This window comes from Campylobacter parajejuni, from assembly GCF_046764905.1.
Taxonomy (GTDB): Bacteria; Campylobacterota; Campylobacteria; order Campylobacterales; family Campylobacteraceae; genus Campylobacter_D.
The window spans coordinates 168,963-226,633 of sequence record NZ_JBKORB010000003.1; the positions used below are offsets into that span (position 1 = coordinate 168,963).

The window sequence follows — 57,671 nt, forward strand, 5'->3', positions numbered from 1 at the left end:
CTTTTGAGAATTCTTACCTGCTCTGCTTGTATTAGAAGCTCAAGACAAGCTTTATTGTCTTGTGAAAATTCAATGAGTTTAACTTCATAGCTTTTAAAATCTTTATTAGGCTTTTTTTCATAGGCAAAATCACTTAATTTTTCATAAATATTAGCAAAGCCCAAAGAATACAGGCTAAGAAAAATAAAAATATATCCTTTCACTCAAAAAGCTCTTTGTAATTATTTCTTAAAAATTCAACCACTTCCAAAACTTCATCAACCCCTTCTTTGTTTGAAGTTTCTAGTATGCGGTCTATATTATCAATATAAGCTTCTATGGCGTTTTCTAACTTTTCTCTTTTAACCCCAGCATATAAAAGCATAGCTTCTAAAACTATGCTAAGTTCATATCTTAAATCTTCTAGTTCGTTTTTTAAATTTTTATTTTGCAAGATTATTTTCCTTTTTAAGCTCTTTACTTTTGATTAAATCAACAATTTGAGCTTTGATGTGATTATAATTTGTTCCATCTTTAAAGGCAGCAAAAAGCCCACCACTAGCATTTTTATGCCCTCCTCCACCTACTAAATTTTTAGCCATTAAGCTCACATCTACTTTACCATTGGCACGAAAGCTTAAAGTTTTCCTAGAACTGACATCGATAAAAAAATCATAATCTGGATTTTTTATCAAAAACTCATTACCGATAATAGAAGTATTGCCTATATTTGAAGTTAAAATTCCCTTAAAACCTTCATATTCTATACTGAAATTTACTCTTAATTGGCTTAATTTTTCCACCACAAAATGAGAAATTAAATTAGAAAGCGTGTCATCATCTTTTCTAGAAAAAAAATCTTTTTTTATAAAATGTATAGCATTTTCAAGCAGGATATTTGCCTTATCCTTGTCTATAAATTTACACGCCCTATCTAGCAAAAAAAACATATAAGCAAGATGGGCTTCTTTAAACATCACACGATTTATCTCTTTAGCATTGGCAATTAAAGCTAAAAAAACTTTTCCTAGTTCAAAATTTTTATCTTCACTTAGCCAAATATCCACCGCATTAACAACATTAACAAAATTTGAAAGTTCTAAATTTGCCACACAAATTTTAGAGAAAAAATCATAAACCATCTTAGTCGCACAACGCTTAGTATCAAGCAAATACCAAGCATATTTTTTAGCACATTCTTCGCCGCTTTGATGATGGTCAAGTAAGAAAATTTTTATATTTTTTTCCTTGCAAATTTTATCAAATTCTTCACACTGAGCGGGGGTTAAATTCAAATCCGTTATTAAAATAATAGCTTTTTTTCCATCTTTTTCTATGTCATTTAAAATAGTATTAAAATTCTCATTGATTTCTTTGCCATAATTAGAATTATAAAAGCTTACATTTTTAAAATAAAAATTCACTATAAATTGACAGGCATAACCATCTAAATCTGTATGAGAAAGATGATAAATTTTCATTCTTTTCCTTAAAGTTCTATCTTAATAATACCTTCGGTATTAAAATTCGTATTTTCCGCAATTTCAGCAAAGCTTAATACGACAATATTAATGCTAAAATTATAACAAATATCAGCGATAAATTTCCTAAGCTGAGGCTCAACACAAAGTATAAAAGGCTTAATACGACCATTTGCTACTGCGGCAACTTCAGCTCTTAGAGTATCTACTAAAGTGCCTGTTTGAGCCACGCTTAAAGGCAAATGATAGCCTCCATCTCTAAATTGCACATTCTCCATCAAAACAGCCGAGCTAGCAGAATCCAAAATAAAAATATCCAAATTCCCCTTATCATCTAAATACATATTTGTAATCATTCTAGCCAAAGACGCCCTTACATGCTCAATAATCATATCAAAACTCTTGCTTACTTCAGCTATATCGCTAATAGCTTCTAAAATAGTCAGCATATCCTTAATCGGTATGTGGTGTTTAAGTAAATCTTTGAGAATTTTTTGCACCAAACTCACAGGAGCCACAGCCAAAGCACCTTCAACAATGATAGGATAATCATTTTTAACCTTATCGAGTAAATTTTGCACTTCTTGGCGGGTTAAAAGCTCGCTAGCGTGTGCCTTAATAAGCTCACTCATATGTGTTGAAATCACACTAGCAGGGTCTATGACTATATAGCCATTAAGCGTAGCTTCATCTTTTAAATTGGCATCAATCCAAAGGGCATCTGAATTAAAAGCAGGCTCTTTAGTTGCAATGCCTTCTATCTCTTCTGTGATAAAACCACTATCCATAGCCAAGTATTTCTCAGGGTAAATTTCAGCTCCAGCAATGGCTACACCTTTAAGCTTGAAGCTGTATTCATTGGGCTTAAGTCTTAGATTATCTCTAATTCTAATCTTTGGCATCAAAAAGCCCAAGCTCTCAGCTATGCTTCTTCTCATAGAACGAATTCTCTCAGTCAGTTCATTTTCAGCTAATTTAATAAGACCATAGCCAAGTTCTAACTCTAAAATCTCAACCTTAAGAATATCATTGATTTTATGTTCTTCTTCTTTGATAATTTCTTCTTCACTTTTCTTTGCAGGAGCTGCTACAGTTGCCCCATCTTGTGTTGCGGCTGTGGCACTGGGTTTGCTTTTTTTAGGGGTGTTTATATCGATTTTACCTTCTTTAACTTGCTTAGTAAGATAGCCAAGACCTAAAAATACCAAAGCCATAAAGCCCAAAGAAAGCGTAGGCAAACCCGGAACTAAGGCAAAAATGAAAAGCACAAAACCCACGATTAAAAGTGTGCGGTATTCGCTTAAAAGCTGATTTAAAGTCCCTTCGGCGAAATTTTCCTCGTCTTTACTCGCACGGGTTATGATAATAGCCGTAGCCGTAGAGGTAATAAGACCCGGAATTTGTGATACTAGCCCATCACCTATAGTTAAAATAGTATAAGTAGAAGCTGCATTGCTAAGGTCCATATCGTGCTGAAAGGCACCGATTAAAAAACCACCTATGATATTAATGATAGTGATGATAATGCCCGCAACTGCATCGCCTTTAATAAATTTAGAAGAACCATCCATAGCCCCATAAAAATTGGCTTCAGCTATAATCTCTTGGCGTCTTGCTCTTGCCGTTTGCTCATCAATCAGCCCCGCATTTAAGTCCGCATCAATAGCCATTTGCTTACCCGGCATCGCATCAAGGGTAAATCTTGCTTGCACTTCAGAAACTCTTGTGCTACCTTTGGTTACAACCATAAAATTAATTAAAACCAAAATACAAAAAACTATCACACCGATGACCATATTTCCACCCACGACAAATTCCCCAAAAGCCGCGATAATTTCACTTACCGCTTCAGGACCATTTTGCCCTTCGCTTAAAATCATTCTTGTAGTAGCGATATTTAAGGATAGTCTAAAAAGCGTGATTATTAAGATAAGAGTAGGAAAAGTTGTTAAATCGGTGGGCTTAGGTATATAAATGGAAATTAAAATAATAAGCACCGATAAAGCAATGCTTAAAGCCAAAAAAAGTCCAAAACAGGACTTGGCAAAGGAACTATAATAATAGCTAAAATACAAACTAAAAAACCAACAATAGTTAAGCTTTTAGCTTTTAAAACAGGGGCGATTAAAGGCCCCAAAAAAGGAAAAACTAAATCAACTATTTTATTTTTTGCCATTATTTTTCATAATATCTTCTAGGGTAATAGAATCTAAAAATTCATCCACTTTATTTTGTAAATTGATTAACATAGGCATTAAAGTGCAATTTTCTTCTTTGTTGTTCGGGCATACACCCCCGCTGCATTCAAATACGCTAATGTCTTTTTTTTCAGCACTATTAACAATTTCTTTTATGGTGTATTCTTTTGGGGGTTTAATTAAGACAAAACCACCCTTTGCACCTTTAAAGGATTTTAATAATCCGTCCTTAGCTAAAGTTTGTAAAATTTTAGCCAAAAAACTTTTAGGAATATCAAGCTCTAAAGCTAAAGAATCTACATCTTGTGGCGTTTCTTTTTGGGAAATATAAATTAAAGAAAGTAAAGCATATTCGCTAGCTTTGGTAAATAGCACGGATTCTCCTTGTTTTAATTACAAAAATACTATAATTATAATAAATAATTCTTAGAAAAAGACTTAAATTTCAGTAAAAGCTTTTAAAAAAGATAAATTCAGCTTATTTTTTGCTTTTTAAGATAGAATTACACTTCCACAAATATTTTATTTACCAATCAGGAGGTCTATGATGGCTTTGGATTCGGCCAAAAAAGCAGAAATAGTTGCGAAATTCGCTAAAAAACCGGGCGATACCGGTTCAACAGAAGTTCAAGTAGCTCTTTTAACTGCAAGAATTACAGAACTTACAGAACACTTAAAAATCTACAAAAAAGACTTTTCATCAAGATTAGGACTTTTAAAACTTGTAGGTCAAAGAAAAAGACTTTTATCTTATCTTAAAAGAAAAGATTATAATTCTTATAGCAAATTAATCACTGAGCTAAAACTTAGAGATAAATGAAATTCAAAGCCCATTTTTGTGGGCTTTTATTCTTTTTTAAAATTTTACATTCTTTTACTTTAGCAGATGGGTAATTGCTTGTTTTAATCTAAAGTTATAAAATTTCTCTTTGTCCTTTAGCATCAGGTTCGCTCAAAATCCCATTTTGTGTAAGTTGCTCTATGATATTAGCCGAGCGGTTATAACCGATTTTTAAACGGCGTTGCAAATAAGAAATACTTGTTTTTCCATCTTCTAATATCACTCTTTTAGCTTCTTCATAAAGCTCATCTCTTTGGCTATCTATGCTTTCGTTGCTTGTTACACCTACGCTTTGTTGGTCTTTTAAAAAGCTTTCATCGTATTCTACGCTTTGTTGGTCCTTTAAGAAATCTACGATTTTTTCTATTTCAAATTCACTTGCAAAAGGTGCGTGCAAACGCACAATAGAGCTTGTTCCCGGTGGGGTAAATAAACAGTCCCCACGCCCCAACAAACTTTCAGCACCCATAGCGTCTAAAATAACCTTAGAGTCAATTTTCTGCCCTACTTTATAAGAAATTCTACTCGGTAAATTTGCCTTAATAAGTCCCGTTACCACATCCACAGAAGGCCGTTGTGTCGCTACGATAAGATGAATTCCACTCGCTCTTGCCATTTGTGCAAGGCGTCCTATGTAAAATTCCACATCCTTACCCGCAGTCATCATCAAATCCGCAAGTTCATCGATAATCACAACTATAAAGGGCAACTCTTCTTTGCCCAATTCTTTCATTTTTTCATTATAATTTTCTATATTTTTGGTTTTTGCTTCTGCCATCAAGCGGTAACGCCTTTCCATTTCCGCTACCATATTTGAAAGCGCATTGACTGCTTTTTTAGGGTCGGTTATCACAGGGGTTAAAAGATGAGGAATGTCATTATAAATGCTAAATTCAAGCATTTTAGGATCTATCATCATCAAACGCAAGGTTTTAGGGGAATTACGATACAAAAGACTTAAAAGCATAGAATTTATACCCACACTCTTACCGCTTCCAGTAGTTCCTGCTATAAGTAAATGTGGAAGCTTTTTAAGGTCGGTTACAAAGGCATTTCCCACGATGTCCTTTCCTAAGGCTATGGTTAGGGGACTTTTTGCATTTTTGAAAATTTCACTCTGTAAAATTTCTCTTAGATAAATGGTTTGAATTTCATCATTTGGCACTTCTATACCCACCACATCCTTGCCCGGAATTGGAGCTTGGATGCGAATGGATTTTGCCATTAAAGCCATAGTTAAATCATCTTGCAAATTTAAAATGCGACTGACTTTTACATCCGCACTAGGACGAAATTCAAAGGTCGTTACCACAGGTCCCACATAAGTGCTTATGACATCGCCACCTATTTTAAAACGACGCAATTTTTCAAGCAAATTATAAATTTTCTTATCAATTTCGCTTTCATTAATCTCTTGCCTGTGTTCTTTTGGATTAGCCAAAAAATCAAGAGCTGGCAAACTAAAATCCTTTGGAAGCTCAAGTTCGCCCTGCTCTATTTCGTGTAGTAAAGCTTGATTTATAGCAATTTCTTTGGCTAAAACTGCTTTTTGAAGCTTGATTTCTTGCTCACTTACTTGTTCATCTATGGGTTTATTAGATGCTTGGCTTATTTGCTTTTGCTCATTTGTTTGCTCTTCTTTGTTTTCTTCTACCTGATTAGCTACTGGCTCTTTTTCAAAGTCCAAATTTTGCACGGGGCTTAGCTCATTTTCTGGGACTATTTCATTGATATTTTTTATAGGAGTGGGTTCTATATAAGGATGGGTTAGTTCTTCAACAATAGGTGCAAAATCAAACATATCATTTGCCTTATCTGAAATTTTCTTCTCTTCGCTTTTTGGATTTTCAATTTTTAGATTTTGCGTATTTTCTTGATTAAAAGTGTATTTATCGCCCTTTATAATAGGGTTTGAATCGATTGCATCATATTCTTCTAATTCTTTGATTTCTTGTTTTACTTTATTTTCTAAAATTTCATTTTGATAAGCTTTGTATTCTTGCTCTAGCTTTTCTTTTTTTATAAAATTTTCCCTTAACGCAAGCTCTTTTGTAAAAATTTTTGGTTTAACTTCTTGTTTAGAGAGTGGAATTTCAATATTTTTACGCTTATAGCTAGGTTCGTCTAAATTTTTATTTGTATCTATTTGTTTTAAATCTTGGGGTTTTTTAGGTTTTAAAAAGCGTTCTGGAATCATATCTACCTCTTCTTCTGTAATAAAATTAAATTCTTCATCAAGACTAACACTTGACTTACTGGCTTTTTGTGCAAAATTCCACACTTGTTGGGAATGCTCATAAACAAAACTTCTTGATTCTTTTAAACTTTGTTTATCAATTTCTAAAGTTTCATCTAAAATTTGATTTTTTAGTTTTTCAAAATTTTCCTTAGCTGTTGTGATGGAATTTTTACTTGCATTGATATTGCTTTCTTTAACTATCTGTTCTAAGCTACTGGTTTTTGTTTTTTCATCTGCTTGTGAATTTTTAAACCCATCGTTTTCGCCACCAAACACACGCATAAGTAAGGATTTAAATCCTTGTTCTACTTTTAAAAGCAGGGTAAAATCTAATTCTATTTTTAGAATTTCTTTTGCAAATTTTGGAAACAATAAAATCAAAGAAAAAAACAAAAGCAAAAGAGCAAAAATTCCACTTCCCGTGTGTCCTAAAAGAGTGGAAAAAATTTCATAAACAAAACTCAAAATATAGCCTGAGTTTTTATAAAGGGCGGAAAACAAAAGCAAAAGAGCGAAAAAGGCTAAAGAAAAACCAAAAAGTTCTCTACGCTTAAAATTTTCTATCTTATAGCTTTTTTTATAAGCAATATAATTTAGCACAAGCAGAAAAAAAGGATAGTAATACCCAAATTCTCCAAATAAAAACATATTGACTTTATAAACCCACTCTCCCATACTAGGCACTAGCATACAAAGACAAAGATAAAAAATAACAAGAGTAAGGCTAGTAAAAAGGGCTTCTTTTTTAATATTTTTTCCTTGAAAATAAAATAAGAGCCCATTATACCATAAAAATTTTTACATATAATTTAACAAACTCAGTTGTGATATAGTCGTGCTAGCCTTTAAAGAAGCTTGATATGCAATTTGAACCTGCATTAAATTCATCATTGCTTCGCCATAATCCACATCGATAACATTCTTCCTTATGCCCTGCACATTAACGCTTAAAAAAGATGTCCGTGTATTTACACCTTCTATAGAGTTATGATAAGCTCCCATTGTAGTATTAAGTTTGCTCACGTGGTCGGCTAAATGGTCAAGCCTTTCTAAAGCTCCTTGCATACCTGTATTTCTTGGGTCTTCACTCTCAGAATCCGCTCTCATATTTCCTTTTAAAACCGAATCTATCATCGCATCAAGGTCTTTTATAATATCTACATTAGGCTCATCAATCACTAAAGAATTATTAGCACTAAAACTAAAATTAGGACCATTTTGAGTGTTTGCTGTTGTTGCAAGTGGGGGTCTAGGAAAAGTTCCGCTCTGCGAATCGCTAAGTGAAACTTGAATATTAGTAGTAGTTGAAAGCTTATCTGTAATACTAATGCGTCCTTTATAATCCATACTCACATCCACACTTTGACGTGAATCTTGCATAAGCTGTTGTAGGGTATTATAATTAGCTTCTGTGATTTGTCCATTATTTGGCGTTATAGTTTGGGTAGGAACTTTATCGGCTGCAAACATACCTATGATATCATTAAGCTGTTTATAGGTAATATCATTAGAAGGGGTTACAACACCATTATTTCCGGTTGCTGGATTAACGTGAGTGATAGGAAAACTTATGGTTTGATTAGGGTTGTTAGGGTCAGGGAAACTTACTGTTGAATTTTGTAGATTGATTGTTACATCATAGGTATTGCCACCTTTGGAATTTACCTTTAAATTTAAAGTAGTCCCGTTTAAAGAATTTCCAGCCATAACTTCGCTTAGCTTGGTAGAATCCGTTGCATAAGCATTACTTCCCTTAATCACTTGAGAAACATTACCATAGACATTATTTCCATTTTTTTCAAAATACACATTATCATAATCCGCCCCATCTGTAGCATTGCCATCAATATCAGTCATCTTGCTTTTGATAAAATCCGTTTGTTTAAGGTCGATTTCAAAATTTTGATTATTGATTTGTATAGTTACAGGGCTTGTGAGTTTTGTTATATCGCCATTATTTTGCTGTGTGGCCGCCGTCATAACAGCATTAGTTAAGTCGTCCATACTCATAGGAGGATTTGCTGCTGCCATTGCTGTTTGAATATTTTTTAATTCTGTCTTATCGTCAAATTGCGGTGTGAAGGCTACGGCGTGAAAATCAAGCTTGTTATTGCCTTGTTTTAAATCTGTGATTTGAATTTGACCGCTATCATTGAGTTTTACTTCGACTACTTTATTATTTGGAGTATTACCATAAAGCACACCAATTTGCTCCATAACATCTTCCATAGTGCTATCAGGTTTTACCAAAACCGCACTTTTAAAGCTTGTTCCATCAGGTCTTGTACCTTGGACATAAAAAGATGAAGGTGGAAAATCAAGCTTACTATCGGCATACTCAAAATCCTTTTCAGGGTCTAAACCATCATCTTTAACATAACCCTGCCCTATGAGATTTTGCCATTTAGATTCACTTGTGAGATATTGCTTTTTATCAGGGTCTTTAGTCAAATTCCAGCGATTATCTGTAAAGCTGACATTGGTGCTAGTTTGCTTTTTATAATCCCCATCAGCCTTAAAAAACAAGTCCCATCCGGGCACATTATAAGGACTTTGTGTTCCTGAGCCTGTAACGACATTGAGATTGTTTTTATCTCCATAATAATTGCCTTGAGCGTCAAAAGGCTTATTTGCCACCTGAGAACCTGCAAAAAGGTATTGGCCATTGACACTAGTATTAGCCAGTTGGACTATACTTTCTTTCATGCGTTGCAATTCTTTGGCTATGGCTTCTCTTGAAGTTTGAGAATTCCCATCGCTTGCTGCTTGAGTAACTTTAACCTTAAAATCTTCTAAAAGTTTAACCATATCTTGCAAGGCTTTCATACTATTTTGAGTCATTTCTTGGGCTGATTTTGTCGCTTCTTTAACCTGTTCTAAGGTTTTAATCTCATATTCAAGCCTTGTGCTATCGATGTAGGTGCTTGCATCTTCGTAAGAATTTTGAATTTTAATACCGGAGCTAAGCTGTTGTGAAATTTGAAGCAAGGCACTTTGGGCACCCATCGAGCTATTAATGCCGTTTGTGAAATTTAACTTATTTGTAACTCTCATTTTTTTCCTTTTAAAATTTTTAAAGTTAAAATCTTTTCAAAATTGCTATATCAATGAAAAAGCAATAAGTGTTCCAAATTTTAAACTTTATCAACTTATATCGTCTTTTAAAAAATACTTTTTATTTTTAAAGTATTTTTTAGCCTAAAAAAGTATAATTCTACTTTCAAAATCTTTAAAACTAGCCCAAGTGGTGAAACTGGTAGACGCGCCAGACTCAAAATCTGGTAAGGGCAACCTTGTGTCGGTTCGAGTCCGACCTTGGGCACCATCTTTTGCGGGAATAGCTCAGGGGTAGAGCACAACCTTGCCAAGGTTGGGGTCGCGAGTTCGAATCTCGTTTCCCGCTCCATAAAGAATATTTACAAATTTTCACTTTTTTCAAGCACTAAAAAATATTCATTTTCTAATTTTTCAAGTTCGTCTTGTGCTGTTTTTAACTCTTTATAAAGCTTATCGATACCTATTTCTTGATATATTTTTGGATTAGATAAATTTTGATTTAATTCTTTTATTTTTTGCTCTAAAGAATCTATTCTCTGGGGATGGTTTTTTAATATCTCGTTTTCCTTGTAGCTTAGTTTTTTAGTTCTTTTTTCTTTTTGGCTTTGATTTTCTTGAGTTTGAAGCGTTGCAATAAAACTATCAAATTCTTTGATTTCTTTTTCGTTTTCTAGATACTCCGTATAAAGAGTATGCAAGATATTGATATATCCATTTTCTTCAAAAGCATAAAGTTTTGTTGCAATTTTATCAACAAAATACCTATCGTGCGATACAAGCAAAATAGCCCCTTCAAAACCAAGCAAATACTCTTCTAATATATTAATCGTGGCTATATCAAGGTCATTAGTCGGTTCATCTAAAACCAAAATATCATATTCTTTAGTAAAGAGCAAGGCTAAAGCAAGGCGATTTTTCTCCCCGCCACTTAAAAGAGCAACGCTTTTATCTAAAAATTCCTTAGGAAATAAAAAATTTTTCAAATACCCATAAACATGCATATTCTTACCACGAACTTCAACCCTATCTCCACCATTGGGGCAAAAAATTTCAAGCAAAGTTTTATCTGAACTTATCAAGGCTCTAGCTTGGTCAAAATACCCTATTTTCAACTCTCCACGCTTTATTTCTCCATCATCTTGTTTTACTTGTCCTAGAAGAATTTTCAAAAATGTTGATTTTCCACAACCATTTTTTCCAACAATACCAATGCGTTCGCCCTGTAAAATACGCGTTGAAAAATCCTTAAATAAATTTTTCTCTCCCCTATTTTTGCTGATATTTTTAAGCTCAAAAAGCATTTTTTTGCGGTTGATGACTTTTTCGCCATTAAAATTTAAAGCCGCTCTTGAAATTTCAAGTTTTAAGCGTTTAAGCTCTGCAGGATTTTTTTTCGCCTCTTCTCGCATTTTAAAAATACGCTCTTTACGCCCTTCATTTCTTTTAAGCCTTGCTTTTACCCCGCGTCTTAACCACTCTTCTTCACTTTTTAATTGCTTTAAAAGAGTTTCGTGGCTCTTAGCTAAGCTTTGTAAAATTTGCGTTTTTTTCTCTAAATAATTCGCATAGCCACCCTTAAAAACACTTAAGCTCCCCTGCTCCACTTCTACGCACTTACTCGCTATGGCATCTATAAAATACCTATCGTGCGAAATAAAAATCACACACATTTTTGAATTTTTTAACAAATTCTCCAAAAAACTCGTCATATACACATCTAAGTGATTGGTTGGCTCATCAAGCAATAAAATATCAGGATTTTTAAGCAAAAGTATGCAAAGTCCAACGCGGCGAATTTCTCCACCACTTAAAGTAGATAGAATGCGATTTTCATACTCAAGCAAGCTAAATTCTTTTAAAATGCGTTCTATTTTAGACTCTATATTCCAAGCATCCTTGCTATCGAGTAAAGCCATAAGCGTATCCATTTGATTAAGATAGATTTTATTTTGAGGATTTTTTTCTAATTTTTTATTTAAAATTTCATATTCTTCCAAGGCATTATAAATTTCCACAAGTTCTTGCTTGATAGCTTCTTTTACGCATAAATTTGCGTTAAAATCCACAACTTGCGAAAGCATAGCTATGCTTTTTCCATTTTGTCTTATTACCCTGCCACTATCTAAGGTAAGTGCGCCTAAAAGCACTTTTAAAAGAGTGGATTTTCCCTCTCCGTTTTTGCCTATGATGGCGATTTTTTCCCCTTCATTTGCACTAAAATTGACCTCATTTAAAACTATTTTATCTCCAAATTTTTTTGAAGCTTCAATTAAATCTATAAGAGCCATTTTTATCCTTGATTGAGTTTAAAGCTAAAGCTAGAACCATAGCCTAAGGTGCTAGAAATTTCTAAATAGCTTTTATGAATATTTAAAATTTTCTTCACTAAAAAAAGTCCCAAACCAAAAGAATTATCACTTTTTACATCGATTTTATAAAATTTTTTTGTGATTAATTTTAGCTTATCTTCTTCTATGCCTTTTCCAAAATCCTGCACTATTATTTTTTGATTTTTTGCCGTTAAGATAACTTCTTTTTGGCTGTATTTTAAAGCATTAGAAAGCAAATTTATAAGCACTTGCTCGATTAAAAATTCATCGGCTCTAACCTTTGTGCTTTCGCCCTGTAACACAACCCGCTCAAAACCCGGATTTTTAGTAATTTTTTCACATAAAGAAAAAAGGTCAAATTCTTGCATTTGCAAGGCTTCGCTATTAAGATTAAAGACAAAATTCAGCTTATGGGTTAAAGCATTAAGCTTAACGCTTTGACGCGAAATTTTTTCTAGTAATTCTATTTTTAATTTTTCGTCTTTTAGATTTTTATCCTTAAGCATTTCAAGGCTCAAATCAATAACGCTTAATGGATTTTTAAGCTCGTGAGAAATAGCTGAAATGACGCTGGTGAGCTGGGTGTTTTTAAGTGCGATTTTATCACTTTGTTTTTTATTTTTTTGAGTGTTTTTTAAAATTTTGTCCTTAGTTTTCAAAAGCTTTTCATTTAACAAAGCAAATTCCCTAAAAATACCCCTTTCGAGTATAACCACTCTAGAACTATTTATGGAATCTAAAAATTCCAAAATTTTCTTAAAACTTTTTGCTATTTTTTTGCCTAGCGAAATCATTAAGATAAAAACAAACAACAAACATATTCCAAAGCTTATTGCCATTTTTAACCAAAAAAATTCCACATCTAAAAAACGCGGATAAACGATAATCACACATTTATATCCCTTATGTATAAAGCTTTGGACTAGAATTTTTTTTGAATTTAAAGTTAAAATTTCTCCTTCTTTAAGATGGGTAAAAAAATCAGGATTTTTTACAGAGCTTATCTTTGTGTCATTTTTTAAGATGATAAAATCAGCCCTAGTGTCTTTGGCAAAATCTTTAATATTATCATCATTTAAATGTTCCAAAAGAGAAAATTTCAAAGCATCACTTAGACTTTTGATTTTTTGTTCATATTGCCTTGTAAGCAAAAGATTAAGATAAGAATTTGTAAAAGTATAAAAAGTAAGTCCAAAAACCAAAGCCAATAAAACAAAAAAAATCATAAAAGCATTTTTAGTTTTTAGCATAATTTATAGCCAACGCCCCTAACGCTTATGATATGGTCTTTTAATTTTGGAAATTTATTTCTAAGTCTTGTTAAAGCTATATTGATGGTTTTATCGCTAGTGGTATCATCCTTCCAAACGCTTTCGCTTAAAAATTGTCTTGTAAGTAGGGTGTTGGGATTTTCAAAAAAACATTTTAAAAGCTCATAATCAAGATTAGAAATTTCCAGCTTTTCTTTTTTGTAAAAAAATTCATAATTAGGCAAATCTAAGATAAATTCATCAAAATACAGCTTCTCTTCTTCTCTTTTATGTCGCTTTAAAATGGCTTTAATACGAAGCAAAAGCTCATTAAAATCAAAAGGCTTACAAATATAATCATCACAACCACTCTCAAAACCCTCAAGCAAATCTTGATGTAAAGCCTTAGCAGTAAGAAAAATAACCGCTTCTTTATAGCCTTGCTTTCTTAAATCTTTAATTTTTTCTAAAGAATCCCCACTGGGTAAATTTCTATCCACTATCAAAAGGTCAATTTGCTCACTATCAAGCAAATCCTCAACCTTTTGAAAATCTAGTAAGGACACCACTTCATATCCGCTAGTTTTTAGCTTTAAGACAAGCAAATCGTTTAAATCTACATCATCTTCTATGATTAAAATTTTAAATTTCGACATATTGAACAAACACACAAGCTTCTAATAATCTTAGCTCATCTAATACTTCTTTTTGAATTTTTTCATCAATCAAAACAACAGCCAAGGCATATCCAAAACCATCTCTACCGAGTCTGAAATCAGCTATATTGATATTTTTAGCTGCTAAAACGGAACTGATTTTAGCTATAACTCCGGGAATGTCTTTGTTTTTAAAAATTATCATTTTTCCTTTTGGTTTAAAATCTGTTTTAAATCCATTTAATCCCACTATGCGTTGTTCATTTTCATTAAACACTGTTCCTGAAACACTGATATTTGAATTTTCTGTGATGATTTTAACGCTAAGTTTGTTGTTATAACCGCTATTTGGAAGGGTTTCGCAAGATAATTCAATCCCTTTTTCCTTAGCTACGAATTCCGCATTAACATAATTGATTTTTTCCCCTAAAATTCCACCCAAAGCACCAACAGCTACGAAGGTTAGCATAGAATTTACATACTCGCCAATAATACCTTCAGCTTCTAGTTTAATGCTTTTTATAGGATGCTTGTCAATTTGAACGGCTAAAAAAGCCATCTTAGAAACAAGCTCTATATAAGGAGCAACAAAAGGCGGTAAATCTTCGGTTTTAATCGGTAAATTTAAGGCATTAGGATAAGCCACTCCTCGTGCCGCACTGAGTGCTTGTTCGCAAGCTTCTCTTGCGATATTATCTTGACTTTCTAAAGTGTTAGCACCAAGATGGGAAGTAACTGAAATATTTTCAAATTCCAATAAAGGATGGTTAGTCGCAGGCTCTTTGTCAAACACATCTATTCCAAGCCAAGCTATTTTACCACTTTTTAAACCTTCGCATAGGGCTTGTTCTACATATAATCCTCCACGAGCACAGTTTATCAGTCTTATGCCATCTTTCATCTTTGCAATTTCTTGCTTTCCTATCATAGCATTAGTTTCTTTGGTTTTTGGAGTGTGAATGGTGATAAAATCGCTTTTTTCTAAAATCTCATCTAAATTCTTTGCTTGTTCCATATCCAAATCTGTAATTTTAGAAGATGGAATATAAGGGTCATAGGCTAAAATTTTCATACCAAAAGCCTTAGCACGAAGGGCTACCCTTGAACCTATGTTTCCAAAACCTATAACGCCTAGCGTTTTATTCATCAATTCAATGCCATACCATTTTTCTCTATCCCATTTTCTTTCAATCTTTAAAAAATTATGAGCATTGACAAAACTTCTAGCCGATGTTAAAAGATGTGCCATAGTAAGTTCTACTGCGGCAATGGTATTTGCGGTGGGGACATTCATCACAATCACTCCGCGTTTAGAACATTCAGCAATATCGACATTATCCACGCCCACGCCCGCACGCACAAGTGCTTTTAACTTTTTAGCGTAATTTAAAAAATTAACATCCACATCGGTAGAGCTTCTAGTAATGGCAACTTCAACATCAGCCAACATTTGCATAAGCTCATCCTTTGGAACTTTTGCAGCTTCTATAAGCTCAATATCTTCAGCTTTTCTTAAGATTTCAACACCCTTATCCAAAATAGCATCGCATACTATAATCTTTTTTTTCATAGCCAAATTTCCTTTACTTGTGTATGTATTTTATATTTTTTTAATTCATTAATAATATTGCCAATAAGTTTTTCATTGCCTGTATCCAAAAAAATTTCTGGGCTGTCTTCTGCCTTAAGAAGAAAATATTTGACATTAAAAGAATTTAAAGTCTGTCTTAAGCAAAACATCGAATAAATATCGTATTTTCCAATGATGAGTTGATAATATTTACTTTTTTCTTTAAGCTCACTTGTATCCACATCAAAATATAAAGTAAATTTCTCTGCTGCTGGAGTAAAATCTCTTGTTGGCCACATGGCTAATTCTTCTTGCCATGAAAGTTCTTGAGTTTGGGTTTGGATATTTTGCTGTGTATTTGTATCCTTGGCAAATTGTGGAACGAAATTTGTATTCGCTTTAAACTGCCAAAGCAATACAAAAACAATTGTAAGCAAAATGAGCAATAAAACGCTCAAAATGCTTATAGTGGCATATTTTTTCATCAAGCTAATTGGTCTTTGATAATATCACCTAGAGTTACTTTATCATCGCTATTAATTTCATTTAATACTTCTCTTTCTTTCATCCTAACGAGATTTTTAACACTTAGGCGAATTCTATTTTTCTTCTCATCAATGAAAACAATAGCAGCTTCAATATCATCGCCGATTTTTAAATTTTCAAGCATAGAAGCACTAATATCTTCCTTATGGATTAAAGCATCAACATTTTTGCTTAGTTCCACAAAAACACCAAAATCTTTAATATCGCGAATAAGTCCTTTTACAATATCACCTACCTTATGGGCTTTAGCATATTCTTGCACTGGGGAATTGCTTAATTCTTTCGTGCTTAATGATACTTTTTGATTTTCTTCATCTATTTTGATGATTTTTACTTCAACCTTATCGCCTTGAGAAAATTTATCCTTGCATTTATCATTTCTATCCCAAGAAGCATCTTCATTATGCAACAAACCTTCAATACCACCAAGCTTAACAAAAGCACCAAAAGAAGTTACTGAAGTAATATCGCCTTGCGTAATATCTCCGATTTTATAAGACTTCATAAATTCATCAAAAGGTTTAGAGAGCAGATTTCTTAAAGATACTCTTAAGCGTCTTTCATCTGGATTGATTTCAATGACTTCTACATCAATTTCTTGACCTTTACTGATATAATCCTTTGGATTTTTAATATTTTTATCCCAAGAAATTTCACTGATGTGTAAAAATCCTTCTATATCATTACCCAAATCCACAAAAGCACCATAAGGCTCTATATTTGACACTATTACCTTGATAGTATCGCCCACATCAAGCGTATCTTTAATCTCACTCCAAGGGTCAGGCAAGGCTGCTTTTATAGACAAAGACAAATGTTTGCGTTCTTTATCGTATTTTATAACCTTAACTGGAACCTTATCTCCTTCCTTATAAAGTGTTCCCGGATTTACAGGTCCTTTATAAGAAATTTCACTATAATGCACAAGTCCATCAACACCACCCACATCTACAAACATACCATAAGTAGTGATTTTTTTAACAATACCCTCAATCAAATCTTCTTGTTGGGCGACATTATTGATTAATTCTTTGCGTTTTCTTCTCTCATCATCTAAAGTTTTTTTGCGAGAAACAATAATACTTTGCTCATCTTTGTCTATTTTAATAATCTTAACCTTAAATGTTTTACCCAGTGCGATATTATTTACTTCTTTAAAACCATATTGAGATTTTGGCAAGAAAAATTCAACATCATTTTCATCAACAACAATCAATCCGCCCTTATTTTTACCCACAACTTTTACATTGAAAACATCGTCTTGATTTTCTTGATAATTTTTGATAAATTCAATCACTTTTTCTTTTCTCAAAGCTTTTTTATGAGAGAGTAAAGACCTGCCACCACGAGAACCTATCACAGCAACTTTAATACTATCGCCTACATTAAATAATAATTTCAAATCATCATCTTGTATTTCGCCAAGTGCTAAAATGCCTTCTGATTTTCTGCCTATATCAACATAAACTTCGTCATTTTTAATCTCTACAATCACGCCTTCTGCCGTAGCTTCTTCTCTTGATTTGTCAAAAGCTTCTAAAAGCTGTCCAAAATCTTCATCTTCTTCAAGATAATCATCTACGCCGTCTTGAACTTTTTTGTTCACCTCGCTCATTATGGTCCTTTAAAATAATTTTTAGAATTTGACTGATTTTACCTTATTTTTCTTTAATTAGTGTTAAGTTTTTTTATTTTTGTTAATTTTTTTTAAATTTTTGACTTTTTTATTCCATTTAAAAACATTTTATTGTTTCAAAATTTTTTATCTTAGCTATAACTTTTTGTATAATCCAATCAGGAGTGCTAGCACCCGCACTGATGCCGCAATGTTTTTTGTCTATAAACCATTCTTTTTGCAATTCTTCTTCTGTTTCTATCAAATAACTATCCTCACAATGAGTTTTTGCAATCAAAAAAAGTTGCTTTGTATTAGCTGAATTTTTACCCCCTACAACAACCATAACATCGCTTTTGAGTGAAAGTTCTTTTATGGCATCTTGATTTTTAAAAGTCGCATCGCATATGGTATTAAAAACTCTCACTTCTTTAACCCTTAACATTAAAAAATTAATGATTTCCATAAAATGCTCGGGTTTTTTGGTTGTTTGACTGACTACGGCTATTTTATTAGGAAGTTTTACACCTTCAAGCTCTTTTTTATCTAACACTACATAAGCCTTAGTGCTTACATAGCTTTTAACCCCTTTAACTTCAGGGTGATTTTCATCCCCAAAAATAACAAGCTCATAGCCTTCTTTGCTCATTTGTTCGCAAATTTGCTGGGGTTTTGTTACAAAAGGACAAGTAGCATCAAAAATTTCTATATCCTTTTTTTTAAGCTCTTCTAAATCTTGCTTAGTGATGCCGTGGGTTCTTATAATGGCTTTTTTTTCATCGCCTAAGTCTTTGATATTTTCTAAAGTTTTGACATTAAAATTCTTTTGTAAGCGAGAAATTTCTTCATTATTGTGGATAAGCGGACCTATGGTAGCTGCATCTTTGATTTGCTCGGCTTTTTTAATCGCCCTTTTTACTCCAAAACAAAAACCATAATTTTTTGCTAGTTCAATAATCAATCTTAGCTCCTAAATTTAAAAGAAGTTCTACAAAATTTGGAAAGGAAGTTTTTATACACTCGCTATCGTCAATTTCAATCCCATAAAGCAAACCCAAAATAGCAAAACTCATAGCAATACGGTGGTCTCCATAGCTTTTAATTTTTGCAGGTTTAAGACTAGTGCCACCTTCTATTTCAAAACCATCTTCAAGTTCTTTAGCCAAAACGCCACAGAGTTTTAAATTTTCAACCATAGCAGCGATTCTATCGCTTTCTTTAACGCGAAGCTCCTTAGCATTTTTAAGGGTGGATTTGCCTTTAGCTAAGGCAAAGGCTATGGCTAAGGCAGGAGCTTCATCTATAAGCCAAGCGATATTGTCTTTAACTTCTATGGCTTTAAGATGGCTTGATTTGGCTCTGATTTCGCCTATGCTTTCAAAATCATTTTGAGTGATTGACATTTGAAGTTTTGCACCCATTTTTTGTAAAATTTTATAAGCTTCTATACGAGTAGGATTGAGTAAAACATTTTTCAAAATAATTTTGGAATTTGGCAAAATAATAGCCGCCAAAGCAAAATAAAAAGCCGAAGAAGGGTCATTTGGAATAATGATATTTTGGGCTTTTAAAGGTTCTTTTAAGGGGCTTATTTGAAGACTTAAGCCATCGCTTTTTATAGGTGCTTTCATAGCTTTTAGCATATTTTCGCTATGATTTCTACTAAGCAAATTTTCGCTAAAAGCGCATACGCTATCAGCCCTAAAAGCAGATAAAATCATAGCCGTTTTAACTTGAGCTGAAGAAATTTCGCTTTTATAATTAAAAGCTTTCAAATTTTGACCTTCTATACAAAGTGGAGCTAAGTTGGCTTTGTCTCTTCCGTAAATTTTAGCCCCTATTTGAGAAAGGGGTTCGCTTATCCTTCTCATAGGACGCTTGTTTAGGTATTTATCCCCGCTTAAAACAAAAAAACCAGAAATTCCTGCTAAAAACCCTATCATTAAACGCATGGCAGTCCCTGAATTTCCACAATCTAAAATACAATTTGGAGACAAAATTTCTTTAGGCGGCACGATACTTACGCAAGTTTTTTTTCGTTCCACTTTCGCTCCAAGTTTTCTTATAATCTCAAGTGTATTTAAAGTATCTTCAGCTAGAAGATAGTTTTGAGCTTTATTTTCTGCTTGTGTTAAAAGCGAAAAAATAGCAAAACGATGCGATATACTCTTATCTGCTGCTATATCTTCAAGCTCGGCATTTATGGGGGTTTGTAATTTGTAAATTTTCATCTTAAATCAAGCCCTAATTCTTTAAGACTTTTTATGATTTTGTCTATACATTCTGCAACTTCGCTATCTTCTAAAGTTTTGTTTATATCCCTAAAGCTAAAATTTATGGTAATGCTATAAGCTTCCTTAAGCTGTGCATCACTATAAATATCAACTAAGCGGAAATTCTCAAGTATTTCTAAATTCAACTCTTCTATGCAATTTTTAATTTTACTATACTCAAAACCCTTAGGCGTTAGAATGCTAAGGTCTCTAGCGATAGCTGGAAATTTAGAATAAGTTTTTGCTGTTTTAAAATCTTGCTTGATTAAATCCAAGTCAAGTTCGCAAATATAGGTTTTTGGCAAGGCTCTTTCATTTTCTATTCTTAAATGCAAACGACCCACAAACCCCACCTTAACACCAGCCAAATAAATATCTGCTTGCTCATAAGGGCTTAAAATGCTATGCTGAGATGATTTTAACTTAAACGCACCTATGATATTTTTAATATCCAAAAGAAAATCATAAAATTGCACAGATTTAGGCTTTGCCTTATTAGAAATTTTCGCTTCTTCTTTTAAACCACAATGGATAAATGCTATACGATTTAATTCTTCGTTATTGCTATTAAAAACAGCTCCAAGTTCGAAAAGCTTGATAAGCTTTTTGGAATTTTTTGCGTTCAAACTTGCTGCATTTAAAAGATGATTTAAAAGGGTTGTTCTTAAGGTATTAAGCTCGGCTGTGATGGGATTGATAAGTTTTAATTTAACAGGACAAAAGCCCAATTTCTTAAGCTCTTCTTCATTATCTAAAATATAATGTAAGCTTTCAAAATAACCACTAGCCACTGCTTTTTTTCTCAAATTTAAAAACTCTATATAATTTTTATAGCTAGAATTTAAACGATTTTTTTCTACGAATTCCAAACCCTTAGAAGCGATATTATCAATGCCTATAATTCTTACAACTTCCTCGCATATATCGGCTAAATTTTTTATATCAGGGCGGTGCAAAGGTGCCTTAACATTAATAAGTCCTTCGCCTGAAAGTATAAGCTCAAAACCCAATTTTTTCAATATCTTTAAAACTTCATCTTTATTGATATTTTGCCCTATTATATCGCTAATGCTTTCGATACTTACAGGTATAATCGGTAGTTCTTTGTTGATTAAAACTTGCTGGGAAGAGCTGTAAATGATAAGATTTGGAATTTGCTCAAAAATACTGAGTAAAAAATCCATTCCTAAATTTAATTTAGGCTCACTTCCCCTAAAACTTCTATAAAGCGTTTTTTCATCTTGATTTTTATGATGTATTTTAGCGTTTGCAATGACTAAAGGGTCGGTGTAATTTGCTTCGATAATTACTATTTTAGAATCATTTTTACATCGGCTTTCATTGTTTTGAAAAATTCCACTAAAACTCAAAAGCTCATCTTTACAAGATACTTTTGTTTCTCCGTGTGCTTCCTTGCTTAAATTAATGCTAAATTCTTCATTTTCACTAGAAAAAACACTTAAATCATAAGCATTAAAAAGCACCCCAGTTGAATGCGTTGCGTAATGGAGTAAATTTTCTACATAATTCTTTCCTAAACTCTCAATTTGAGCAAGTCTTAGTTGGAGTAATAAGCTAGTTTGAATCGGCTCTTTAAGTTCTATGGCACGATAATTATAAAGCCCGTTAAGTTCTTTTTGAGCCACCAAACGCAAAATTCTACCAATGCCCAAAACATTCTCGCCTTCTTTAAAGGGCTTTGGTTCTTTTAAATTTAAATTTAAAGCCGCCGCCAAATCACGAGCGATACCATAAACACTTAAGCAATCACCCCTATTTGGTGTAAGTTCTACTTCTATTATCGTGTCATTAAAAATTTCATAGCTATTTAAAGCTCTGCCAAGTTCTAATTTTCCTATGCTATCGTCTAAAAGCATAATGCCTTCATTGATTTTTTCAAAACCCAGTTCCGTGCTAGAACAAAGCATACCACAAGAATCTACTCCACGCAGTTTTGTTTCTTTTATTTCCATACCATTTGGCATAATAGCACCCTTAGTTGCAACAGCCACAAATTGTCCCACATCAACATTAGCCGCACCACAAACAATTTGCAAAATTTCACTGCCAATATCCACTTGAGTAATGCTTAATTTATCTGAATTTTCGTGTTTGATTTTGTCTTTAACATAGCCTATGACGATTTTATCAGGCACTTTTAAAGCATCAACCCTATCGACTTCTATGCCTATGGAATTTAAGGTCTTAGCTAATTTCTGCACTCCTAAATCTTCAAGCTCCAACCAATCATTCAACCAACTTCTAGTAATTATCATCTAAACTGCTCCAATAATCTCAAATCACCTTCAAATAAAGACCTTAAATCAGGAATTTGATGCAAAAGCATCGCAAAGCGTTCCACACCAAGCCCAAAAGCGTAGCCACTTACATTTTCATAGCCCACAAAATGAAAAACATTAGGATCAACCACCCCGCAACCCATAACCTCAAGCCAAGTTGTTTGCTTACAAACCCTACAACCTTTTCCCTTGCAAAATACACAAGAAATATCCACTTCAGCAGAAGGCTCCGTAAAAGGGAAAAAACTAGGACGAAAACGAATTTTTACATCTCCAAACATATAATGTAAAAAATCTTCCAATATGCTTTTTAAATTCGCAAAACTAATCTTTTGTCCATATTCGACCACCAAACCTTCAACTTGATGGAACATAGGTGTGTGTGTTATATCAAAATCCCTTCTAAAAACAGCACCGGGTGCTATCATTCTAATGGGAGGTTTTTGCGAAAGCATAGTGCGAATTTGCACAGGAGAAGTGTGCGTGCGTAAAAGTTTGTCATTCTCAAAATAAAAAGTATCTTGCATATCTCTTGCGGGATGGGATTTAGGCAAATTTAATGCTTCAAAATTATGAAAATCATCTTCTATTAAAGGACCCTTTTCTATGCTAAAATTTAAAGCTATAAAATACTCTATAATTTTATCCATAGTGCTCATAATAGGATGTAAAGCCCCGCTTGTAATATTTTCATCAAAATAATCAAAATTAAAAGCATCTTGCTTCATCTTTTCTTCTAAGGCAAGATTTTCTAGCTCTTTAAATTGAAGTAAATAAGCTTCATTAAAAGCTTCTTTTTGTGCGTTTAACTTTGCAGCGAATTCTTTTTTTGCTTCGCCTTCTAGCTCTTTTAATTTTGCAAATTCTTGCGTTAAAATACCCTTTTTTCCAAGAATGGAAATCCTAAGAGCTTCTAAATCATTTAAATTTTCACATTTTTGAATTTGTTCTATGAAATTTTGCAATTTTTTAACCTTAAATAAAATATTTTAAGTTCTAATTCTATTAAAAACTATTTTAAATTCAGCATAAAAATTAAACTTTAAAGATATAATTGTATCAAACCAACACCAAAAAAGGATAAATAATGCGAGAAAAAACGATTTTTGAACTCATAGTAGAAGGCAAGTTGCCGTGCAATAAAGTGCTTGAAAGTAATGATTTTCTAGCATTTCACGATATTGCACCTAAAGCTCCTATACATATACTTATCATTCCCAAAAAACATTTTAAAGATTTTCAGGAGTTTGACCCTGAACTTATGGCAAAAATGACAAGCTTCATACAAGAATTAGCCATTCTTTTGGGTGTAGATAAGAGTGGATACCGCTTAGTTACAAATTGTGGAAAAAATAGCGGTCAGGAAGTTTTTCATTTGCATTTTCATATGCTTGGAGGCTTTGAACTGCCTAAGGAAAAATCAAAAAAAGAAAACCCACAAGCCCTATTTTAATTTATGAGGGCAATCGCCCTTATAAATCATCAAGCTTCTGTTAAAATAAATGATTGATTTTTTAGTTTTTATTTAAATTTTGCCTTCAAAATACCCATTATACTTTTTTCATTGCGAGAGTAGTCTTAAGCCTAAGTGCGTCATTGTAAAAGAGTCTAACCCTTCCCGTTATTGCAAGAAGTCTAAGGGCTTCGTGGCAAACTCTGTGTTTGTCATTGCGAAGTCTTTAGGCTGAAGCAATCCTTTTAATTTCTAAGTATAGATTGCTTCAAAGCTAAAGCTTTCTCGTAATGACGGAAGGTCAAGTCTTGTAACGACAAACCATACTCACACTCTTATATCCACACTCTTATTTTGTAACTTCTTTTTCAAAAGAAAATTGCTAAAATTCTCATCATCACTTATTTTCACACCCAAAAGAAGTTCCAATTCTTTGCTTGTGCTAAATTTAGCTTCTAATATTTTTTTTACAAGCTCATTTCTTGTATCGTTATCTTTATAAGTTTCTTTGTTTTTGCTTTCTGCTTGTAAGGGTTTAAAGTTTTCATCAATAGGCTTAACTAGCAAATTATCGCCCATAGCCGTTTCAAATTCTTTCACAAATTCATCGTGCCTTTGTTTAAAATCCATATATTTAGTTTCAAATTCATCTAAACTTAAATCTTCACTCATAAGCTCATCAAATTCATTTTCAAAATCTTTAGCCTTTTGCACCAAAGAACCATCCAAATGAAAACTCACAGCGTAAGAAATATAAGTTTGCAATTTACTTCTTTCTCTATCAATCCCCATCCAAGTATCACCCATAATATTTTTAAAAGATGATTTTTCTATTTTGTTAGCATCTTTTAGCTGATTTTTTTGCATAAAGGCATAAAATTCATTCATATCCTTTTGCTTTATATTACTATCAAAGCCATAAGTTTTACCATAAAGAGAGCTTTTAGCTTCTTTCATCTTAAGCCCTTTGCTTGTAAAAAGCTCTTGTAAAACATCATTCTTAGCAAAACCATCTTTAAGGGTAATATTAAATTCTTTGTCAATTTCTTCTTTGTTAAAATTTTCACCCAATTTATCAAAACTTTGCAAATTTTCTTTGTAAAAATTACCCAATTCTTTCGCCCAATCTACATAATTATATAAAGCTTTAGAGCTAAGTTTTGTTGTAGTTAGAATTTGATTGAAATCTTCTATCCAATTTGCATTGATTTTATAATCCTTTGGTAATCCCGCTGCTTCGTTAAAATCACTTGTGAAAAAGCCGTCCTTATCTACTCCATAGCCTAAGATTTTACTGACTGCTTGGGTTTTATCATTGACTGAATTTAGAATGCTGTTTGATGCATTTATTAAGGTCTCTTGGGATAATTCTTTTGTAAAATTTTCAGAACTAGATTTTGATACATTACTTTCTTTAGGGTTTAAATTTTTATTTTGAAGGTTTAAATTAAAATGATTAGAATTTAAGCTATTTATCACTGATACTTCCTTTTTCGCTTCTAGTTTTAAATCGGTATAAATTAAAATTTATTTTATATTCTTTTGGTTCAAATTTATAAGGTATGAGTGGATAAAATAAGCTAGGGTATTGTTATAGCGATATTACAAATTTTAAAACCACAAGCCCACTCAAAAGCACAATAAAATCTTAGTTTTACATTAAAATAGGGGAAAATTATACCATCAAAGGCAGGGTAAAATAAAAATTCTTAGGATTGCTTTGAAAGCTTAACTCTCCCTTATGAGCGTTCATAATTTCCTTAGAAAGCGACAAGCCAAGCCCATTGCCCTTAAGTTTTGTTGTTTTAAAGGCTTCAAAAACCAAGTTCTCATCTTTTATTTCGCAGCCATTATCATACACCCTAACGCATATTTTTTCATCATCACAACTAGCTAAGATTTTAATCACAGGCTTTTGAGTTTCATTTTCTTCAATCGCATCAATAGCATTATAAATTAAATTTTGCAAAACCAAGCCAAGAAGAGCCTTGTCTGCATAAATTTCTTTATCCAAAAAAGATATTTCAAAGTCTATTTGAGAAGTAAAATTATAAGAATTAATGGCACTTTCGCACTCATCTTTTAGCTCCAAAAGATTAAAATTTAAAGCATTAATATGCACGCCCTTAGTAAAAAGCAAGGTTGAATTTACGATACGCTCCACTCTGGCAATGGCTTTTTGGATTTCAAGAACTATGTGCTTGTTTTTAAGCTCACTACGACTAAAAAGCGTAGAGGCTAGTAAAGAAATAGAGCCGATAGGATTTCGAATCTCGTGTGCTAAGTGAGCTGCCACACTACCCATACTAGCAAGCCTTTCATTACGCTTTTCATCGCTAATATCTGTGGCTGAAACTATGGTTTTTTCATTATGAGCTATGATTTTAACCGCATAAAATCTACTCTCAAATTCAAGCTCATCGCGAATTTTTTCAAGACTGATGATACTTAGTAATTTTGGGTTTTTCAAGGCTTCTTGATTTTGTAAAATGATATTTTTTTCCTTATCCAAAATCCAAAGCGCACTAGGCAAAACTTCTATAATCTCATCGACCATCGCACGCAAAGAATTGTAATTTTCGTTTAAAATTTTATACTCATTTTCTACCACATAGGTCTGTTCTATAAGGCTTTCAAGTGTTTTTTGTAGGGTTTGCTTTTCTTCTGTGTCTAGGCTTTTTAAAATATTTTCATTCATTTTTATCCTTCTTCTAATAAAATCTTAAAATCATTCAAATCAAACAAAAGCAAATTCTGTTCGCAAATTTTATCAAACTCCTTGCTAAAACCATTTTTTGAGATGATGATATAATAATTTGGCACCCAATCTAAAGACTTTGCCTTTAATTTTAAAAGATTTAAAATATTTTTACAAATTTTTTTATTCTTAAATTTAACCTCTCCTAATAAGGTCAAATTTTCATCTCTATAATAAATATCAAGCTCCAAATTTTTATCCCAATAACTCTGCACTCCGCTAATCTTAAATTTCTTCTCAATCAACTGCCTAGAAAGCTCTTCAAAACAAAAACTTTGATAAAGTTCAAATTTTTGCCTAATATGCTCTAAAACTTCCTTGTGGAGCTTTTGTAAAATCAGCTTTTCATTGGGCTTTAGAAAATAAAAAAAGAAACGCGTAAAATGGCTAGTAAAGATAATTTTATCCTGAATGACATAGCTTCTTAATTCTTTTTTAAGCTTTTGCTTTTTATCTTTGATTTTCCTTGCTTCTTTGCTATATTCAAGCTTTATAAGACCTGTTTTTAAAAGAGTTTTAAGTGTAGCTAAGGCTTTAAAATGCTGAATTTTTCTATTGATAGAAAAGCGTTTGCGGTTATTTTTAGCTAGCAAACTAAGAGCATAAGAGCTAGTTTCATCTAAGGCAAAGCCCTTTTTAATTTCAGAATAATCCTTAAGCAAAATCCGCTCTATATTAGCAAATATATCTTCTTCGTAGTTTAAAAGGCTTAAATTCTCAAAGCCTTCAAAAACGCTATAAAAATCAAAAAGCTTAAACAAAGACAAAGTTTTATGCGAATTAGCGAAATTAGCGAATTTGATATTTTTCCTTTTTAAAAGTATTTTATAGTATAATTTTAGCAAATTTTTAAAGGATAGTATTTGCAAATTTCGGATTTGAAGAAAGAATTAATCTTAAAAAAAGGCATTTTGCATTTTGATTTTACAGCCAGTGCCTTAGCTCTTAAATGCGTAGAAAAAGAATTAGCCAAAATTCTTCCAAGCTACGCAAACACGCATTCTGATAGCTCTTTAAATTCTTTTAAAACCCAGCAAATTTACGAACAAGCAAGAAAGAATATAAAAAAAAGCCTATCCTTAGATGAGAACTTTGCCCTTATAGCTTGCGGGACAGGTTCAAGCGGTGCTATTAAAAAATTTCAAGAATTGCTCGGAATTTACATCCCCCCACTCATAAAAGAAAAATATTTTAGCCAAGTGGATAAAAACACCCTGCCCCTAGTCATAGTAGGACCTTACGAGCATCACTCTAATGAGCTTTCTTTTAGGGAAGGTTTGTGTGAGTGTATTCGAATTCCTTTGGATAAAAAAGGAGAAATTGACTTTGATTTTTTAGAACAAATTTTGCAAGAGAATAAAGAAAGAAAGATTATCGCTAGTTTTTCTCTAGCTTCGAATGTTACGGGGATATTAAGCGATTATGAGCGTATTTCTAAAATGGTGCGTCAATTTAAAGGCATAGTCGCTTTTGATGCGGCAAGTTTTATTCCTTATAAAAATATAGCTTGTAAGCACTATGATGCTTTATTTATAAGTTCTCATAAACTAATCGGTGGCATAGGAGGTTGTGGGCTTTTAGTCATCAAAAAAGAATTATGCGGAAGCAAACCTAGCTTCGCTGCAGGAGGAACCGTGGGCTATGTTTCTCGCACTTCACAATGCTATCTTTGCAACGAAGAAGCACTAGAAGAAGGGGGGACGCCGGGAATTTTACAACTCATTCGTGCTAGTTTAGCCTTCAAAATCAAAGACTCAATAGGCGTTAAACAAATAGAAAAAAAGGAAGAAATTTTAAAGGCTTATTTTTTTGAAAAACTAAAAACCCTGCCGAATTTGATTTTATACGCAAAAAATTTAAAAACTCGCTTGCCCATTTTCGCTTTTAATATCAAAGGAATTTCTCCTTTTGATATAGCTTATGAACTGAGTAAAAAATACCATATAGAAACTCGTGCAGGATGTGCTTGTGCGGGTCCTTATGGACACGACTTGCTAGGCTTAAAGGATAATGAAAAACTCAAAACAAAGCCCGGATGGTTAAGGGTGAGTTTGCACTATACGCACGAAAAAGAAGATATTGACTATTTTTTCAATGCTCTAAATCAAATCATAATCAAATTATCACATTAAAATATTATAGTTTTATTATTATGTATAAAAATTCTATCTTCGAAAACCAAATCAAGGGCTTTTGAAAGAACATCTTTTTCTATATTTCTGCCTGCTTGTTGCATATCTTGCCAAGTGTATTCATGATTTACGGGCAAAACAGCTTGAGTGATAATAGGCCCTTCATCAAGATTATTATTTACAAAATGTGCCGTAGCCCCAATGATTTTCACTCCCCTTTCAAAAGCTTGCTTATAAGGATTTGCCCCTATAAATGCAGGCAAGAAAGAATGATGGATATTGATAATCTTACCTTCAAAATGTTTAACAAAATCAGGAGACAAAATTCTCATATATTTTGCCAAAACTAAATAATCAAATTCATACCCTCTAAGACATTCCAAAATTTGAATTTCTTGCTCTTTTCGAGTTAAATTTTCTGCACTGATGAAATGATAGGGAATTTCAAATTTATCAACCAAATCTTTAAGGAAATCGTGGTTTGAAATCACAGCTTTAATATTAGCTTCAAGCTCATTACTATAATGCTTGATTAGCAAATCACCCAAACAATGACTTTCTTTAGTTGCAAAAACGATAATATCTTTTTTTCTTTTCTCGCAAAGTTCTATCAAGGCTTCTTGTCCGAGCATAGCTTCAAGTGTGCCGATAAACGCTTTGCTATCAAATTCACCTTCTAAAAGAGCACGAAAAAAAAACATCTCTTCGCCTACAAATTCATCATTTTTTACTATGTTGATATGATATTTAAAAATAACATCAGAAATTCTATAAATCAAACCTTTTTGATCTTTGGCACAAATTTTTAACACAGAAATCATTTAGCTAAACCTTTTATGTACATTCTCTCTTGCTTCTTGAAGCTTTAAGCCTAGAATTCTACCACAAAATCACATATTTATGAGTTCTTTTACTGCAATTTTGCTTTTAAAATTTACTTTCATAAAGCTTTTATTTTTACACTCTTCTCGATTTTACTCCTTTAAAATAAAAATTTCAAACCAAATATCCAAAAAATTGAGCAATATAGTAACACTAAAACTAACTCTTTTTATTTTGTAAATATTTTTCTAATACTATTTTAACTTCTATGCTATACTTTGGCTTTTACAAAACCAAAATTTAAGGAAGGCAAATGAGTAGTAATTGGAATTTAAGCGTCTTATATACAGACCCAAAAAGCAAAATTCTTGCGAAGGATTTTGAAAGCTTTGAGCAAGAAAGTAAGGCTTTTTTAAAATGGTGTGAAGAGAATTTTAAAGAAAGCCAAAACGCTGGGCAAAAACTGGAGCAGTATTTAAACAAGCTGGATAATTTGAGTAAATTTGAAACAATTAAAGCTTACATTTATCTTAATTTAGCTGTGGATACAACCAGTGCTGAATTTGCAAGACTTAATTCTAAAAATGAAAAAATTTCAGTCCTAGCCAAACAAGTGAAAAACCAACTCGTGCTGTTTTTAAAGAAGGTAGATGATTTGGAAGTTTTGATTCAAAACTCAGCCCTTTTGCAAAATTATGCCTTCTTTTTAAAAGAAGCTAAAGAAAAAGCGGACAAGCTTTTAAATGCCAATGAAGAATATATCTTAGCTAAAATGTCTTTAAATGGCTCTAAGCTTTGGAGCAAGCAATGGCAACAAATCACTTCAACTTTAAATGTAGAGTATAAGAATGAAAATTTAACGCTTTCAGAAATTAGAAATTTAGCCTCAGATGCTAGTAGTGCGGTAAGAAAAGAGGCTTATTTAAGCGAGTTAAAAGCTTATGAGAAAATTGACATAGCCTCAAGCTTTTGCATTAATGGTATTAAAGGAGAAGTTATAGAGCTGTGCGAACTAAAGGGCTATCAATCGCCCTTAGAAATGACTCTCAAAGAAGCTAGACTTGATAAAGAAGTCTTTGAAGCGATGATGGGTGCGATTAAGCAATCCTTGCCCCAACTTCAAGAATATTTTATCAAAAAGGCTGAATTTCTAGGACATAAAAATGGCTTACCCTTTTATGATTTGTTTGCTCCTATTACTAAAAATAGTCAAGAATACAGCTACGGTGATGCCACAAAGCTAGTGTATGAGCATTTTTCTCGCTTCAGTCAAAAGATGGGGGATTTTGCTAAAAAGAGCTTTGATGAAGAGTGGATAGATGTCTATCCTAGAAAGGGCAAGGTGGGCGGAGCCTTTTGCTACCCTATACAAAGTGTGAAACAAAGTCGTATTTTGCTTAATTATTCAGGCTCTATTGATAATGTTTTTACTATAGGACACGAGCTAGGACACGGCTATCATAATTATTGCTTAAATACTGAGAATTATTTAAACACAGAGTATTCTATGCCCATAGCTGAAACGGCTTCAACTCTTTGTGAAAATATCATAGTTCAAGCTGCTTTAGAAAACGCTAGTAACGATGAAGAAAGGCTTAATATTTTGGAAAAAGACTTATCAAGAAGTTTGCAGTGCATAGTTGATATTTATAGCCGCTTTTTGTTTGAAGATGGGCTTTTTAAAAAAAGAGCTGAGGGCTTTGTGAGCAAAGAAGAGCTTTGTGCTATGATGCTTGATGCTCAAAAACAAGCTTATGGCAAGGGCTTGGATGAGAATTTTTTACATCCTTATATGTGGGTGTGTAAGACGCATTATTACAATGCCTCGTATAATTATTATAATTTCCCTTATGCCTATGGCACTCTTTTTTCCAAGGCTCTTTTTGAAAGGTATTTAAAAGAAGGGCAAGAATTTGTCGCCAAATACGACGCTATGTTAGCCTATACGGGCAAGGCTAGTTTATATGAGGTGGGTAACTTTGTAGGGGTAAATTTAAAGGATAAGAATTTTTGGCTAAGTAGTTTAGAGCTTATCATCAAAGACATTAAAGCTTATCAAGAAGCTAAAATTTAAGGAGTAAGAATGAAAAAAATTATTTTTGTTTTGGGTTTTTGTTTGTTGGGTGTGGCTTATGGAGTAAAACCGGCTGCTGGGGAGAAATTAGCTAAGGAGCAAAGCTTTATTTATAACGCAGCTTCAGCGCCTTCTTCTTTAGACCCTGCTAAGATGGAAGGCTCTCCAGAAGGCTTTTTCTCAAGAACTCTTTTTGAAACCCTAGTGATTTCAGATGTGGATGATAAAATCGTACCCGGAGCGGCTGAAAGCTGGAGTGCGAGTGAGGATTATAAAACTTGGACCTTTAAGCTTAGAAAAGAAGCGAAGTGGTCTGATGGCACACCCGTAACCGCTCACGATTTTGTCTTTGCTTGGCAAAGATTAGTCGATCCTAAAACCGCTTCGCCTTATTCGTCTTATCTTGCTTATATGAAACTTAAAAATACCAATGCCATCATTAACGGCAAGATGAGTCCGCAAAGCTTAGGCATAGAGGCTAAGGATGACTATACCCTAGTTTTACATCTTGAAGAGCCTGTGCCTTTTGCAGACCGCATTACAGAATTTTATGTTTTGCCTCCTGTGCCTAAGCATTTGGTAGAAAAACTAGGCGACGCGTGGAGTCGTCCTGAAAATATAGTAGGTAACGGAGCTTTTAAAATGCAATCTTATGTAGTAAATGAAGAAGCAGTTTTTGCGAAAAATCCTTATTATTGGGACGCTAAGAATGTCTTGCTTGAGAAAGTTACCCTACTTCAAATTCCTAATAGCTCAGTAGCTTACACCCGTTATAGAGGGGGTGGGCTTGATGTGAGTGTCTTTCCCATAGAGCTTTTGGATAAGGTAGAAAAAGAGCATAAAAATGAGCTGACCAAAGGACCTGAGCTTTGCACTTATTATTATGAGTTTAATATGCTAAAAGCACCCTTTGATAATGTAAAAGTGCGTCAGGCTCTAAGTATGGCACTCGATAGAAATACTATCACAGAAAAAATTCTTAAAAGAGACCAAGAACCTGCCTATACTTTTTCGCCTTCTAAAATCAGTGCGGCTTATCTTAATAAAAACCCTGAGTGGGCTTCGTGGGAGCTTAAAAAACGCTATGAAGAAGCCATAAAATTACTTGAAGAAGCAGGATATAGCAAACAAAATCCTTTGCGTTTTACCCTTTCTTATAATACCAGCGAGGAACATAAGAAAATCGCCATAGCTGCTGCTGCAATGTGGAAGCAAAATTTGCAAGGACTTGCCGATGTAAAATTGCAAAATCAAGAGTGGAAGACCTTTTTATCTACAAGGCGTTTGGGGCATTATGATATAGCAAGGGCTGGATGGTGTCCGCCTTATAATGAGGCAAGCTCGGCTTTAAATGTTTTCACTAGTGATTCTTCGTCTAATTACGCAGGATATAAAAGCAAGGAATTTGATGAAACCATCAATGCAGCTTATAGGGCTAAGGATGAGGATTCAAGAGCGGCTGAGTATGCTAAGGCTGAACAAATTTTATACAGAGATTTGCCTATGATGCCTATTTATTTTTATGCGGGAACTGAGCTTGTCAAGCCTTATGTAAGAAATTACAAAATCAAGCCTTCAAAATACTATTATTTCAAAGACCTTTATATAGTAGAGCCTTGATGCGGCGGAATAAATTCCGCCTTACAAACCAAAAACTTACGTCTTGCTAAAACCTTGTAAGTATAAAAATCAGTCATAAGAAAAAATAAAATCACTATTTATAGAACTTCAAATTGAAGTCCCTTGGTTTTCACTAGCAGTTTTTAAATTCTCATTTTAAATTTTTTAAATACTTTTTAAGCTCTCTTTGCCTTGCTTTTTGAAGTTCTAAGCCTAAAGCTTTACCAAAAAATCCTTTATCCATAAAAGCTTTTGGCGAAATTTTGCTTTCAAACTTAGTTCCATAAAGCTTTAATCTTTTAGCTTGTTCTATACGCTTTTTACTCCAGAGTCCAAGCCATTCCTTCAAAGGCATTTCAAAAGCGATATTAGCTAGTTCAAAATCACTTACTTCATCAAAATAAAACATTTGATTTGCCTTTTTTAAATACTCTTTTTTAAGCTTGGTTTTTTTAAAAAACATATCCTTGTCTAAGTTAAAAAAATTTAAATACAAATACAAAAACAAAGCATCATCTTTTACAACTTCCCTACTATGTCTAAGCAAAGATTGAAATTCCATACTCTTAAAAGCACTTTCAAAACCCAAGATTTCTTCTTCTAAACCAAGCTCTTGCAAATAGCTATAACCCACATCAAGTCTAGGACTTTTAAAAAATTTATAAAGTTCTGCATTGATTCTATCATGGCTAAGCTCTTTTATATCCATATTTTTCATCAAAACCAAGCTTTGCTCTGCGATTTTAAAATCAAATCTTGAAGCAAAAACCACCGCCCTTAATATCCTTAAACTATCTTCTTTAAAACTTTGCTTATCAATATGTCTTAAAAAACCTGCTTTTAAGTCTTCAAGCCCACCATAAAAATCCAAAAACTCTTCATTAAAGAGATTAATCATCATAGAATTTATGGTAAAATCTCGCCTTTTTGCTCCTAATTTTTCATCATCGCAAAGGGCAACCTCAAAGCCTTTATGTCCGGGGGCTATTTTGTTTTCTACTCTTGCAAGTGCTAAATCGTAATTTTTAAATTTATACACAAAAAAACTCTTCCCAAAGCCCTGTGCGCCTAGTTTTTGCATAAGCTTTTCAAAATCATTTGCTTTTATATCATAAAGCTCTATATCATAATCATATAGCTTTAAACCCAAAAGCAAATCCCTTACACTACCCCCAACCAAATAAGCTCTTTTCGTATAAGGCTTTAAAAAATCAGCAATAAACTCTAAATCAGGATTATTTTTTAAGCTTATCTTCGATATTTGCAAGTAAAAACTCTAAAAAATTTATAGTCAAGTTTAATCTATTTTCAATATCGTCTTTTTTTATGCTATTTAAGCCTTCAAAAAGAACTAAAATTCTCTCTCTAAGATGTTTTAAAAAAATATCCTCATTAAGCGTCTTAAGTTCTGCTGTGATATTGGGATTTAAAATTTCCTTTTGCAAAAAAGGCTCTTCTTTCTCAAACTCTTTATTCGTCTTAATAGAACTTTGAGTATCATTTTGTGCTTTTTGCTCTTCTTGAAATTCAGGCATAGATACTTCTAAAACTTGCGGGGCGTCAAGCTCTTGAGGCTCTACAACAGAAGGCTTAAGTGGCTCTATTTTTCTGTTTTGTTCTTGCTCTTTTAAAATTTCACTCTGTCTTCTTTGCTCTTCCATAATGGAACTTACTTCACTAATAGTTTTTTTAGCTAAATCTTCTAAATTCATATTTTTATCAACCACCTTTTAAATTCATTAATTTCTTCTTCACTTTTCATATGGATGAAAAAATCCAACATTTGAGTATTTAAATCCTTGTGTTTAGAGCGAAAGCCACTCAAGCGTCTTACTGCGTCAATGGCATTTTGATTGTGCGGGTCTTCTTTTAAAATATTTTTATAAATTTCCAAAGCCTCGTCTTTAAGCCCCTGTGCTTCATAAATAGAAGCTTCTGTAACGGTGTTTTTCATTGACTATCCTAAAATGTTTTTTCAATTCTAGCAAAAAGCATCTTATCTTTAAGTAAAAAACATACTAATACCTAAAACCGCCACACACAAGGCGCTAATTTTATTAAGCTTGGCTATGTGCTGGTTCATAAAACTTTTAAATAAACTTCCACCCAAAGCATAAAGACTTAAAGAAGAAAATTCAATGAATAAAATAATAAAAAGCAAAAGAAATAAATTATCACTCATTTTTAAAAAAGAAGGCAAAATAGAAAGTATGAAAATCCAAGCCTTAGGATTGGAAGTAGAAGCCATAAAGCCTTGCAAAAACAAAGACACTCTTGCTTTTTTAGAAATTTTTTCTTCCCTTAATTTAGCCTTAGCACGAAACAAACAAAAAGCCACATACAAAAGATATAAGGCTCCACAAATTTTAAAAATTTTAAATAAAAACTCATGCTGAGCAATAAAACCGGCTCCAAAGGCACAGCACAGCACTATCAAACCCAAACCCAAAAGCTCACCCAGCATCATCCATAAGGTATTTTTATAACCTAAGCTAAGTCCCAAAGAAAAGGCTAAATTCATACACAAACCCGGCAATAATGAAACACAAGCAAAAGTAAAAATAAAAAACAAATAATCCAAATTTTTATCCTTCCTTCTTAAAAAGCTCTTTTAAATACTCCTGCCTTTTTTCATCTAAATTTAAATCCTGCTTTTGCTCTTTTTTTTGCACTTCTTTATTTTCATCGCTAAAATACAAATAATCTATGCCAAAAATAAGGGCTATGATAAAAAGCAAGGGAAGTAAAAAAATCATATTTGATTATAAATGCTACCAAAATAACGAACATTCTCAGCATTTTCATTTTTTTCTATGGTCTTTATGGCACCACTATTGATTGCCTTTTGCATATCTTCATCTAAATCTTGATAGGAAAAGACCATATTAATACTGATAATATGCGGAAGCTTTTCAAGCATTTTATAAGAATTCAACTCATCTTCTAAATTTTCACTTTCGATTACAACTATAATCTTTTCATTTTCACAAAGTTCTACAGAACAAAAAGGAATTTTTGAAATAACATTTTTCAACTCATCGATATATTCTTCTTTTGACAAAATCAAGACACTAGAAAGATTATTCATCAATACTCCTAAATATTATACTATCGCCAAAACCAGAAATAACAAATTCTATATCACTTAAGAAAATGATAAATTCACTCATTAATTTTTCATTGTTAAAAGTTTTAATAGGTTTAAGGTTACTTGTATCAAAAATCTCACTGATTCCAGCTTCATTATCGCTATAAATAGCTAATTTTCCATCAGGACTTAAAGCACAAGCATATATCAAAAAGTCTTTTTGTAAAAAAATTTCCTCTCCATTCTTTACTAGACCTATACGCCTATCCGTTCCACAACTTAAAATAATATCGTTTTTAAAATCTACCTGATAAATATTATCTTTATGCATTTTATCATAATTTTTTAGTATTTTCCAATTTTTCAAATCAAAAAGCTCAACTTCACCGCTCTCAAAACCTGCAACTAACTTACTTTTATCTTCATTCAATGCCACATCATTAAGACTAGAATGGGAAAAATTAAATTTCTTTATGTTCTTTAAATTTTTATCAACCAATTCCATTTCAGAACCAACAGAGATTAAAAGATAGGTGTTTTCATTTATAAAAAATGCTTTTATTATACTATTTTCTTTAAGTTTTTTGATTTGTAAATTATTCTCATATGAGCTTAAATTTTTTGCCCCGAAATCACCTTCGCTGAGTATTAAAAGTGTGTCTTTAAAAATATCAATACTATAAATTTTAGCAAAATCCTTACCATAGTAATTTTCAATCTTTGGCAAAGATAAAAGCTTTTTTAAACTTTTATCTTCAGTATTGTATTGCAAAATCTCACCCTTATCAGTGCCTATATACAAATTCTGCCTGTCAAGCTTCAAAGCTGTAACATTTGAATTTAGCTTCAGTTCATAAGCAAAGCAGAAAGCGTAAAAAAGACTTAAAATAAAGAGAAATTTTTTCATCTATTTTTACTTCACGCCCTCATTAATAACATCAATTAAATTAGATTGTTTTTTTAATTGCTCGTTTTTAAATTCAGGTTTAAAGCTATTTCCTACCAAAGGTTTGGCATCGCTTTGTGGCACATGGCACTGGGTGCAGTTAAAGCGAGTATCGCTAATAGCATCGCCTGTGGATTTATTTTTCCAAAAATCATAGTAATGTGTAGCAGGCAAAGGTGTTGCCCCCACATCCGCTGCTATAGACTTATCGTGGCAACTTAGGCACATATTATTATCCTTTGTTATAGGTAACATATCCTCAATAGCATGCGAAATAAGCGGTGGTGCATTTTCATAAGAGCGGTCAAAACGAGTTGATTCTCCCGGCTGCGAAGTTGTGAAATTTGCCTCCACTAAACTTACCTTATTTTCATTCTCTAAACTTGCTTTTCTAAGTCCAATTTGTTCTGAACTTACTCCATTACTCATCGCACAAGCAGCAAAAAACACAACTGCCGCACTTCCCAATAAAACCAATTTCTTCTTCATTTTTTGTTCCTTAAATCAAAAATATTAAAATTCAAAGCATCGTCATTACAAACTTCTATACATCTTGCACACCTTATACACTCTCCTGATTTTACAGCAACACTTTCCCTTCCAATCATCCACAAAACCTGTTTTTCAGGGCAAATACGGATACACTCATAACACTTAGTGCATTTATTGCTATTATGCTTTATTTTAAGTAGAGCAAAGCGAGAAATAACAGCGTAAAAAGCCCCAAGCGGACAAAAATGCGAACAAATTGCCCTAGGACTTAAAAAAGTATCAATACAAAAAAGTATAAAGGCTACAAAAATCCAAGAACTTGTAGCAAAAATAATCCCCCTATGTATCACAGCTATATAAGAAAAACTTTCAAATACAGGCAAAGAAAATACAAAAGAGAGGATTAAAACTAAACCTAACACAAAATAGCGTAAATTTTTAGGCAAAATTAAAAATTTATTATTTAAAGCCAACTTGTTTCGTATAAAAGCGGCAAAATCTGTGATTAAATTTACAGGACAAACCCAAGAACAAAAAACCCTTCCTAAAAGCAAACCATAAATAAAAAATATAATTAAAGCTCCTATTAAAGCCATTAAATCTATACTCCAGCTTGCCAAAATAATCTGCAACACCGCAAAAGGGTCGCTCAAAGGCAAGGTATTAAAAAGCCTAGAAGAACTTAAATTCCCTTGCAGGATGAAATCCGTAGTCTTAAAGCTAAAAAGAGCTAAAATTCCAATTTGAACAATACGTCTAGCGATTAAATATCTCATCATAATTCTCCATCATTGAGATAATTTGTTGCCTTTTTAGCATCAAAATGCTTTGAAGTATCAGCATTTTTTAAACGTTTTTCATCTTTTTCATCCCAACCTTTTACGTAATGCGAACCCGCTTTTCCTAAAACATACTCTCGTGGCAAAACACGAATGGCAGGTTTTTCGGTAATACAGGCAAGCTCACAAAGCCCACAGCCCACACAAAATTCATTATCCACCACAGGCAATAAAAAGGCGTGTTTAGCGGTGCGTTCGTTGCGTTTGCTTTCGATTTTTAAAGCCTTATCGATGAGAGGACAGGCCCTATAACAAGCATCGCATTGAATTCCCCAATGTGCCACACAAGAAGCACTATCAACAATAGCAATGCCCATCTTTAAAGACTCTATACCCTGTTTTAAATGCTTTTTATCTAAAGCATCAGTTGGACATTCTTTGATACAAGGGATATCCTTACAAAGATAACAAGGAATTTCTCTAGCCTTAAAAAAAGGAGTGCCATTTTTTGGGCTGTCAAGCAAGCTAGCAAGTTTTAGTGTATCGTAAGGACAGGCTTTCACGCATAAACCACAACGAATACACTTGCTTAAAAATCTTGTCTCATCTTCGGCTCCGGGCGGACGCAAGGCATAGCCATCATCTGCTTTTAAGGCCAAATTGGCCAAAAACCCACCTCCAGCACAAAGGCACACAGCCTTGAAGGCACTAGCAAAAAATTCTCTTCTATCTTTCATTTAATCAAAATCCTAAATCAAGCCTTATAAATTTTTACCGCACATTTTTTAAAATCGGTTTGTTTTGAAAGTGGACAAGTCGCATCCAGCGTAACTTTATTAATATACACATTCTCATCAAACCAAGGCACATAAACAAGCCCTACAGGTGGTTTGTTTCTACCACGCATATCTACTCTGGCTTTTACCTTTCCACGACGCGATTCTACCCAAACCAAATCCCCTTGATTTAAGCCCAATTTTTCTCCATCTTTTTCACTCATATAACAAAGTGCTTCGGGCACAGCCCTATAAAGCTCAGGCACACGCATAGTCATAGTCCCACTATGCCAATGTTCCAAAACCCTTCCTGTTGCAAGCCAGAATGGATATTCTTCACTTGGTCTCTCAGGTGCTTTCATAAAAGGTCTAAAGAAAATTTTAGCCTTATTTTTAATGCTATGCTCTTTTTCATCCTTAGGAGCTAGCAGGTCTCCATTTGTAAGCATTTTATTAAAATCTCCATAGAAAGCAAAGTCTGAATTTGGAGCGGCTTTTTTGGCATAATAATCAAATTTAGTGTTAAATCTCCACTGCGTTTCTTTGCCATTGACCACAGGCCATCTTAAACCCCTTACTTTGTGATAAGTGTCAAAATCTGCTAAATCGTGTCCGTGTCCCAGACCGAATTTGCGGTATTCTTCCCAAAGATACTTTTGAACAAAAAAGCCATAGCCTGTAAATTCTTTTCCATCGCTACCTTGAATTTTTCTCTCATCACCCTTAACATCAGTATTATCAAAACCTTTTGCAATAGCATCATCTGGTCTAAAGCTTTTTGCTTCTTTATTGGCAAATAGCACATCAAAAAGCGTGTCATCTTCACTATAACCCATAGCTTTTGCTTCTTCCAAAACGCTTGGTAAAGTGAGTTTATCATCTACTTTTTGTTCTTTCCAAACTTCTTTGAGCTTAAAGCGTTTTGCAAATTCTAAAACCTGCCAAGTATCGCTCATCGCAGCACCTACAGGTAAAACTTGTTGTTTCCAATGCTGCGTTCTTCTTTCGGCATTACCATAAGAACCCCATTTTTCATAAATCATAGCACTTGGTAAAATCAAATCTGCCACCTTAGCCGAAATTCCCGGATAACAATCGCTTACCACGATAAAATTATCCATATCCCTAGCCGCACTTATCCAGTGATTAGCATTAGCGGTATTTTGCCACGGATTATTCACTTGCACCCATGCAAATTTAATCTTTCCATCTTCTAAATCTCTCATAATACCAAGATAAGGAGAACCCGGTTTTGGATTGATAGTTTTTGCAGGAACCTTCCAAATTTTTTCTGAAATTTCCCTATGTTTTGGATTTGCCACAACCATATCAGCAGGTAAGCGGTGCGAGAATGTTCCCACTTCTCTAGCCGTTCCACAGGCCGAAGGCTGTCCTGTTAAAGAGAAAGCTCCATTACCCGGCTTAGCCTGTTTGCCAAGTAAAAAATGCACCATATAAGCTTGTTCATTTACCCAAGTACCCCTAGTGTGCTGATTAAAGCCCATAGTCCAAAAACTAACCACTTTACGATTTTTTTCTATGTAAAGATTGGCAAGTTCTTGGAGTTTCTTTTTATATTCTTCCATGTCTTCATTATCATCGCCCTTAGAAACCTTAGCAACATAATCAAGAGTGTAAGGCTCTAAACCCTTTTTGAAGTCTTCAAAGGAAATTTCCCAGTTCTTATCAGCTACACCTTGATGCTTCATCTCAAATTTATCGCCTGCTTTAACACCAAGATAAGAAAGAGAAGTCGCCTCTTCATCATCTAAGATGATAGCATTTTCTTTTTGAACTGTATCTTTTTCGCTTGATTTAAATTTAGGGTGGTTTGGATTATTTCTCATACCATAACCAATATCTGCATAACCTGTTGCAAATACACAATGATTTTTGATAAATTTCATATCCATAGCTTCAGGGTGGTTATAAACAATCTCTCTTGCTATATAGTTCCAAATAGCCAAATCTGTATTTGGCTTAAAAATAATTTCAGTATCAGCAATATTTGAAGTGCGGTTTGAAAAGGTGCTTAAATTGACAACCTTAACCTTATCAAGATTGCTCAATTTTCTATCACTTACCCTTGACCAAAGTATAGGGTGCATTTCAGCCATATTTGCCCCCCAAGTGATGATAGTATCGGTAAGTTCTATATCATCATAACAGCCTGATGGCTCATCTACGCCAAAAGTTTGCATAAAACCCACAACCGCAGAAGCCATACAGTGTCTTGCATTAGGGTCGATATTGTTGGTTCTAAAACCCGCTTTTGCAAGCTTTAAAGCAGCGTAGCCTTCTTGAACCGTGTATTGACCACTCCCAAAAATTCCTATACCCGTAACACCTAGCTCATTATAAGCCTTTTTAAACTGCTTCTCCATCTCATCAAAAGCCCTTTGCCAAGAAACTTGTTGGAATTTACCTTTTTTGTCAAATTCGCCCTTATCATTTACACGAAGTAAGGGCATAACAAGCCTATCTTCGCCATACATAATTTTAGCATTAAAATAACCTTTAATACAATTAAGCCCACGATTTACAGGTGCGGCAGGGTCGCCTTTTGTCGCTACGATTTTGCCATCTTTTCTAGCTATCATAATCCCACAGCCCGTGCCACAAAATCTACAAACAGCCTTATCCCATTTCCAGTCTTCCTCTTGCGCTCCAAGCATAGAACTTGGAACACTAAGTCCTGCAGCACTTGCAGCACTTGCGATAGCGGTATTTTTAATAAAATCCCTTCTATTCATTCTCATTCCTCCAAGATAAAAAAATCATTCTATTATAGGGAATACAGAATAAAATTATCTTTAATTTTGTTATAAAAATAATAATTTTTAAGCTCTATTTTTTAGGAGTTTTATTATCTTTTTTTATTATTTTTACATAATATAAATTTTAAAAATTAAATTTCCTAATTTAACTTAGACATAAATAGTATGAAAGTTGATTTTTACAAAAATTATGAAAGTGTAAAAACACAGAAGAAGGATAAATCAAAGCCCCTTACAGAGCTTTGATTGGCTTAATGACAACCGCATCCGCCACAACAAGAACCATCAAAAAAAACCATCAAGCTTTGCAATATCAGGCATTTCTGTGATTTCATTTACAAGCTCTTTATAGGCAATTTTGCCTTCTTTGATTACAAATACAGCCCTAGCCAAAAGCCCTTCTAAAGCACCTTCGCCAATCAACACGCCGTATTTTTCGCCAAATTCTTTTGCCACAAAATCGCTTGCAACACTTAAATTCTCAATGCTTTCTGTGCTACAAAATCTACCCATAGCAAAAGGCAAATCCATACTCACAACAATAACTTCAGCGCCCTTATAGCTGGCTACTTTTTTATTAAATTCCCTAGCTTCAGTAGCACAAACAGGAGTATCTAAACTTGGAACGCTTAGGATAATTTGAGTTTTATCCGCTACGCCTATTTCAATCACACTTAAATCTTTAGCCTTAAGGCTTATTTTAGGAGCAGCCGCTCCAACTTCAAGTGAATTTCCTTTGAGTTTCACAGGGCTTCCTTTGAAATTTACCGAACTCATTTTGTTTCCTTTTTTAAAAAATTTAAACATTTTATAAAGAATGTTTTAAGAGTGATTATATCTTATAAAGATTAATTATTTTTCAATATTCATTTTATTTCGCCCTTGCAAAGTCCTGCTTCTATGAGAAAACGCGAAGGTGCAAAAGAAGTTTTTTTATTTTTATCATACTTGGCATAACTTAGAAAAAGTATATTTTTTGCCCTAGTTACCGCAACATAAAAGAGCCTTCTTTCTTCTTCTAAGCTTCCGCCCATACTCATAAGCTTTTGATTAGGAAAGCGTCCTTGTGCAAGGTCAATTACAAAAACAAGCTCAAATTCCAAACCCTTACTCGCATGCACACTCAATAAATTCACCCCCTTGCCACTACTCATCTCACTAGCACCTAGAGTAAGAAAATTGTAATACTTATAAATATCGCTGTAATTTTTTGTCAATTCTTTTAAAACATTAAATTTCGTTTCTATTTTTTCTAAATTTTCACTTTTTCTTAGCAAATCCACTTGCCCTGCTTTATTTGTCGCTCTTTTAGTAGCAAGTTCTTCACAAATTTCCCTATAAAAAGAATTTTCGCAAATCAAATTAACCAAAGACAAGGAATGCTTTAACTCCATAGCTTGTTTTAAAAAAAAATAAATTTTTTCTAAATTTTTAGCACACAAATCATTGATTTTTGTAAGTTTTAAAACAGGATGAGCGTTAAATTCGCTTTCAAATTTAAAACGATTTTCACTGCTTAATTCTTCCAAATCTGCAAAAAGTCCTAATTGATAATTTCTTTTTTGATGGTTTTGCAAATTGGCATTTTTATCAGGCTCTAAAAAGCCTTTTATCAAACTTCCATTACCTAGTTTTAAAAGCGCATCAAAAATTTCTTTTGCCAAAACTCCACCCACGCCTTTAGTGTATTGAACTAAATGAATAAAAGCCATAATATCCTTAGGATTTACCACGAGTGCTAACATAGCACTAAAAGCCTTAACTTCTAAGCTTTCAAAAAAACTCCCACTTCCCTTTCTTACACTTGCAATGCCCTGCTCTCTTAAAGCCACTTCAATCCCATCAGCACTTGAGTTGTTGCGAAAAATAACAGCAATTTCTTCTAAACTTACCCCGCTTGTAAGTATCATTTTGGCTATATTTTGATACTGGTCAAACAATTCTTCAAAAGTAAGCAAAGACGGAGCCTTAAACTCGTCATTTCTTGTAACCACAAGCTCTTTTGGATACAATCTTTCATTATTTAAAATCACTTTATTAGCCAAAGCTAAGATACTTCTTGATGAGCGGTAGTTTTTATTTAGGGAAAAAATTTGAGCATCTTTAAATCGTTCTTTAAACCCACCTATAATGTTAATATCAGCTCCATTAAAAGCATAAATGCTTTGGTCATAATCGCCCACACAAAACAAACTCTTGCTATTAAAAGCTTCAATCAAAGAGCTTTGCAAAGCATTTGTATCTTGATACTCATCGACTAAAATTTCATCTAGTTCATAGCTTTTTTCTTTTAAAAGCTCTTTTAGATTGATAAGCAAGTCGTTAAAATCCACATAATTAAAACGCTTTTTTTCATTATCGTATTCTTTTAAAATATCTTCATAAATTTCAGCATAAATACTTTGTTCTTCATAGTTTTGACAAAACCAAGTATAAAAATCTTGATTGTGTGCCTTATTTTGAAACAAAGAATAAATGTCGTATAAATAACTAGCTTGATAAGGTTTTATATCGCCTAAATGCCTAAAAGTTCTTTTTTCATAAACACTTTTAAGTAGAGTTTTAAGCTCGCTTGCTTGTTTTAAGGCTATATCTTTATCGGCATTTTTTAGCAGAGTATAAGCTGTGCTATGAAAAGTCCCTGCGAGTATTTTGCCCGTGATATTTTTATCAAAAAACTTTCCCAAACGCCCTATCATTTCTTTGCTAGCTTTGTTTGTAAAGGTTAAAAGCATAATTTTTTGAGGCTTTACTCCCTGACTTAAAAGATAAGAAATTCTTGCGACAATAGTAGAAGTTTTCCCTGTCCCTGCACTTGCGATTACAAGATTATGTCCAAAATTAGCAGTAGCGGCAAGGTATTGTTCATTATTTAATTTCGAAAGTGGCATTATTTTCCTTAAAAAAGTCAAAATTATAAAAAAAATTTACTTAAAAATATAAAAATTTAAAATTACTTTATATTAGATTGTAGTAGAATGTCAAATTATTTACACTCTATCGCAAGGATAACAAATGAATTTTAAGGTTTTTTCTATTATTGTTGGCATATTGATTGCTGTTATTGCTGTATTAGGCGGGACTTATTATTATCTTTTTGAATATTCAAAACCTAAAAATTACGGCTCAAACACCCCTTCTTACACCCAGCAAAATTCATACCCTAATCATTATGACAATACGCCCATAAATCAAACTCCTGCAAATCAAATGAGTCAAAATGTATTACCTAATAATAACTTTAACACCACACAAGAAACAAGCCCACAAGAGCAAAGCTCAAATTCCAACACTTATTTAAACACAAGCGAGGAAAACAATCAAAGTTTAAATTCCTTAAATTCCAATATAAGCACAAATACAACTAGCGAAAATAACCAAAGCTTTAATCTTTCGGGCACAAGCGAAAACAATGCAGGTCAGCCTACTATTTCTGCTAACTCTGCTACGCCTATCACGCCTGTAAGCGAAAATAACCAAAGTTCAAACTCAAACACCCAAAGCGAAAAAACACAGACTTCAAAACAAGAACACAAACAAGCTAAAATAGAAGCTCTTAAAAAAGAAATCAGCAAACAACAAAAAATCTTAGAAAGAGAAAAGGCTGTAAAAAAAGAATTAGAATCAGACAAATCAAACAAAAACAAATATTTAAGCACTGCTAGAGAGTATTTAAGCATAGGGAAAAACAGCCGCTTAGAGCCTGAGCTTAGCACGGAAAACATGAAGGTTTATGTTTTAGATGGGAAATTTTTAAGTCAATATAGAATTAATCTTTTAAAAGATATGCTAAGTGTTATAGAAGAGAATTCTAAGGATTATTATCTAAGTATCTTTGTCAAAATGCTGCCTAAAGGAGAGATGAAATTAAGCATCTATAACAAAGAAATTATCTTTTCAGATATGAAAAAAGCTTATAAATATATCACTTTAGAAAGCTTAAGTCCTTATTTGAATAATCCTCAAAGCTTAAACGCTCATATAGCACGCGAAGAAATTTTAGAAAGACTTAAACTTCAAATCAAAAAAGAGGGCAAGGGAAGCGAATTTTCTAAACATATCAAAAGCCTAAAAACAGGGCTTTATACAGCACAATACTTTTTTCCATTTTGTGAAATTATAGAAATTACCTCTATTAAATAAAATGGAAAGCAAGGTAAATTATAATGTATGATAAGAATTTAGAAAAAGAGTATTATCAAATTTGCGAAGAACGCGGATATTTTGAGCTTGATGGCAACAAAGTCATACAAGAAAAAGATAAAAAATTCTGCATTATGATGCCCCCGCCCAATGTAACAGGGGTTTTACACATAGGACACGCTTTAACCTTTACCCTACAAGACATTATGACGCGTTATAAAAGAATGGATGGTTATAAAGTGCTTTATCAGCCCGGACTTGACCATGCTGGTATTGCCACCCAAAATGTTGTAGAAAAACAACTGCTCTTGCAAGGCATTAAAAAAGAAGAATTAGGCAGAGAGAAATTTGTAGAAAAAGTTTGGGAATGGAAAGAGCAAAGCGGCGGGAAAATTTTAGACCAAATGAGAACACTAGGTATCACTCCTGCGTGGAGTCGTTTGCGTTTTACTATGGATGAAGGCTTGGCTAATGCTGTAAAAAAAGCCTTTGTTGAGCTTTATGACAAAAGACTTATAGTGCGTGGAAATTATATGATAAATTGGTGCACTCACGATGGGGCTTTAAGCGATATAGAAGTTGAATACAAAGAGAACAAAGGAAAACTTTATCATATTAAATATTTTTTAAAAGATAGTGATGAATTTTTGGTCGTAGCCACAACGCGTCCTGAAACTTTTTTTGGTGATACTGCGGTTATGGTGCATCCTGATGATGAGCGTTATACCGAATTTGTAGGCAAAGAAGTAATTTTACCCTTAAGCAAAAAAGCCATTAAAATCATAGCTGATGAACATGTGGAAAAAGAATTTGGAACAGGAGTTGTAAAGGTTACTCCCGCACACGATATGAACGACTATGAAGTGGGGCTTAGACATAATTTAGAATTCATAAGTGTTTTTGATGAAAAAGGAATTTTAAATGAACATTGCTTAGAATTTCAAGGCTTAGAACGCTTAGAAGCAAGAGAAAAAATCGTAGCCAAACTAGAAAGTCTCGGCTTTATAGAAAAAATACAAATGCATAATAATCAAGTAGGATATTGCTACCGCTGTAACAATATAGTCGAACCTTACATCTCTAAACAATGGTTTGTAAAAAAAGAAATCGCTCAACAAAGCATAGAAAAAGTTGGCTTAGGTGAGAGCAAATTTTATCCCCATCACTGGATAAATAGCTTTAATGCTTGGATGAAGGATTTAAGGGATTGGTGTATTTCAAGACAGCTTTGGTGGGGGCATCAAATTCCTGTATATTACTGTGAATGTTCTTATGAATGGGCGAGTCAAAACACACCTAAATCTTGTCCAAAATGTCAAAGTCAAAATTTCAAACAAGATGAAGATGTGCTTGATACTTGGTTTTCTTCGGGACTTTGGGCTATGAGTGCCTTAGGCTGGGGAAATGAAAATTGGGGCAAAGATAAGCTTTGGTTTGAAAACGACTTAAAAGAATTTTATCCTAACTCCTTGCTTATCACGGGTTTTGATATTTTGTTTTTCTGGGTTGCTAGAATGATGTTTCAAAGCACTGAAGCTCTAGGCGAGCTTCCTTTTAAAGATATTTATTTACATGCCCTTGTCAAAGATGAACAAGGCAGGAAAATGAGTAAAAGTCTTGGAAATGTTATCGACCCAAATGAAAGTATCAAAGAATATAGTGCTGATATTTTACGCTTTACTTTGGCATTGCTTGCTATACAAGGACGCGATATTAAACTAAGCAACGATAAGCTTTTACAAGTAAGAAATTTCACAAATAAAATCTACAATGCCACAAATTATCTCCTTTTAAATGCAAATAACTTTGAAGATTTAGAAAATATCACACTTCGCTCAGAACTTGCAAAATACATTTATTCTAAATTTCAAACTTGCATTAAGGATGTAAGAGAGAATTTAGACCAATACCGCTTCAATGACGCAGCCAATACGCTGTATAAATTCTTTTGGGATGATTTTTGCGATTGGGGTATAGAGCTGAGTAAGGCTGAAAAATCAAGCGTTAAAGAGCTTGGAAGTATTTTTAAAGAAGCCTTAAAACTTTTAAATCCTTTTATGCCTTTTATCAGTGAGTATTTATACCATAAATTAAGTGGCACAGAGCTTCAAACAAGCCCTTCTATTATGATAAGCAAGTATCCAAAATTTCAAAAACAAAATGAAAATATAGAAAAAATCTTTTCTTTGCTTATAGAAAGCATTATTAGCATTCGCCGTGCTAAAAGCTTGATTGAGCTTGGAAATTCTAAGATAGAAAAAGCTTATATTAAATTTAATGATACAAAAGCCAAAGATGAAATTAAAGCTTATATGAATTTTATCACAATGCTCGCCAAGTGCGAGCAAATAGAATTTAGTGAAGAAAAATTACCCAAAGCAATCTGTGATGTTAGCGAGAATTTAGAAATTTTCATCACTCTTGAAAATGTTGATTTAAGTGGTATTTTAACAAGGCTTGAAAATCAAAAAGCAAAACTTGAAAAAGAAAGTCTTAAGCTTCATTCTATGCTTTCAAATGAAAAATTTATCGCTAACGCACCCAAAGAGGTGGTTGAGCAAAATAAAGAAGCTCTAAAAAATTTACAAATTCAACTTGAAAAAATATCAGTTGAACTTAGGAATTTAAAAGGTTAAATTTTGATAAAAATAAAAAATTTAAAAAAATATTATGGTAAAGAACTTGTTATAAACGATGTTTCTTTGGAGATTAAAAAGGGGGAAATTTACGCTATTGTAGGACATAGTGGGGCTGGAAAATCTACTCTTTTAAGGTGCATTAATGGGCTTGAAAATTATCAAGAAGGTAGCTTAAAGGTATTGGATAATGAAATCAAAGATTTAAGCTACAAAAACCCAAAAGAGCTTAGAATGCTTAGAAAAGATATAGGTATGATTTTTCAAAATTTCGCCCTGATGGAGCGTAAAAATGTGTTTGAAAATGTCGCTATGCCTTTAAGAACGCACTATACTCAATGCAAATTTTACGCCAAGCTTTTTGCTAAAGAATATATGAGCGAAAAAGAAATCGCTAAAAAGGTCAATTCCTTGCTTGAAATCGTAGGGCTTGACCATAAAAACAAAGCCTATCCAAGAGAGCTTAGTGGGGGTCAAAAGCAACGCGTTGCCATTGCTAGAGCCTTAGCTTTAAACCCAAAAATTTTACTCAGCGATGAAGCAACTTCAGCTCTTGACCCAAATACTACGAAAAATATTTTAGAACTCATCTTAAAAATCAATGCTGAATTTGGAATCACCGTTGTTTTAGTAACTCACGAAATGGATGTGGTTAAAGATATAGCCCAAAAAGCTTTATTGCTTGAACACGGACAAATCATAGGAAGCGGTGCAATCGATGAGCTTTTCTTAAAGCCAAATAAAAAAATGAAAGAATTCTTAGGCGAAAGCGATTTTTTACCTGAACAGGGGCTAAATATCAAGCTTTACTTCCCAAAAGAAGTCGCACAAAATAGCGTCATTACCCATATGGCAAGAACGCTAGATATAGACTTTAACATAGTCTGGGGTAAAATAGAAAAGCTCAATGGAAAGGCTTTGGGAAATTTAGTTATCAACATAGACGAAAAAGATAAAGCTAGGGTCCTTGCCTACATAGAAAAAAGTGGAGTATTGTGGGAGGTGGCGTCATGAATGACTCTATTGCTGCTTTCTTGGGTAGAATTTCTAAATTTCTTAATGATTTTTCTTGGCAGGATATTAAAGAAGTTAGTTTAAGCTCTATTACAAGTTTTAGTCAAAATTATGAAAACATTCTAAAACCCGCACTCAATGAAACGATTTATATGAGTTTGATGGCTGTGTTTTTTGGATTTTTATTGGCAATTATTCCGGGTATTTTACTGGCTATTTGGGGCAAAAATGGTATCAAAGAAAATAAAATGGCTTATGGAATTTTGGATTTTATAACCAATATCTTGCGTGCTTTTCCATTTTTAATTCTCATTGTTGTGCTTTTACCTCTTTCTAAAATTGTCGTAGGCACAAGCATAGGCACAAATGCCGCCATAGTTCCTTTGGCTATTGGTATAGCACCCTTTCTATCTAAAATGCTTGAAAGTGCTTTTAAAGAGATAGATGAAGGCATTATAGAAGCGGCAAAAAGCTATGGTGCTAGCCATATACAAATTATTTTTAAGGTTATCTTCAGCGAAGCTCTTCCGTCTATTATTAGCGGTCTTACTCTGACCTTAATTTTTACCATTGGTTTTTCAGCTCTTGCAGGAACCGTTGGTGGAGGTGGCTTAGGAGATGTGGCTATTCGTTATGGCTATGAACGCTTTAATAAAGAAGTGATGATACAAACCGTTGTGATTTTGCTTATTTTGGTTCAAATCGTTCAAATTCTAGGCAATTTATTTTACACTTGGGCTAAAAATAGTAAAAGCATATACATCATTTTCACTTTACTAGCCTTGTTTGCGATGAGTGCGATTATTGGCGTAAGCAGTGGGGATAATTTCTTTTGGCAGGGACTTATTTCTATCTTGCTTGTGATATATTTGATTTATAGGGGACTTAAGAAAGCTTAAGTCTCTTTTTAACTTTTTTAAGTAAAATTGCAAGAAATTTTTTCAAAGGATTAAAAATGATGTCTCAGATGCGTTAGTCTGACTATCAATTAAGTTTTTAAATGCTTCTTTCCTGATAGTCAGAGTGAATGAATTAAGATTAAAGCAAGCACAAAATGACTAAAAAGGAAAAAAATGAAAATCAAATCTCTACTTATAGCAAGTATTTTAACATTAACTCTTAATGCAAATGCGTTAGAAACCATCTCAGTTGCAGCTACGCCTGTCCCACACGCTGAAATTTTAGAACAAGTCAAACCCGACTTAGAAAAACAAGGCTATAAACTTGAAATCAAAGAATTTACAGACTATGTTTTACCTAATTTGGCTGTTGATAATCAAGAAGTGGATGCTAACTTTTTCCAGCACATTCCTTATTTGGAAGAATTTAACAAAAACAAAGGCACCAAGCTTGTCAAAGTCGCTGGTGTGCATATAGAGCCTATGGCTGTTTATTCTAAAAAATATAAAAGTTTAGATGATATTAAAGAAGGGGTTAAAATCGCTGTTCCTAATGACCCAACCAATGAAAGCAGAGCCTTAGACATTATCGCAAAAAAGGGTTTGGTTAAATTTAAAGATAAAGCCTTAAAAACTCCACTTGATTTAACCGACAATCCTAAAAAAATCCAATTTGTAGAACTTAAAGCCGCACAACTTCCAAGGGCTTTAGCTGATGTGGATTTTGCTGTAATCAATTCAAATTACGCACTCTCTGCGAATTTAAACCCTGCAAAAGATAGCGTATTTATCGAAGACAAAGAAAGTCCTTATGTCAATATACTTGTTACAAAACAGGGTCGTGAAAATGAAGCCAAAATCAAAGCCTTAGCCGATGCTTTACAAAGCGATAAAATCAAGCAGTTCATACTCGAAAAATATGACGGCTCCGTTTTACCTGCTTTTTAATTTCGTCCCTTTTTTAAGGGACTTTACTCAAAGGAATTTTTATGAAATTGTTTAAAATTGTTTTATTGATTTGTATTCTTAATTTATCCAGTGCATTGGCAAAAAGCATTAGCATAGGAGCTACGCCCAATCCTTTTGCCAGTTTATTAGAGCTGATGAAAGATGATTTTAAAAACAAAGGATATGAGCTTAAAATCATAGAATTTACAGACTATATCCTGCCTAATCGTGCCTTAGAAGAAAAAGAACTTGATGCCAATTTATATCAACACAAGCCTTTTTTAGAAGCCTACAACGCACAAAATAATGCAAAGCTAGTTGTAAGCACACCTGTGATTATAGCACCTATGGGAATTTATAGCAAAAAAATCAAAGACTTAGAAGAGCTAAAAGACGGAGCCAAAATCGCCATACCCAATGATGCGACCAATGAAAGCAGAGCTTTGGAGCTTTTAGAAAAAGCAAACCTTATAGAATTAAACCAAAACACCCTAAAAACCCCGCTTGACATAAGCAAAAATCCTAAAAATCTTAAATTCATAGAGCTAAAAGCTGCACAATTACCAAGAGCTTTAGATGATGCGGATGTGGCTATTATCAACTCTAATTACGCACTAGGAGCCGGATTAAATCCTAGTAAAGATTCTATTTTTAGAGAAGATAAGGATAGTCCTTATGTCAATTATGTTGTAGTGCGTTTTGAGGATAAGAATAGTGAAAAAACTAAGGTGATTGATGAAGTTTTAAGAAGCGATAAATTCAAAGCTCTCATCAATGAACGCTATAAGGATATTTTAATTCCTGCTTTTTAAGGAGTTTTGTATGAATATCAAAAAAGCATTATTTGGCATTTTATTGCTGATAAATTTTAGCTTTGGAGCGGATAAAACCCTAATTATAGGTGCAACCCCAACGCCTTATGCTGAAATTTTAACCTTCTCAAAACCTTTATTCAAAGAAAAAGGCTGGGAGTTAGAAGTGAAAGAATTTAACGACTATAACATACCCAATATAGCTTTAAATGAAAAAGATTTGGACGCAAATTTGTATCAACATCAACCTTTTTTAGATGATTTTAACACTCACAAAGGAACAAAATTAAGCTCTTTAGGTGCTATTGTTTTAGTTCCTATGGCTATATATTCTAACTCCATAAAAGATATAAAAGATATTCCTAATGGAGCCAAAATCGCTATACCTAATGACGCAACCAATGAAAGCAGAGCGCTTGATTTGTTAGCTAAGGCTAATTTAATAGAATTTAAAACCCAAAGCACCCTAAAAACCCCGCTTGACATAAGCAAAAATCCTAAAAATCTTAAATTCATAGAGCTAAAAGCCGCACAATTGCCAAGGGCTTTAGCTGATACGGATTTAGCTATTATCACTACAAATTACGCTCTTGGTGCGGGATTAAACCCCTTAAAAGATGGAATTTTTATAGAAGATAAGGACAGCTTATACGCTATTGTTTTAGCGGTAAGACAAGGCGAAGAAACAGAGCCAAAAAGTCTTATCATCAAAGAAATTCTTACAAGCGATAAGATTAGAGCCTTCATTACCGAAAAATATCAAGGCTCGGTTATTCCTATTTTTTAATCCCAAGCAAAGCCTTAATAAAGGCTTTGTTAAACTTAGAAAAGCTAAAATACCCCTATATAAATTCTTAGGATAAAAATGAAAATTCTTGTTTTATTTCTTATGATAAGTTTTGCTTGGGGTGCCAATTTAGAAGAACTTAAAATCGCACTAGCTAAAGAATTTAAAAACAATTTTCCCAAAATCATCATCACACAAATTGATTTAAAAATAGCCTCCCTGCCAAAAGATTTTGAGCAATATGAATTTTTAAGAATAGCCAATGGACGATTTAACCAAGCTCAAGGTTTTGTAAGAGCTGAATTTAAAACCCCGCAAAATATACAAAAAAATGTTTTTTTTAGATATTTCATTAGAGCCGATTTGGAAATATTAAAAAGCGAACGAGCCATTAAAAGAGGGGATAAACTCGGTGCTTTTGATTATAAAACTATGCTCATTGACTTTGATAAGGTTCCACCCAATGCCCTAAGTCTTGATGATGTAAATCAACTCATAGCTAAAAGCAATATCAGCAAAAACACTATTTTAAAAAGCAATATGTTTAAAACCACAGCCTTAATACGCCGCAATGACCCCATCATAGGGGTTTTAAGCGATGGAAATATCGATGTTTTAGTTGAGCTTGTAGCCTTACAAAATGCAAATATGGGCGAAAGAATTCGTGCAAAAAACAAAGAAGGCAGGGTAATGCAAGGCATTGTTGTGGGGAAAAATAGGATGATAATACAATGAAAATTTTATTAGGAATTTCTGGCTCAAGCAGTGTTAATTTGGGACTAAAATTATTAAAAAATTTAGAAAATCACTGCGAGCTTTATTGTATTTTAACCCAAGGTGCAAAATTAAGCTACGAGGCTGAAAATAAAGAAAATTTAGAAAAGCTTTGTGAAAAAAACTTCAAAAACACCTATTTTTTAGATGATGGAAATTTAAGCCTAAGCGTAGCGAGTGGGTCTTTTGGTATAGAAAAAACCATTATCGCACCCTGCTCTATTTCAAGTTTAGCAAAAATTCACGCAGGTTTTGCCGATAGTTTGCTAACCCGTGCGGCAGCGGTTGCTTTAAAAGAAAGAAAAAGCTTGATTTTAGCGGTGCGGGAAATGCCTTTTTCTACGCTAAATTTAGAACATATGCTAAAACTAAGCCAAATGGGAGCTATCATTGCAGCTCCTGTGTTGGCAAGTTATTCTGGGGCAAAAAATTTACAAGAATTAGAAAATTTTATCATAGGCAAATGGCTAGACCTTTTAGAAATAAAACATAATTTATATAAAAAATGGCAGAATTTTTAGTTTAAATTTGTTATATTTCTAAAAAAATTGGAGCAAAAATGACTTGTTTATATCCGGGAACCTTTGACCCTATTACCAATGGACATTTAGATGTTATAAAGCGTGCTTTAAAAATTTTTGATGAAGTCATCGTTGCCATAGCAACAAGCGAGCATAAAAAGCCCTTTTATGATTTAGAAAAACGCAAAGAACTCGCCTTGCTTGCTACGCGAAATTTAAATAGCGTTAAAATTATCACTTTTGATAATTTGCTTGTAGATTTAGCTAAGCAATTAAAAGTCAGCACGATAATCCGTGGGCTTAGGGCGGTAAGCGATTTTGAATACGAATTGCAAATTGGCTACGCTAATCATACGCTTTGGGAAGATATTGAGACCATTTATCTTATGCCAAATCTCAAAAATGCCTTCATATCAAGCTCCATTGTCCGTTCTATCGTAGCACACGGCGGAGATGTCAGCTCTCTTGTTCCAAAAGAAATTTTACCCCTTTTAAAGGATAAAGCTTGTATGTAGTGTTTGAAGGTATAGATTGCGTAGGAAAAAGCACACAAATTTCGCTTCTAAAAGAATATTATAAAGACGCCATTTTTACGCTTGAGCCGGGCGGAACCAAGCTTGGAAGACATTTAAGAGAAATTTTACTGAATAAAACTTATCCCATCAGTAAAAAAGCCGAGCTTTTACTTTTTTTAGCAGACCGCGCCCAGCATTTTGAAGAAATTTTAAAAACCCATCAAAACAAACTCATTATCAGCGATAGGAGTTTTATTTCAGGTATGGCTTATGCAAAAGACTTTGAAAATGATTTGCTTTTTGCCTTAAATAGCTTTGCTTTAGATAAATTTTTTCCACAAAAAATAATCTTTTTAAAGGGCGATGAAAAACTCATCAAAGAACGCTTAAGTCAAAAAGAACCCGATAGCATAGAAAAACGCGGCACCCAGTATTTTTTAAGCGTCCAAAATAAACTTGAATGTGTTTTGGATTTTTTAAATCAAAACATTCAAATTGAAATTTTAAAATTAAATGCTAGAGAAAGCAAGGAAAATTTACATCAAAAAATAAAGGAATTTTTACAATGATTAACGCCTTAAAAGGAATGAAGGATTTACTAGATAAAGATGCGTATTATTATGAAAAAGTGATTAAAAGCTGTGAAGAAGTGGCTAAAAATTATGGCTTTAGCTTCATAAACACGCCCCATTTAGAGCTTTGCACCCTTTTTAAAAGAAGCGTAGGAGAAAGCTCTGATATAGTAGGCAAGGAAATGTATGAATTTATCGACAAGGGCGAAAATCATGTTTGTATGCGTCCTGAAGGAACTGCTGGGGTGGTGCGTGCCTATATAGAAAAAAAACTCGATAAAAACACTAGTGTGAAAAGATGGTTTTATCACGGCTCAATGTTTCGCTATGAAAGACCGCAAAAAGGGCGTTTGAGAGAATTTCATCAGTTTGGGGTTGAAAGCTTTGGAGTGCAAAGCGTCTATGAAGATGCAAGTCTTATCTTAATGCTAGTGGAAATTTTTTCACGCTTAGATATTCAATTTAAACTCGTGATTAACTCTTTAGGCTGTTTAGAATGTATGCCAAAATATCGCGAAAATTTAGTGCATTTTTTAAATAGCAAAGAAGGATTTTGTGAAGATTGCTTACGCAGAAAAAGTTTAAATCCCATTCGTGTTTTGGATTGCAAAAACGAACATTGTCAAAATTTGCTTTTATATGCTCCGCTTTTAAATCAAAATTTATGCCCATCTTGTCAAAAAGATTTTGAAATTTTACAAAGCGTTTTAAAGGAAAATGGAGTGGATTTTGAAGTGGATTCTAAGCTGGTTAGGGGGCTGGATTATTATTCTAAAACAGCTTTTGAATTTATTAGCGATGAAATTGGCGCAAAAGCCGCTATTGCAGGGGGCGGGCGTTATGATGGCTTGGTTGAATATCTGGGTGGAAAAAGTGGTTTTGGCGTAGGTTTTGCTATGGGTATAGAAAGAATTATAGCCATTTTAGAGCAAAAAGAAGAAAGCTTAGAAAGAGAAGGGATTTATCTTTGTGCTATGGATGAAATTTACATCCACAAACTTTTAAATATCGCCACAAAGCTAAGAAAAAAACACAAAGTTCTTTTAAGCTATGAAGCAAGAAAACTCGCCAAACACCTTGAAAATGCGGATAAAAATAAGGCTGAAATTTTTCTTTGTATGGGAGAAAATGAAGCACAAAATGGAAATTTGTTTTATAAAAATTTGACAAAAAAAGAAGAAAAAATGATTAAAATTTCGCATTTGGAGAAGGTTTTATGATGAATTATGGCATTGATATTTGGGGAAATGAAAATTTCATTATCAAAAATGGCAAAGTTTGCATCAATCACGAAAAAAAACCTGCCATCATTGATATAGTCAAAGAATTAAGAGATGATGGGTATAAAGGACCTTTGCTTTTAAGATTTCCTCATCTCATTCAAAAACAAATCGAAAATATTTATGGAAATTTCAACAAAGCAAGAAAAGAATTTGGCTACAAAGGAAGATTTAATGCGGTTTATCCTTTAAAAGTCAATCAATATCCCGGTTTTGTTAAAAATCTTGTAAAACTGGGTAAGGATTATAATTATGGACTTGAAGCAGGTTCAAAGGCTGAACTTTTGCTCGCTATGGCTTATAATAACGAAAGCGCACCTGTAACTGTGAATGGTTTTAAAGATAGAGAACTTATCAATATAGGCTTTATAGCTGCTGAAATGGGACATAATATCACCTTAACCATAGAAGGACTTAACGAACTTGAAGCCATTATCGATATAGCCAAAGAACGCTTTAAACCAAAGCCAAACATAGGTTTGCGTGTGCGTTTGCACTCTGCTGGGGTTGGAATTTGGGCAAAAAGTGGGGGGATAAATTCTAAATTCGGTCTTACTTCCACTGAACTCATAGAAGCGGTTCATTTGCTAAAAGAAAACAAACTTTTAGAACAATTTACTATGATTCACTTTCATTTGGGCTCACAAATTACCGAAATTCATCCGCTCAAAAAAGCCTTAAATGAAGCGGGTAATATCTACACAGAACTTAGAAAAAT

Annotated in this window: 50 protein-coding genes, 2 tRNA genes and 2 pseudogenes (2 of these 54 cut by a window edge); 20 read left to right on the top strand and 34 right to left on the bottom strand. The window is 33.3% G+C overall.

Going from position 1 to position 57,671, the window contains the following annotated elements; translation table 11 throughout:
- From ACLL8X_RS04140 to ACLL8X_RS04160, 5 genes and pseudogenes are all read right to left on the bottom strand, one after another.
- On the bottom strand, positions 1–203 hold the 5' end (the start) of the coding sequence (locus ACLL8X_RS04140) for a hypothetical protein (protein WP_411989676.1). The gene continues 430 nt to the left of window position 1, outside the view; 203 of the gene's 633 nt are visible here — the first part of the coding sequence; its start codon is at positions 201–203; its stop codon lies beyond the left edge, outside the window.
- The gene (locus ACLL8X_RS04145) at positions 200–433 is read right to left on the bottom strand and encodes a hypothetical protein (protein ID WP_411989677.1); all 234 of its coding nucleotides are present in this window, start codon (positions 431–433) and stop codon (positions 200–202) included. The genes ACLL8X_RS04140 and ACLL8X_RS04145 overlap by 4 nt, the downstream gene beginning before the upstream one ends.
- On the bottom strand, positions 423–1,460 hold the full coding sequence (locus tag ACLL8X_RS04150) for a DHH family phosphoesterase (protein WP_411989678.1): 1,038 nt from the start codon (positions 1,458–1,460) through the stop codon (positions 423–425). The genes ACLL8X_RS04145 and ACLL8X_RS04150 overlap by 11 nt, the downstream gene beginning before the upstream one ends.
- A gap of 8 nt (positions 1,461–1,468) precedes the next feature.
- Positions 1,469–3,636: pseudogene (gene flhA / locus ACLL8X_RS04155) on the bottom strand (flagellar biosynthesis protein FlhA).
- Complete coding sequence (locus ACLL8X_RS04160; protein ID WP_411989679.1) at positions 3,623–4,033, bottom strand: Rrf2 family transcriptional regulator; 411 nt, start codon at positions 4,031–4,033, stop codon at positions 3,623–3,625. The pseudogene flhA and the gene ACLL8X_RS04160 overlap by 14 nt, the downstream one beginning before the upstream one ends.
- 172 nt (positions 4,034–4,205) lie before the next feature.
- On the opposite strand from ACLL8X_RS04160, the gene rpsO reads away from it, so the two are divergent.
- On the top strand, positions 4,206–4,478 hold the full coding sequence (gene rpsO / locus ACLL8X_RS04165) for a 30S ribosomal protein S15 (RefSeq protein WP_411989742.1): 273 nt from the start codon (positions 4,206–4,208) through the stop codon (positions 4,476–4,478).
- Between the two features lie 94 nt (positions 4,479–4,572).
- Here the strand turns inward: rpsO and ACLL8X_RS04170 are convergent, their stop codons facing one another.
- Both ACLL8X_RS04170 and flgL read right to left on the bottom strand, forming a co-directional pair.
- Positions 4,573–7,428 (bottom strand): DNA translocase FtsK, encoded by a 2,856-nt coding sequence (locus ACLL8X_RS04170; protein WP_411989680.1) that lies wholly within the window; start codon positions 7,426–7,428, stop codon positions 4,573–4,575.
- A 108-nt stretch (positions 7,429–7,536) separates the two neighbouring features.
- Positions 7,537–9,792, bottom strand: a complete 2,256-nt coding sequence (flgL, locus tag ACLL8X_RS04175; RefSeq protein WP_411989681.1) for a flagellar hook-associated protein FlgL — start codon at positions 9,790–9,792, stop codon at positions 7,537–7,539.
- Positions 9,793–9,976: 184 nt separating this feature from the next.
- Here flgL and ACLL8X_RS04180 point away from each other — a divergent pair.
- A tRNA-Leu gene (locus ACLL8X_RS04180) sits at positions 9,977–10,063 on the top strand.
- A gap of 6 nt (positions 10,064–10,069) precedes the next feature.
- Positions 10,070–10,144: transfer RNA gene (locus tag ACLL8X_RS04185), tRNA-Gly, on the top strand.
- A 10-nt stretch (positions 10,145–10,154) separates the two neighbouring features.
- Here ACLL8X_RS04185 and abc-f read toward each other — a convergent pair.
- The 10 genes from abc-f to pheS all read right to left on the bottom strand — a co-directional run bounded on the left by abc-f (position 10,155) and on the right by pheS (position 23,300).
- Positions 10,155–12,083 (bottom strand): ribosomal protection-like ABC-F family protein, encoded by a 1,929-nt coding sequence (gene abc-f, locus ACLL8X_RS04190; RefSeq protein ID WP_411989682.1) that lies wholly within the window; start codon positions 12,081–12,083, stop codon positions 10,155–10,157.
- Between the two features lie 2 nt (positions 12,084–12,085).
- Positions 12,086–13,375, bottom strand: coding sequence for a sensor histidine kinase (locus tag ACLL8X_RS04195; RefSeq protein ID WP_411989683.1), 1,290 nt, complete (start codon positions 13,373–13,375; stop codon positions 12,086–12,088).
- Entirely contained in the window at positions 13,369–14,031 is a 663-nt protein-coding gene (locus tag ACLL8X_RS04200) for a response regulator transcription factor (protein ID WP_411989684.1), read from the bottom strand. The genes ACLL8X_RS04195 and ACLL8X_RS04200 overlap by 7 nt, the downstream gene beginning before the upstream one ends.
- Positions 14,018–15,601, bottom strand: coding sequence for a phosphoglycerate dehydrogenase (serA, locus tag ACLL8X_RS04205; protein WP_411989685.1), 1,584 nt, complete (start codon positions 15,599–15,601; stop codon positions 14,018–14,020). The genes ACLL8X_RS04200 and serA overlap by 14 nt, the downstream gene beginning before the upstream one ends.
- Positions 15,598–16,086 (bottom strand): hypothetical protein, encoded by a 489-nt coding sequence (locus ACLL8X_RS04210; protein ID WP_411989686.1) that lies wholly within the window; start codon positions 16,084–16,086, stop codon positions 15,598–15,600. The genes serA and ACLL8X_RS04210 overlap by 4 nt, the downstream gene beginning before the upstream one ends.
- A complete protein-coding gene (locus tag ACLL8X_RS04215) occupies positions 16,086–17,762 on the bottom strand; it encodes a 30S ribosomal protein S1 (RefSeq protein WP_411989687.1) in 1,677 nt (558 codons plus the stop codon). The genes ACLL8X_RS04210 and ACLL8X_RS04215 overlap by 1 nt, the downstream gene beginning before the upstream one ends.
- 118 nt (positions 17,763–17,880) lie before the next feature.
- Entirely contained in the window at positions 17,881–18,723 is an 843-nt protein-coding gene (locus ACLL8X_RS04220; RefSeq protein ID WP_411989688.1) for a 4-hydroxy-3-methylbut-2-enyl diphosphate reductase, read from the bottom strand.
- The gene (gene aroA, locus ACLL8X_RS04225; RefSeq protein WP_411989689.1) at positions 18,713–19,993 is read right to left on the bottom strand and encodes a 3-phosphoshikimate 1-carboxyvinyltransferase; all 1,281 of its coding nucleotides are present in this window, start codon (positions 19,991–19,993) and stop codon (positions 18,713–18,715) included. Before aroA ends, ACLL8X_RS04220 begins: the two co-directional genes overlap by 11 nt.
- A complete protein-coding gene (gene pheT / locus ACLL8X_RS04230) occupies positions 19,990–22,311 on the bottom strand; it encodes a phenylalanine--tRNA ligase subunit beta (RefSeq protein WP_411989690.1) in 2,322 nt (773 codons plus the stop codon). The genes aroA and pheT overlap by 4 nt, the downstream gene beginning before the upstream one ends.
- Positions 22,308–23,300 carry a phenylalanine--tRNA ligase subunit alpha gene (gene pheS / locus ACLL8X_RS04235; RefSeq protein ID WP_411989691.1) on the bottom strand — a complete coding sequence of 331 codons (993 nt, stop codon included), beginning with the start codon at positions 23,298–23,300 and terminating at the stop codon, positions 22,308–22,310. The genes pheT and pheS overlap by 4 nt, the downstream gene beginning before the upstream one ends.
- A gap of 122 nt (positions 23,301–23,422) precedes the next feature.
- Here pheS and ACLL8X_RS04240 point away from each other — a divergent pair, with 122 nt between their 5' ends.
- Positions 23,423–23,788: a histidine triad nucleotide-binding protein gene (locus ACLL8X_RS04240; RefSeq protein ID WP_411989692.1), complete on the top strand. Its 366-nt coding sequence runs from the start codon at positions 23,423–23,425 to the stop codon at positions 23,786–23,788.
- Between the two features lie 327 nt (positions 23,789–24,115).
- Here the strand turns inward: ACLL8X_RS04240 and ACLL8X_RS04245 are convergent, their stop codons facing one another.
- The 3 genes from ACLL8X_RS04245 to ACLL8X_RS04255 form a co-directional block, all read right to left on the bottom strand.
- Entirely contained in the window at positions 24,116–25,267 is a 1,152-nt protein-coding gene (locus tag ACLL8X_RS04245; protein WP_411989693.1) for a Cj0814 family flagellar-dependent secreted protein, read from the bottom strand.
- A gap of 196 nt (positions 25,268–25,463) precedes the next feature.
- Positions 25,464–26,486 carry a fla regulon two-component system sensor histidine kinase FlgS gene (locus ACLL8X_RS04250; protein WP_411989694.1) on the bottom strand — a complete coding sequence of 341 codons (1,023 nt, stop codon included), beginning with the start codon at positions 26,484–26,486 and terminating at the stop codon, positions 25,464–25,466.
- A 2-nt stretch (positions 26,487–26,488) separates the two neighbouring features.
- Positions 26,489–27,370 carry a DUF234 domain-containing protein gene (locus ACLL8X_RS04255; RefSeq protein WP_411989743.1) on the bottom strand — a complete coding sequence of 294 codons (882 nt, stop codon included), beginning with the start codon at positions 27,368–27,370 and terminating at the stop codon, positions 26,489–26,491.
- A gap of 39 nt (positions 27,371–27,409) precedes the next feature.
- Here ACLL8X_RS04255 and ACLL8X_RS04260 point away from each other — a divergent pair, with 39 nt between their 5' ends.
- Entirely contained in the window at positions 27,410–28,678 is a 1,269-nt protein-coding gene (locus tag ACLL8X_RS04260) for an aminotransferase class V-fold PLP-dependent enzyme (protein ID WP_411989695.1), read from the top strand.
- On the opposite strand, the gene purU is transcribed toward ACLL8X_RS04260, so the two are convergent.
- Positions 28,675–29,499, bottom strand: a complete 825-nt coding sequence (purU, locus tag ACLL8X_RS04265; protein WP_411989696.1) for a formyltetrahydrofolate deformylase — start codon at positions 29,497–29,499, stop codon at positions 28,675–28,677. The genes ACLL8X_RS04260 and purU overlap by 4 nt on opposite strands.
- Before the next feature lie 314 nt (positions 29,500–29,813).
- On the opposite strand from purU, the gene ACLL8X_RS04270 reads away from it, so the two are divergent.
- Both ACLL8X_RS04270 and ACLL8X_RS04275 read left to right on the top strand, forming a co-directional pair.
- On the top strand, positions 29,814–31,574 hold the full coding sequence (locus ACLL8X_RS04270) for a M3 family oligoendopeptidase (RefSeq protein WP_411989697.1): 1,761 nt from the start codon (positions 29,814–29,816) through the stop codon (positions 31,572–31,574).
- 9 nt (positions 31,575–31,583) lie between these two features.
- Positions 31,584–33,194, top strand: coding sequence for a peptide ABC transporter substrate-binding protein (locus ACLL8X_RS04275; RefSeq protein WP_411989698.1), 1,611 nt, complete (start codon positions 31,584–31,586; stop codon positions 33,192–33,194).
- A 151-nt stretch (positions 33,195–33,345) separates the two neighbouring features.
- Here ACLL8X_RS04275 and ACLL8X_RS04280 read toward each other — a convergent pair whose 3' ends face one another.
- The 13 genes and pseudogenes from ACLL8X_RS04280 to ACLL8X_RS04340 form a co-directional block, all read right to left on the bottom strand.
- Entirely contained in the window at positions 33,346–34,461 is a 1,116-nt protein-coding gene (locus ACLL8X_RS04280; protein ID WP_411989699.1) for a tRNA nucleotidyltransferase/poly(A) polymerase family protein, read from the bottom strand.
- Positions 34,430–34,906: an effector protein CiaD gene (ciaD, locus tag ACLL8X_RS04285; RefSeq protein WP_411989700.1), complete on the bottom strand. Its 477-nt coding sequence runs from the start codon at positions 34,904–34,906 to the stop codon at positions 34,430–34,432. Before ciaD ends, ACLL8X_RS04280 begins: the two co-directional genes overlap by 32 nt.
- Complete coding sequence (locus ACLL8X_RS04290; RefSeq protein ID WP_411989701.1) at positions 34,903–35,148, bottom strand: hypothetical protein; 246 nt, start codon at positions 35,146–35,148, stop codon at positions 34,903–34,905. Before ACLL8X_RS04290 ends, ciaD begins: the two co-directional genes overlap by 4 nt.
- A gap of 48 nt (positions 35,149–35,196) precedes the next feature.
- Complete coding sequence (locus ACLL8X_RS04295) at positions 35,197–35,775, bottom strand: LysE family translocator (RefSeq protein WP_411989702.1); 579 nt, start codon at positions 35,773–35,775, stop codon at positions 35,197–35,199.
- A gap of 4 nt (positions 35,776–35,779) precedes the next feature.
- On the bottom strand, positions 35,780–35,950 hold the full coding sequence (locus ACLL8X_RS04300; protein ID WP_411989703.1) for a hypothetical protein: 171 nt from the start codon (positions 35,948–35,950) through the stop codon (positions 35,780–35,782).
- Positions 35,947–36,282, bottom strand: a complete 336-nt coding sequence (locus tag ACLL8X_RS04305; protein ID WP_411989704.1) for a chaperone NapD — start codon at positions 36,280–36,282, stop codon at positions 35,947–35,949. The genes ACLL8X_RS04300 and ACLL8X_RS04305 overlap by 4 nt, the downstream gene beginning before the upstream one ends.
- Entirely contained in the window at positions 36,275–37,189 is a 915-nt protein-coding gene (locus tag ACLL8X_RS04310; protein WP_411989705.1) for a WD40 repeat domain-containing protein, read from the bottom strand. Before ACLL8X_RS04310 ends, ACLL8X_RS04305 begins: the two co-directional genes overlap by 8 nt.
- 6 nt (positions 37,190–37,195) lie before the next feature.
- Positions 37,196–37,717 (bottom strand): nitrate reductase cytochrome c-type subunit, encoded by a 522-nt coding sequence (locus ACLL8X_RS04315; protein ID WP_411989706.1) that lies wholly within the window; start codon positions 37,715–37,717, stop codon positions 37,196–37,198.
- A complete protein-coding gene (napH, locus tag ACLL8X_RS04320; RefSeq protein ID WP_411989707.1) occupies positions 37,714–38,499 on the bottom strand; it encodes a quinol dehydrogenase ferredoxin subunit NapH in 786 nt (261 codons plus the stop codon). Before napH ends, ACLL8X_RS04315 begins: the two co-directional genes overlap by 4 nt.
- Positions 38,496–39,236: a ferredoxin-type protein NapG gene (gene napG / locus ACLL8X_RS04325; protein ID WP_411989708.1), complete on the bottom strand. Its 741-nt coding sequence runs from the start codon at positions 39,234–39,236 to the stop codon at positions 38,496–38,498. The genes napH and napG overlap by 4 nt, the downstream gene beginning before the upstream one ends.
- A gap of 17 nt (positions 39,237–39,253) precedes the next feature.
- Positions 39,254–42,028, bottom strand: coding sequence for a periplasmic nitrate reductase subunit alpha (gene napA / locus ACLL8X_RS04330; protein ID WP_411989709.1), 2,775 nt, complete (start codon positions 42,026–42,028; stop codon positions 39,254–39,256).
- 275 nt (positions 42,029–42,303) lie between these two features.
- Positions 42,304–42,829 (bottom strand): annotated as a pseudogene (gene tpx / locus ACLL8X_RS04335) (thiol peroxidase).
- Positions 42,830–42,918: 89 nt separating this feature from the next.
- Positions 42,919–44,943: an ATP-dependent helicase gene (locus ACLL8X_RS04340; RefSeq protein WP_411989710.1), complete on the bottom strand. Its 2,025-nt coding sequence runs from the start codon at positions 44,941–44,943 to the stop codon at positions 42,919–42,921.
- Between the two features lie 124 nt (positions 44,944–45,067).
- Here ACLL8X_RS04340 and ACLL8X_RS04345 point away from each other — a divergent pair, with 124 nt between their 5' ends.
- From ACLL8X_RS04345 to speA, 13 genes are all read left to right on the top strand, one after another.
- On the top strand, positions 45,068–46,195 hold the full coding sequence (locus ACLL8X_RS04345) for a hypothetical protein (protein ID WP_411989711.1): 1,128 nt from the start codon (positions 45,068–45,070) through the stop codon (positions 46,193–46,195).
- A 23-nt stretch (positions 46,196–46,218) separates the two neighbouring features.
- Positions 46,219–48,831: a valine--tRNA ligase gene (locus ACLL8X_RS04350; protein WP_411989712.1), complete on the top strand. Its 2,613-nt coding sequence runs from the start codon at positions 46,219–46,221 to the stop codon at positions 48,829–48,831.
- 3 nt (positions 48,832–48,834) lie between these two features.
- Positions 48,835–49,845: a methionine ABC transporter ATP-binding protein gene (locus ACLL8X_RS04355; RefSeq protein ID WP_411989713.1), complete on the top strand. Its 1,011-nt coding sequence runs from the start codon at positions 48,835–48,837 to the stop codon at positions 49,843–49,845.
- Positions 49,842–50,744, top strand: a complete 903-nt coding sequence (locus ACLL8X_RS04360) for a methionine ABC transporter permease (RefSeq protein ID WP_411989714.1) — start codon at positions 49,842–49,844, stop codon at positions 50,742–50,744. Before ACLL8X_RS04355 ends, ACLL8X_RS04360 begins: the two co-directional genes overlap by 4 nt.
- 174 nt (positions 50,745–50,918) lie before the next feature.
- Positions 50,919–51,692 carry a MetQ/NlpA family ABC transporter substrate-binding protein gene (locus tag ACLL8X_RS04365; RefSeq protein WP_411989715.1) on the top strand — a complete coding sequence of 258 codons (774 nt, stop codon included), beginning with the start codon at positions 50,919–50,921 and terminating at the stop codon, positions 51,690–51,692.
- A 41-nt stretch (positions 51,693–51,733) separates the two neighbouring features.
- A complete protein-coding gene (locus ACLL8X_RS04370) occupies positions 51,734–52,504 on the top strand; it encodes a MetQ/NlpA family ABC transporter substrate-binding protein (RefSeq protein WP_411989716.1) in 771 nt (256 codons plus the stop codon).
- Positions 52,505–52,514: 10 nt separating this feature from the next.
- The gene (locus ACLL8X_RS04375; RefSeq protein ID WP_411989717.1) at positions 52,515–53,291 is read left to right on the top strand and encodes a MetQ/NlpA family ABC transporter substrate-binding protein; all 777 of its coding nucleotides are present in this window, start codon (positions 52,515–52,517) and stop codon (positions 53,289–53,291) included.
- A gap of 78 nt (positions 53,292–53,369) precedes the next feature.
- Complete coding sequence (gene flgA / locus ACLL8X_RS04380; RefSeq protein ID WP_411989718.1) at positions 53,370–54,026, top strand: flagellar basal body P-ring formation chaperone FlgA; 657 nt, start codon at positions 53,370–53,372, stop codon at positions 54,024–54,026.
- Complete coding sequence (locus tag ACLL8X_RS04385) at positions 54,023–54,586, top strand: UbiX family flavin prenyltransferase (RefSeq protein WP_411989719.1); 564 nt, start codon at positions 54,023–54,025, stop codon at positions 54,584–54,586. The genes flgA and ACLL8X_RS04385 overlap by 4 nt, the downstream gene beginning before the upstream one ends.
- Positions 54,587–54,624: 38 nt before the next feature.
- A complete protein-coding gene (coaD, locus tag ACLL8X_RS04390; protein WP_411989720.1) occupies positions 54,625–55,101 on the top strand; it encodes a pantetheine-phosphate adenylyltransferase in 477 nt (158 codons plus the stop codon).
- On the top strand, positions 55,092–55,670 hold the full coding sequence (tmk, locus tag ACLL8X_RS04395; RefSeq protein WP_411989721.1) for a dTMP kinase: 579 nt from the start codon (positions 55,092–55,094) through the stop codon (positions 55,668–55,670). Before coaD ends, tmk begins: the two co-directional genes overlap by 10 nt.
- A complete protein-coding gene (gene hisS, locus ACLL8X_RS04400) occupies positions 55,667–56,893 on the top strand; it encodes a histidine--tRNA ligase (protein WP_411989722.1) in 1,227 nt (408 codons plus the stop codon). The genes tmk and hisS overlap by 4 nt, the downstream gene beginning before the upstream one ends.
- Positions 56,890–57,671: the 5' portion of a biosynthetic arginine decarboxylase gene (gene speA / locus ACLL8X_RS04405; RefSeq protein WP_411989723.1), read on the top strand. It continues 1,054 nt past the right edge of the window; 782 of the gene's 1,836 nt are visible here — the first part of the coding sequence; the start codon lies at positions 56,890–56,892; its stop codon lies beyond the right edge, outside the window. Before hisS ends, speA begins: the two co-directional genes overlap by 4 nt.

Bases quoted from the DNA above. Each gene is read 5' to 3' on its own strand.
- ACLL8X_RS04150 (WP_411989678.1), bottom strand. From the start codon at position 1,460: ATGAAAATTTATCATCTTTCTCATACAGATTTAGATGGTTATGCCTGT.
- rpsO (WP_411989742.1), top strand. From the start codon at position 4,206: ATGGCTTTGGATTCGGCCAAAAAAGCAGAAATAGTTGCGAAATTCGCT.
- ACLL8X_RS04170 (WP_411989680.1), bottom strand. From the start codon at position 7,428: ATGCTAGTGCCTAGTATGGGAGAGTGGGTTTATAAAGTCAATATGTTT.
- flgL (WP_411989681.1), bottom strand. From the start codon at position 9,792: ATGAGAGTTACAAATAAGTTAAATTTCACAAACGGCATTAATAGCTCG.
- abc-f (WP_411989682.1), bottom strand. From the start codon at position 12,083: ATGGCTCTTATAGATTTAATTGAAGCTTCAAAAAAATTTGGAGATAAA.
- ACLL8X_RS04195 (WP_411989683.1), bottom strand. From the start codon at position 13,375: ATGCTAAAAACTAAAAATGCTTTTATGATTTTTTTTGTTTTATTGGCT.
- ACLL8X_RS04200 (WP_411989684.1), bottom strand. From the start codon at position 14,031: ATGTCGAAATTTAAAATTTTAATCATAGAAGATGATGTAGATTTAAAC.
- serA (WP_411989685.1), bottom strand. From the start codon at position 15,601: ATGAAAAAAAAGATTATAGTATGCGATGCTATTTTGGATAAGGGTGTT.
- ACLL8X_RS04210 (WP_411989686.1), bottom strand. From the start codon at position 16,086: ATGAAAAAATATGCCACTATAAGCATTTTGAGCGTTTTATTGCTCATT.
- ACLL8X_RS04215 (WP_411989687.1), bottom strand. From the start codon at position 17,762: ATGAGCGAGGTGAACAAAAAAGTTCAAGACGGCGTAGATGATTATCTT.
- aroA (WP_411989689.1), bottom strand. From the start codon at position 19,993: ATGAAAATTTACAAATTACAAACCCCCATAAATGCCGAGCTTGAAGAT.
- pheT (WP_411989690.1), bottom strand. From the start codon at position 22,311: ATGATAATTACTAGAAGTTGGTTGAATGATTGGTTGGAGCTTGAAGAT.
- ACLL8X_RS04240 (WP_411989692.1), top strand. From the start codon at position 23,423: ATGCGAGAAAAAACGATTTTTGAACTCATAGTAGAAGGCAAGTTGCCG.
- ACLL8X_RS04250 (WP_411989694.1), bottom strand. From the start codon at position 26,486: ATGAATGAAAATATTTTAAAAAGCCTAGACACAGAAGAAAAGCAAACC.
- purU (WP_411989696.1), bottom strand. From the start codon at position 29,499: ATGATTTCTGTGTTAAAAATTTGTGCCAAAGATCAAAAAGGTTTGATT.
- ACLL8X_RS04270 (WP_411989697.1), top strand. From the start codon at position 29,814: ATGAGTAGTAATTGGAATTTAAGCGTCTTATATACAGACCCAAAAAGC.
- ACLL8X_RS04275 (WP_411989698.1), top strand. From the start codon at position 31,584: ATGAAAAAAATTATTTTTGTTTTGGGTTTTTGTTTGTTGGGTGTGGCT.
- ciaD (WP_411989700.1), bottom strand. From the start codon at position 34,906: ATGAATTTAGAAGATTTAGCTAAAAAAACTATTAGTGAAGTAAGTTCC.
- ACLL8X_RS04290 (WP_411989701.1), bottom strand. From the start codon at position 35,148: ATGAAAAACACCGTTACAGAAGCTTCTATTTATGAAGCACAGGGGCTT.
- ACLL8X_RS04300 (WP_411989703.1), bottom strand. From the start codon at position 35,950: ATGATTTTTTTACTTCCCTTGCTTTTTATCATAGCCCTTATTTTTGGC.
- ACLL8X_RS04305 (WP_411989704.1), bottom strand. From the start codon at position 36,282: ATGAATAATCTTTCTAGTGTCTTGATTTTGTCAAAAGAAGAATATATC.
- ACLL8X_RS04310 (WP_411989705.1), bottom strand. From the start codon at position 37,189: ATGAAAAAATTTCTCTTTATTTTAAGTCTTTTTTACGCTTTCTGCTTT.
- ACLL8X_RS04315 (WP_411989706.1), bottom strand. From the start codon at position 37,717: ATGAAGAAGAAATTGGTTTTATTGGGAAGTGCGGCAGTTGTGTTTTTT.
- napH (WP_411989707.1), bottom strand. From the start codon at position 38,499: ATGATGAGATATTTAATCGCTAGACGTATTGTTCAAATTGGAATTTTA.
- napG (WP_411989708.1), bottom strand. From the start codon at position 39,236: ATGAAAGATAGAAGAGAATTTTTTGCTAGTGCCTTCAAGGCTGTGTGC.
- napA (WP_411989709.1), bottom strand. From the start codon at position 42,028: ATGAATAGAAGGGATTTTATTAAAAATACCGCTATCGCAAGTGCTGCA.
- ACLL8X_RS04340 (WP_411989710.1), bottom strand. From the start codon at position 44,943: ATGCCACTTTCGAAATTAAATAATGAACAATACCTTGCCGCTACTGCT.
- ACLL8X_RS04345 (WP_411989711.1), top strand. From the start codon at position 45,068: ATGAATTTTAAGGTTTTTTCTATTATTGTTGGCATATTGATTGCTGTT.
- ACLL8X_RS04350 (WP_411989712.1), top strand. From the start codon at position 46,219: ATGTATGATAAGAATTTAGAAAAAGAGTATTATCAAATTTGCGAAGAA.
- ACLL8X_RS04360 (WP_411989714.1), top strand. From the start codon at position 49,842: ATGAATGACTCTATTGCTGCTTTCTTGGGTAGAATTTCTAAATTTCTT.
- ACLL8X_RS04365 (WP_411989715.1), top strand. From the start codon at position 50,919: ATGAAAATCAAATCTCTACTTATAGCAAGTATTTTAACATTAACTCTT.
- ACLL8X_RS04370 (WP_411989716.1), top strand. From the start codon at position 51,734: ATGAAATTGTTTAAAATTGTTTTATTGATTTGTATTCTTAATTTATCC.
- ACLL8X_RS04375 (WP_411989717.1), top strand. From the start codon at position 52,515: ATGAATATCAAAAAAGCATTATTTGGCATTTTATTGCTGATAAATTTT.
- flgA (WP_411989718.1), top strand. From the start codon at position 53,370: ATGAAAATTCTTGTTTTATTTCTTATGATAAGTTTTGCTTGGGGTGCC.
- ACLL8X_RS04385 (WP_411989719.1), top strand. From the start codon at position 54,023: ATGAAAATTTTATTAGGAATTTCTGGCTCAAGCAGTGTTAATTTGGGA.
- coaD (WP_411989720.1), top strand. From the start codon at position 54,625: ATGACTTGTTTATATCCGGGAACCTTTGACCCTATTACCAATGGACAT.
- hisS (WP_411989722.1), top strand. From the start codon at position 55,667: ATGATTAACGCCTTAAAAGGAATGAAGGATTTACTAGATAAAGATGCG.